Origin of the sequence: Methylobacterium sp. WSM2598, from assembly GCF_000379105.1 — a bacterium.
Lineage (GTDB): Bacteria > Pseudomonadota > Alphaproteobacteria > Rhizobiales > Beijerinckiaceae > Methylobacterium.
The window spans coordinates 1-42,949 of record NZ_KB900612.1; the positions used below are offsets into that span (position 1 = coordinate 1).

The following is a 42,949-nucleotide window of genomic DNA, read 5'->3' on the forward strand; positions in this document are numbered from 1 at the left end:
CACTATGAAGATCTGGAGAGCTTGAAGGCACACGTCCTGGCCTTCGTCACAGCCTACAACTTCGCCAAGCATCTCAAGTCGTTGCGCTGGAAGACCCCGTTCCAGACCATCTGTCATGCCTGGACCAAAGACCCAGACCGCTTCAAAATCGACCCGCACCACCTCATACCGGGACCATACAGTGGTTCGAGATATCCCGGGACGTTGCGGCTCGGGCTGTTGAGTTGGCGATCTCTGACCATGCGAAAGGAATTCGCGCGCCAACGGCTGCTGACCTGAGGCCGCGGAAGCCGAAGCATTCTCCGCGCCCTCGGCGCGATGATTGGGTGCGCATCGCCGTCGCCGGCCCGCATGACTTGTTCGAGCGAGTGGAGGATTGGCGACGCGGTCAGCACCCGATCCCGAACAGGTCGGAGGCGCTGCGGCGTCTGCTTTTTCTCGGGATCTCTCAGGAGAGGCGCGCGCGACAGCTGCCCCTCGGGCGGCCGGGTGCGACCGATTTGACAGCCGGCCCCCGCCGCGCTGTCTTAACCAATCTGCCCGGCGCGAGTCTGCGCGGGGCACCCACCGGAGAACCGACGCCGCGGAAGTGAGAGCCTGAAAAGCGAACGGCCCCCGAGCTGGTCACTCGGAGGCCGTCTAGAGCGCACCGCTTAGTGGGCCCCTCAACAGGCCCCCACTAAGCCTGATCCCCTTGCGGGAGTCAACGGCGAGCCCCGGTTCGTCGAGCGCTCGTGCTTTGCCCCGATCGCATGGCCGCGGCCCTCGTGAGGGTCGTTCGATGACGCACGCCTATCGCCTGCCGCGCTCGATCGCGGACAGGCTCGACGCCGCCCTCGCCGGGCGCCGCAACGCCGCCGCCGCGCGCCAGCTCGCCGCATGGCTCGGGCGCTGGTGGAGCGCCCCGCGGCGGCTCCTCTACGCGTTCCCGATCGACCGCCGGGCGCTCGCCGGCCGCGAGGACCTCGGCTTGAGCGAGGCCCGGGTGCGGGGCGCGCTCGCCGCGCTTGAGGAGGTCGGGTTCCTGGCGCGCTATGAGCCGGACCCGGGCAAGCGCTACCAGCGCACGGCCGAGGGCCTGCACCGCCGCCCGATCCTGTTCCGGTTCGGCGACGAATACGGCGTGGCCTTCGCGCAGGCCAACGCGCGGGCGCAGGCGGCCCGTGGAGCCGCGGCGCCGGCCCGCAGGCCCGTTCCCCGCCCCGAGCCGCGCCCGGTCGTCCTGGCGCCTCCTGCGCGCCCCGCGGCCCCGGCGGCCGCGAGGGCCTCGTCTCAACTCGCCCAAAAGCAACCCTTAGGCGGAAGCCTTCTGCTTATGGGTGAGCAGAATCGCACGGAACCGCTCTCGCCTCTCGACCAGGCGCTTGAGCGTCTGCGCCGGGGCATCGGTGCATGAAACCGCGCGGCCAGCGGACCCGTCGCAAGGGCTGCCGGGACGGCAGGGCCTCGGCCAGCGCAGCGGGCCGCTTGGATTCGTGCGCGCATACGGCGGTGGGGCGTCGGCCGAGAGAAGGGGCCGGAGGGGCCCAGGCCCCGGCGCGTCCTGATCCGTGCGGGAGGCAGGTTCCGCACCGTGATTGCGCATTCTTACACACAGCCCCTTGCACTGGCCGGTCGACGTGTGTATGTGTGTGTAGCGGACCAGAGATGAGCCAGACGGAGGGAACAATGCAGGGCATAAAGGGAAGAGAACGATGTCAAGGCGGGACCACAGCAACAAGACGCGTGATGTAATCGCGAAGCTGTACGCGGATGGGTGGGACGTTCACCGGCGAGGCCCGGGCGATCACGTCCAGTTCAAGCATCCAAGCAAGCCTGGCAAGGTCACGGTTGACACAGGTTCGCTAGAGATCCCGGTTGGAACTCTGCGCAGTATCTACAAACAAGCGGGCTGGGAGTGGTGACAACACCACTCCCCTACATAATATAATATGCGGGAGCGATATAATGGCTAGAGTCGTCATGTTAGTCCATGAGGACCGTGGCGTGTTCGGCGCCTCGTTCCCGGACTTCCCGGGAGCAACGACCGTCGCGAACAGCATTGATGAGTTGTTCGTGAAGGCACCTGAAATGTTAGCGTTTCACGTCGAGGGCATGGTTCAGGACGGCGACGCCGTTCCCGATCTCCGGGGCGTGGAACAACTGCGCCGAGACCCCGCGTTCCGCGAGGACGCAGAGGGCGCGGTTCTGGCTTTCGTCGACGTCGACCTGCCGAGCAAGGCGGTGCGCGTTAATATCTCCGTCGACGAGGGCATGCTGCGCCGGATCGATCGTGCCGCCGAGGCGGCCGGCGAGACCCGCTCGGGCTTCCTGGTCGCGGCCGCCAAGGCGCGCCTGGCGCAGCTCGGCTCATCCTGAGAGGGGCCGACCTCGTGAAGCGCGAAAGGCTGGGCGCGCGCCCGGCCTTTCGGTGTTCGTGCCTGACGAAGGCCCGCCCTTGATCTAGCGGCGCTGCCGGCGGCGGCCGTCCTCGGGGACGGAGGCCAGGTCGATCCCGTACCCCTTGGCGGCCAGCGCCTCGATAACGAGGAACTTGACCGTTACCTTGCGCCGCACGGCTTCCATCCGGAGTGCCGTCCAGACGCTTTCGGGGACCTCTAATCGCAGCGGGGCGGTCGGCTCGGCCGCGGCTTCCGCGGGAGGAGCCGCCGGCACGCCCGCTGCTGGCGGCGTTGACGGGCTCGCCGGGGCCTCAGCCGCCAGCGGGCGCGCGAATCCGGCCTCAGCGCCGCCCTCGGCCAGGCGCGCCAGCTCCTCGGCGCTGGCGCGGGGCCGTGGGGCGCGGCCGAGCGGGAGAACCTTCGGAGTGGTCATTAGGCGGCCTCCTCGGCCGGCGCGATCAGCGCCAAGATCTCATCAAGGGCGCGCTCCATCTCTGCCGCGGCCTTCGGGTCGCCCTCGGCGTGCAGGGGGGTGAGCCCATTGAAATGCATCGACTGGTACGCGTTGGGCCGCTGAATCGTCGTGGTGTCGAGGATCGGGATCCCGGCGTCCGCGATTTCCTGGCGGGCATGCTTGGCGACGCGCGACAGGATCGGCGACATTCGGGTGAAGACGACGCGGGCGGGGATCTCCCGGCGCAGCATCTTGCTGGCGCGACGAACCTCGGCATGGGTGCGGAAGACTTCCTGCAGGTCCATGCCCGAGATACCGGAGGGGATCACGACCAGGTCGCTCTCGGCGATCGCGAAGGTGACGGCCTTGGACGCGGCGCCTTCCAGGTCGAGGAGCACGAGCTGGTAGCGCTCGACCGCCGTCGCGATCGCGTCCTGCAGCGTGTCTTCCTTGACGCCGGCGACGACGTCGACGCCACATCCCCTCCTCTCTCGGGCCGCGGCCTCGTGCCAGGCCCGAACGTGTCCGTTCGGGTCCGCGTCGAGGATCGCGACGGTTCCGCCGCGCGCGGCGTAGGCGGCCGCCAGGCAGATTGCGAGGGTGGTTTTGCCAACGCCGCCCTTGGTCGAGCACAGGCTTACAACTGGCATTGCGCCGTCCTTCCATTCCGTGAAAGTGCCGACCTGTGCGGGTGCACAGGCGCACAAGCGCCATTCTTCCTGTTCGCCGTCATGGCCTTCTGGCTATGCGCCTACCTGGTAAAGCGCAGGTTTACACACCTGTGCAGAATGGCACGAGGCCATCTGTACAGGACGGCTAATGGGCTGATGGGAATATGTACATTTTGCGGTGTCACCATAATGGCGACGGTGCGGCTTAGCAAAGGTTAAGCAGGCGTTGCCATTCTGGGCGCCCGCCCGTAGAGGCTCGGCTCGGCAAACCGGGTGGCAGCATGGGATAGGTGATCGACCTCTCGGCCCCGGAGTGGGCCGAATGGTGGCATGGTGCGTGCCGGCGGATCGGAGCCCGCCCGGCGCCACGTCAGGGCCGCGTGCAGGACAGTGAGCTGGGCCTCCGGGTGCAGGCGGCAGCGCTCGCGCCGATCGTCAGTCCCCCTGCGCCGGTCGAGGTTGGCTCGCGGCTCGCGGTGGCGCTCGCGGCCTACCTGGCGGCGGCCGAGGCCCGCGGCGAGATCCGCGGCCGGCGCGCCTAACCCCGGGCGGCGGCGTCCCGGGCCTCCTGCGCGGCCGCGGCCTCGCGCAGCATGATCCTCGCGGCGATCGCCGTCTCGGCGGTGCCGTAGGCCTCGCCGGTGCTCAGACGCACGGACCAGCTCGCCGGCCGCCCGTAGCGCTGGCGCGCCTCGGCCAGGGCGAGGCAGCGATCGCCCCGGACCGCGCGCAGGACCGTCCCGCAGCGCTCGGGGCGGATCGCGATCCCGGTCGGCGACATCAGGCCGGCGCGGCGTGCGTGCTCGACCTCGACGGCCCACGGAACGAAGGTGTCGGGTCGTGCCATGGCGTCTCCCTCTGGTTCCCTCGACCTCGATAACCCTAGGAGCGCAGACCTCTAGGGTCAAAACCCAGTCAGCTTGACCATGCGAGGGGCTGCTTGCGGCCCATTTCAGGCCCTTGGAAGGTCTGCCTTCCGGCAGCCGGCGGGCCAGAGGTCTGCGACCGAAGTGGGTGGAGGCTGTGTGAGAACGTAAGCCGGGGTCGCGTGATGACGGCGGTCATTGCACGGTGCAAAGCCTCGCCGGCTCCTCACGGCCAGCCAAGCTAGCTGCGAGTCTGTGCAGGCGCTCCCGTCGATGGTAGGAGCATATCGGGTTCATCAAAGGACACCGTCTTGGGGAAAATAATCAACCTTTTTAACCACAAGGGCGGTGTCTCTAAGACCACAACGGTCTTCAATCTCGCATGGATGCTCGGCACCATGGGGAAGACGGTCATCATGGCCGACTTCGATCCTCAGTGTAACCTCACGGGAATGGTCCTTGGATACAGAGGTGTTGAGGATCTTGAGGGAACTTACAAAGAAAACCCGCCGAACAATGTGAGAGATGCCCTGTCGCCGGCGTTCGAGGCAAAGCCACGCCAGATCGTCGGAGCCGAGTGCATCCAAGTTTCTGGGATCAATAATCTTTATCTACTTCCCGGTCATATAGGTCTAGCCGAGTACGAGACGACGCTCGGGATCGCTCAAGAGCTTAGCGGATCGCTTCTTGCGCTGAAAAATCTACCGGGCTCCATTCGCTACATGCTTGAAGCAACAGCGGCAAAATACAATGCGGATTATGTCGTCGTTGACATGAGTCCGAGCCTCGGACCGGTCAACCAAAACCTTATGATGACCGGTGATCACTTTCTTGTTCCGCTTCACCCCGACTATTTCTCAGCCATGGCGCTGTCTTCGTTGGCTCGAGTACTGCCGAGATGGAGAAGTTGGGCCGAGACAGCCAGTAACATCGAGTTGCTGAAGACGGCCGATTATCCCTTTCCGCGCCCTACCTCGACATACATCGGCTCGATCATCCAAAAATATCGCCCTCGTAACGGATCTGCGAGCAAAGCTTTCCAGCATTGGATCGATCAGCTTGTTGACGGATTGAAAGACGTGCTCATACCTGCTCTTGAAAAGGCGAAGATGCTGAATAGCACCGAATTCGCGGCCAAGGTTGGGTTCGATCCCTGGAAACCGATCATGGAAGTCGCCGACTTCAATTCGCTGATCGCTTTGTCCCAGGAACACCAGACGCCGGTTTATGCACTGACGCCCGATATCGTGGGTAAGGGGGCAGTTTGGGATCAAGCTAAAGAGAATATGGACTTGTTCCAAAAGGGTTTCAAGGAGTGCGCTGAGCGTGTCATAGCGCTTACTGCTTGACCTGAGATGACCCCAAAGTCCTACTTCGATAACGTCTGGATTCGTGCCGATCTGTTCGGCACGCTTCACGCGTTTATCTCAGGCAGTACGGCAGCTGCGCTCGATCCCACGGAGCTTCTGCGTGCAGAGTGGGCGATGCGAGTAAGCGCGCTCGACCTCTATGTGCATGAGGTCGTCGCGCAAAATCTCGTGAAGATCTTCCAGGGCACCCGGCCCATGTGTCCTGGGTACTCCAAGCTTCAGATCACTGCCGATGCACTCATGCGTATCCACGCGGCGGGACCGGGATCAGTAAGTGATGCGGCGTTTGAATTGGAGATCAGGGAGAAGCTTTCGCGCGTCACCTATCAGGCTCCGGATGATATCGCCGATGGTATCAGATTAATCTCCTCCATCGAGCTTTGGAATGAGGTTGCAAAGCATCACGGCGCGACGGGAGGGACCGTGAAAACGGCGGCTGGTGCCATCAAAATCGGACTGTCTGCGATCGCCAGTAGGCGAAATAAGATCGTTCACGAAGGTGATCTACAACCCGGCTTGCCGCGCACTGAGTGGCCGATCACGCGTACCGATGTGGATGATGTAAAGACCGCTATTCTCCGGGTTGTCGTCGCGATTGAGGCCTTGGTGTGAGAATGCCGGCTCGGAGCTGCTCACCTACGTCGCGATAACGAGGCCGCCGCAGGACTTCTCGAAAGCCTGTAACTCCTCGAAGCCAAGCCTTAACGGCTGAGGACCGGGTCCTGCTTCGAAGGGTCGCCGAGCCATGTCCGCTTTGGGGGATACGGTCATGAACCTCGGTATGACCGGTTAGCGTCGAAGATGGAACGTCCGCTTCGCGGCGGAAGCCCAGGGGCCGCTTCCCACCCTCAGCGGCCATTCACACAGCCAAAACGCCGAACATCTCGATGTTCAGCATCGTCCCCTCCCTTGGGTGAATACTTCGGCCGAGCTTATTCGGCAGCAAACCCGTGATGTTGCCGCGTCTTTCCTCCGAGATCGGCGCGCCTCACGCGCCCGTCGGCGCATGGGGGTCAAGAAATCGCACGGCTGTTCTGGGGACCAGGGCGGTTTCTCCGGCCGCGAGGGATCGGTTTCGACCGGCGAGGCGCATGGGCCTGATTGCCTCAATACGGTACCGCGTCGGCGTCTCACCGATGACGATAACAGGGACGGCGTGAAAGCCGGCCCGCTCGTCGAAGCAGAATTCAGCGCGACGCCGCTCCATCTCCGCCTCCTCCTAAGCGGAAACACCTCATCCGGGCGTATTCGGCAGTAAAGCCTTGGTGTGGCTTTCACTTTCCTCTAGCGGCGCCGTTCTACCCGCATCCCTACCGACGCGCGGGGTCGTCATAGGCGTCGCGAATGGCCGCGTGCGCCACCTCGACCTCGTGCCACGACCGACGAGAAATGGACGCGCCGAGGGCCATGATGCGTTGCCGCTCGCGCTCAAGCTGACCCGGCTTCATCTCGCGTCACGTTCATGGTCTTTCTCCAATCTATACTTGCCGCAAGCGGCCGTCTACCTCATCCGCCTCACTGTCTGCCGATCGGCAGCAGCGCGGACAGCCCGATCACGGCGAGCAGGAACCAGAGCGCGCCGCCGCCGGCCACGGCGGTCATGTAAGGAAACCTCGGCCAAGAGGGATTTCGTGACAGTAGATTTCCTGACAGGGTTTTGTGACACCGGCGCCGGCCCGGCCCCCTCGCGTCAACCGCGTCAGGTCGGGCCGCCCTCGCCGGTGTCAACTAAACGGTCGTTTTCCTGACACGGCCTCAGGCCAGCCCCGCCTTGCCGCGCTGGGCCCCAATCCCGGCCCGCCGTAGATCCTCGTATGCCTCTGCCCGCCGCAGATCCTCGTAGGCGCGGGCCGCTTCACGGATCGCGTCGGGGATCGTCCGCTCGGCCACGTACAGCCCGCGCACGTCGGGGCTCGTCGCGATGAACAAGCCCGCCTCGTGCGCGATCTGAAGCCGAAAGACAGGCTGTCGCTGTGTCATCGTTCCCTCCGTTCCGCCAACTCGTCCGGCAATCATCTTGTCCGCATTGCCATCGGCGCCCCGGGTTGCCGGACATTCCGGGGCTTTCCGGCAAACGCACGTTAGGCGGACAGGGCGGGCGCCTGGCCGGCGACCAGGGCGGCGCGCATCAGCTTCCGCAGGTTGGTCGGCGTGTTTAGCTCGGGGTCCGGCTCGCCAAAGTAGGCGCCGAGCGCGCGCTCGACGACGGCGTCGCTCGGCCAGCTCTCGCGTGCGAGCGCGTGAGCGCAGGCCCGACACAGCGCCTCGGCCTCGGCCGCGGTAAGCGTGCCCTGGGGCTGCATCGTCCAGCCCGGCCCCTCGACGCGCCACCGGCGGCCGTTCGCGTCGCATACTGCTCGGATCATGTGCGAGTCCTCCGGCCGAGGGTTTATCGGGCCGGCGCGGTCGACCGCTCGCCGCCCGCAGGCGGGCGGCGTGGTTTTTGTGGTTCTTCGTCATACCGGGCTGATCGCGGGTAGGCTGCGCACGCCCGGGCCGATCGCCGATGCCACGGACAGCTATCGCGGGGAGAACGATCCGATCGGCGAGTTCATCGCCGCGTGCGTGCGCAAGGCGCCCGGGCAGTCGGTCACGGCGCGGTCGATGTACCTCGCCTTCGTGAACTGGTGCGACGCGAATTCCGTGCGCCCGTGGAAAGAAACGATGTTTGGCCGCGTCATGCCGCAGAAAGGCCTAAGACGCACCAAGGAAAGGGTGCGGCATTACCTAGATGTCGAATTGCACGACGTGCCGCCCCCCTCCTCGACCCGCAGCCCCCCGCCGGACGTCGAGGAGTGAGCGCCGCCTCGCGTGGGGGCTGGCCGCCGGCGATGGAAGGCTGTAACGTCCCGCCCCCTGAGGTGCCGCAGCGCCCGGGACCGCGGTGCGAAGGTTAGCGCGGGTTTGCGAGGCTTGAGCGAGGGATCGGCCCGCGAAAAACGTCAACAAAACCCGATGCTTAGGCAAAATGTGCGAGAGTTTCGAGGGTTTTCGCGCACGTGTATATGTGAGAGCTGTGCGGGCAGGACTGTTTCTTACATACACGCAACCTCTAAACCCTCTCAACCTTCGTTGATAGAAGATAAGATGTTGAGAAATAAGGAAAAAAGTGGCGTCGAGGGTTGGGCGGCCTGTGTCGCTCGTCCTCGCAACCTTCGCGGGCTAGGGGAGTGACCATGTCGGGACGTGTCGGCCGGGAGGACATCGACGTCGAGGCGCTGCTCGTGCGGGCCTACCGCGAGCGCCAGGTGCACCGCCTGCAGACCGCCGAGGGCTGCGATCGGGCGCTCTCGCGCCTGATCGGCCTCGGCACTCCGAGCACGGGTGGCGGATGGAACGTCGCCGAGCCGGTCGACACCTCGGCCTATGCGGCGAACATGGCCGCCCGCTCCCGCGAGGCCTGGCGGCGGATCGAGGGCACGGCCGACGCGCTCCTCGACCTGCACGACCAGGTCCTCGGCCTGGCCGACTGGTTCGTCGAGCTGACCGGCGGCGCCGAGTTCCTGGTCTGGGATCGGGCGAGCGCCGCGGCCCTCGGGCACAGGATCGAGACCGCGGCCGAGGGCGACACGATCGTCGCCGTGCGCCGCCGGGGCGGCCGCGGCGCCGGCCGCGAGGACCTGGTCGAGGACGGCCCGCGCCGGCCCGTGAGCCGGATCGTGACGACGGCGCTGGTGATCCGCCACGCGCAGGACGCGACCCGGCCGCACGTCGCCGACCTGGTCGAGGTCGGCCGCCGCCCGGTCTATCAGGGCGCGCGCAAGGAAGCGGTCGGCCACGCGCCCGTGTACGACGTCGCCCCCGAGCTGGTCGCCCGCGACCGGGCGATTTGGAGCGCCTGGCACGCCGCCCTCGGCCTGATCGCGCAGGGGCCTGCGCGACCTGCCCGGCTACGGCGTCACCGGCCCGCTGGCGCCCGCCGAGCCGTGGCGCCAGGCCGCGCCGGCCGTGCACCCGGCCCTCGTCGGCCTGGCGCCCGTGCTCGTCGACCCGCCGGAGGACCTGCGCCGGCGGCGCGCGCGGCGATCAAGCGGGGGCTAGGAATGGGGAAAAAGCTTGCATAGGTTCCGGACAGCCCAAAGGGTTTCGGTCGAGACACCAACCCCGCGCTCCCCTCGGAGCGCGGGGTTTTTCGTGGCGCGGAGCCGGTCGGAAATGCGCATCATGGTGAGCCTCGACGGCGCGCTCGGGCGCTACGCCGCCGCGCTCGCCGCCGTCCCGGCCCGGGCGGCCCGCGCCATGGCCGACGGCCTGAACGAGGGCGGCGACGTGGAGCGCACCGCCGTGCGCCGCGCCCTGCGCGCGCAAACCGGCGTCAAGCGCTACGGCGCCGTGGTCGAGCGCACGAGCGCCCGGCGCGCCTCGCCCGGTCATCTCGAGTACGCGATCGACGGCAAGGGCAAGGGCATGCCGATCCGCGAGTTCCCCGTGCGGGCCGCGGTGCGCGCGCCGGTGACGGCGCAGCCGTGGGGCGTGTCCCATACCTTCGCCCGCTCGTTCAAAACGTCGGCCAAGGGGCTCCTGCGGGCGCGCCGCGGGGCGAGCCGCTTCCCGATCCGGGCGCTGTACGGCCCGGCGATCCCGAAAGAGATCGTGCGGGACCAGTCGGCCGCGGAATTCGAGGCGAACGCCGCCGGGAGGGTCGAGGGCGCGGTGCTCAAGCGCCTCGGCCGCCTCCTCCCCAGGGGCTTCCGCATTGGATGCCGCAAGGTTAAGCGGGTCCCTCCGGCCTCCGCAAAGGCCTGCGCGCGACAAGCACCCGGGATTTTTCCAGTGAGGCCCTCGGAAAACTGACCGAACAAGCCGAACAATGGGAGAATTCGCCCCGAACCGCATCGATGCGGCCGGGCTTTGGCTGACGATCACCGAACTTGCCGAAGCAAAAGGGATCGGAAAACCTGCGATTTCTGAGCGGGTGGCGCGCTATGAGGCGCAAGGCCTGCTCACAACTCGGCCCGGCAAGGGCAAAACCAAGCTGGTGAACCTTGCGGAATACGACAAGCTCACCGGCCAGGTCGCCGACCTCGCCCGGGAGCAGGGCGCGGCGACGCGCCGGGCGGCCGAGGAGGAGCCCGAGTCGAACGCCGCGGCCTACACCCGCGAGAACGCCCGCCGGGTCGCCTACCAGGCCGACCTCGCCCACCTCGAACTGCAGGAGCGCCTCGGCCAGCTCGTGCGGGTCGACAGCCTGCGGCCGGCAATCCAGCGGGCCGCGGCGTCGACCGCCAAGATCCTCGACGGCCTCGTGCAGGAGGCCGACACCCTGCGCGCGGTCTGCGCCCGTGACGACGGGCGCGAGCTGGAGCGCACCCTCAAAACGATCGCGCACCGCATGCGCTCCGACATCGCGGCCGCGCTCGCGGCCGTGCGGCCGGGCGTGGCGGCGCCAGAGGACGGCGGCCCCGCCGGGTAGGAGATGACCGCGACCCTCTCGGCCGAGACCCTGTTCGCCGAGCTGTTCGCGCCCGCATTGCGCCCGCCGGAGCCGATGACGGTCGCCGAGTGGATGACCCGCAACGTCGTGCTGATCGACGGGCCCGCCGCCGGGCAAACCTGGTCGCCGGACGGCGCCCCGTACCTCGTGGACATCGCCAACTGCCTCTCGGAGGATCACCCGGCGACGAGCGTCACCATCCGGAAATCGCAGCAAAGCGGGGCCTCGATCCTCGGCCTCGCCTGGTGCCTCTACATCGCGGCGCGGGACCCGAACAATATCCTGTACGCCGTCCCGGGGATCGACAGTCTCAAGCAGGTCGCCGGCCAGAAACTTGAGCCCCTGATCAGGGCTTGGCAGCGGCACGCCGGCGTGTCGGTGATCGACCCGCAGACCTCGCGCTCGGGCTCCGGCTCGACGACGTTCGTCAAGCGCTTCGGCGATTACGCCATGGTCCTCGGGAACGCGAATTCCGCGATGGACCTGTCATCGAAGACGATCAAATATGGCGTGCAAGATGAGCTGTCGAAATGGCAGACCTTACAGGACGGCCAGAACCCCGAGAACCTGTTTCTCGGGCGCTTCACGGCCTTTCGGCGCCGGAAGACGTACAAAATCCTGAAAATCTCGACGCCGGAGATCGACACCGGCGACGAGACAGGGGCGACCGAAGGCCATTGCCGGATCGACCGCGAGTTTCTCGCCTCCGATCAGCGGTATTGGAATATCGCCTGTCCCGAATGCCAGCGCTTGTTTGTCCACGACTTCGCGCGGTTCCGGATCGACCGTGAGCACCCGCACCGCTCGCGCTACGCATGCAACCATTGCGGCCACCTGATCTCGGAGGCCGAGCGGGTTCCGGCGGTGCGGGCCGGAACGTGGATCCCGGCGCTCGACGCGCCCGGGCGCCAGCCCGGGTTTCACATCGACGGCTTTATCAGCCTCATGATGTCGTATGAGGCGATCGCCGAGGACACGATCAGCGCCGAGCGCGGCAACGAGCGCGACCGCAAGGACTTCACGAACCTGGTTCTCGGGCGCGCCTATCGGTTCCGCGGCGACGCGCCCGATCACCGCCGCCTCATGGAACGGCGCGAGGCGGGCCTGCGGCGCTACCACGTCCCGGCGCGCGGGCTCCTGCTCTGCTCGGCCGCCGACGTGCAGATGCGCGGCATCTGGTACGAGGTCGCCGCGTTCGCGCCGAACGGCGAGAGCTGGCTGATCGACTGCGGCTATCTCGAGGGCGACACCGAGCACCCGCGCAACCCCGTTTTCCGCGCCCTGCGCGCGGCGACGATCGACCGGGCGTTTCCGGACGCGTTCGGCGGCACCCGCCGGGTCGACGCGCTGGCGATCGACTCGGGCTATCGCGCGCACGCGGTCTACGCGTGGGTGGGCGCCGCGCAGGGGATCAACCCGCTGACCGGGCGCGACCTGGTGCTCGCGGTCAAGGGCGTGGACGGGTGGGACCCGCCGCCGATCGGCACGCCGTCGCCGGTCGACATCGACCTCGACGGCCGCAAGCAGCGCCAGGGCGCGAAAATCTGGCCGGTCGGCACCTGGTCGCTCAAGTCGAGCTTCTACACGAACCTGCACAAGCTCGGCATTCGCTCCGGCGAACCGGCCGACCCGCCCCTGCTCAGCCGATCCGGCAGTGACACCGTCGAGGTCGGGGCCCTGGTGGACGCGGAACTCGCCGCCCATGCGGATAGCGCCCCTGGGCGCATCACCATCTCGGGTCCGAAGATGCAGCTCTCCTCCCAGCAGATGCAGACCTTCGCGCTCGCCTTGCACGAGCTGACCACCAACGCGGTGAAGTACGGCGCGTTGAAGGGCGAGGTGGGCCGGCTCTCCGTCACCTGGGAGCGGCTCTGGACCGAGAACGGAGGCCAGCGCTTAGCACTCTGCTGGGTCGAGAGCGGGGTAGACGTCCAACTGGAGCAGGTGAGCCGGCGCGGCTACGGGCGCGAACTGATCGAGCAGGCGCTCGCCTACGCCCTGCAAGCCCGGACCGAGTACGCGCTGGGTGATGACGGGGTTCACTGCCGGATCGAGCTACCGCTCGCCTAACCCACAGCAATGTGCGTCTGGGTCGGAGCCCGTAAGGCAGGGGGCCTGTCGCGCGGTTCAGAACCCTCATGGCCCATCCGTCACCTTCGCTGATCGGCCGTCGCGTCCTCGTGGTCGAGGACGAATACCTCATCGCCATGGACATGGCGCACAGCCTCCAGCAAGCAGGTGCCGAGGTGGTGGGTCCGGTCCCTGACGTTGAGCAGGCGCTGGCCCTCATCGAGGCGGCTCCGCTGGACGCGGCGGTGCTGGACGTGAACCTCAGGAACGAGGCGGTCTACGTGGTTGCGGACCGGCTGCGTGAGCGTGGGGCGCCGTACCTGTTTGCCACGGGCGAGGTGCAGATCGCGGACCGCTCGGACTACCGATCTCGCCCGAAGCTGGAGAAGCCGATCCTCGGCACTGAGCTGGTGCGAGCGGTCGGCAAACTCCTGCCCGGCTGACCGCGCAGCGCTCTCCACAACGTCCCAATAGGGAAGGTCTCCTGTGGGCGGAGAAGCAGCCCATTGCATTAGCTTGGGTGCATATCTTCTCGCCACCCAAAGGTGACATTCTTGTCCCCTCGTCGCGAGCTTCGGCCCAATGCGAACTATTCACAAGGGGACATCTCTGCCCTGGAATGTCCCCTTAATGTCCCCCGGATGTCCCCTCCACGTCCCAAAGAAACTGAATGCGAACACAATTTGAAGAACTTGTCCCCTTGCATAGAGGCGTCTGCCTTTAGGATCTTAGACACGGAACGCACCAAAATACTGGAAGAGGGTGGGCAAATATATTTCCGCGTGCCTGGCTGGCTTTTCTCACGTGCGCTTCGCGACAGCGCCCTTGTGTCATGATCATTGCGCCCACTCGTGCCCGCTGCCGAGCGACTAGTTCGATAACCGCGCGAGGATCTCGGCCCTGATCGCCGCGCACTGCCGGTGGCTCATCAGCGGCAGGACGTCGTTTCGCTCATCGAGCGCGAAGCGGAGTTCGATCTCGGGACCGAGGTCGGGAACGGAGCGCTCATCGTCGCCGTGCAGCTCCGAGCCTGCCGAGAGCACCCGGAAGCACACCGGCAGTTCGGCCTCTCCAGTCGGGTCGCGGGGATCGGTGATGATCATGCGTGCCACCAGCGGCCCCTCAGTGCGCTTTGGCGAGGCGAGCAGCCTTCGCGACCTGCCAGACGCCCTTCAGAGCGGCGGAGAGGCAGACGTTCCACGCCTCGCCCGTGCAGGCCCGGCGCGAGCGGGCAGCGGTGACTGCGGCGGCCATGATGGCGCGGCGATCGTACCGGCCGGCGACGACGAGAGGAGCCTTCGCGGCTTCCTGGCGGGCGCGATCAGCAGCGAGCTTGGCGAAGGTGGCGGCCCGGACGAGGGCGGCGCGCTCACCCGGGCGGTACTGGCCGCGCCCGCGCTCGATGTCCTGCATGGCGGCGGACCAGGAGAGGTGGCGCTGAGCGGACATTGCTGATGTTTCCGGTTTCATGCATACTTATGGACAGAATCGGAGGCGCGTCAACACGTTTTCGGAAACTTGCTCACGAAAGTTGAAGCTTCATGCTAACACGGGCGCAATGCCGCGCGGCGCGAGCCGGTCTGGAATGGTCGCGCGAGGAGCTTGCGACCCGAGCTGGCCTCTCTGACCGAACCATCACTGATTTCGAGAGAGGCGCCCGGGAGCCTCACGACAACAACAAGCGAGCGATACGCGCCGCCTTCGAAGCTGCAGGGGTCCGCCTCACGGACGATGGCTGCGTCTGCCTTCCGCCCGATCCTGTGCCTGGGAGCGCTCTTAGCTCTTGAGACGCTCTTTGGGTCCGGGAGGAGCACCGGCACCGGACCTCTGACCCTTGGAAGCAAAGCGAGGAGACTGCACCATACGCCAGCTCGGCACCGTCACTCTCCATGTCGAGCCTGCCACCACCACGATGCCGGCCCGCGTGTCCGTTGCCGTCGCAAGTACTTCAGGACCGGGCGGAGAGGCCGCCTACCTCACGGCCGAGTTCCTGACGCTCGACGAGCTTGAGGGGCAGAGCAACGGGCTGCAGGATGAGCTTGATGTCCTGCGGGCCGAGGCCCGCCGGGTCTTCGCGGAGCAGAGCGGCCACGCGTGAGAAGTGATGACCATGAAGGCAAAGGGCCACCTGAAATGAAGCGGTGCCATCTTCTCGCTACGGCTGCTGCGATCGTTCTGATCCCGGTGGCGCACTCCACCCCAGCTTTCGCACAATCCTGCGAAGAGGCTTGTTACCAACGCAACATTCTGTTCAAAGAGGGCGGCTACTGCTTCAAGACACCGAGAGCGAGCAGCCAGCGAGGCTGAAGTGCGTGAGCACGCTGACGGCACTCAGGGTGAGCACTGATGCCGGAGAACGACGACGCAAGAGAGATACTGCGGGAGCCCATCCTGTTCCTGCACGCCACGTTGGCCGTCTCCACTCTACCTGAGCCGGCGCTTCTTTGCCCGGCTGGAGGAGTGGGCTGGACTACCCGGGGCGCGTGAGCAGGATCGCCGTCCTCACGACGATGCGCCGAACGCGGCTGCTAAGGCCCGGACCGTTGAGCACGTCCTTGGCGAACTCATGCTCTGCCACCGCGGCAGCAACATCGAGCGACACGCCTTTCGCGATCCTGCGCACACCCGGCGCCGGGTCAGCGAGGTAGGCGGAGACGGCAGCGTTCACCTGCTCGTCGGTGATCTCACCCGCGCGGAGGCGTTCCTCAATGGTGGGGTTGTCGGGTGTCGGGGCGCCTTGTTGAGGAGAGCGGGCCGGACCCCGGAAGCGCCTCCAGGACCCGGCAGCGTTCACCTGCTCGTCGGTGACCTCGCCGGCGCGGAAGCGTTGGCCGATGGTGCGGGTGTCGGGCATCCTATCGGTACTCGTCGAGCAGGGAGCGTCCGTCAGGCGTAATCCGGATGCGGGCCGGCTTCTCAGACACTCGTGCGACCGCCCTAGCTGTCACGAGGGCATTCAGCGCGTCCTTGAGCGCCTGAAACGCGAGGCGGGGTCGTGCTGCAGTCTCCAGATCCTTGAACGGAACCCCTGCATCGCCGTGCTGTAAATCGAGGTGCTCCAGGATCTCGAGAACCGTGACGCCCTGCAGCGAGTCTGGTCGTGGTACCTGTGGCCGCATCATCACGTCCTTCCCGATGCCGCTGGTGCGCTTGGAATTACACGGAGAGGGCCGACCGATGACGCACGCCTATTGCCCGCCCAAGGTGATGGGGCTGGCACGGCTGACGTGTCAGCCCTTTGAACTTTCAGCCCTTGCCCTTCTCCTTGAATGCGGCATAGAGCTGAGGCAGCTGCTCGACGAGGAAGCTTCCGAAGGCGCCGGCGCTGCGCTTGTCGATGGCAAGCGAGAGGATTTTGGCATCCTCGCGGATCGCGGCGACGCGGGTCCCGTCCTCGGCTTTCCAGACAGTCGGACGTGCAGATTTCGGCTTCTTGGCTGTTGCAGCCGCATTGAGCACGGCCAGGAAGCGCGCATCCGTGTCCTTGCTGGCGAAGTCCTCTGATCCGATCACGCCGCGGGCGCGCGCCAGGTTGGGTGTTCCTTCAAGACGCGAGGCGAGCTCGAGCCAGCGATCACGTCCAGCCTTAGGAGCGGGTCCGATTGCCTCGATGATGTCTCGCGGCACTTTCACAGCCGCAGAAATCAGCCGGGACAGGCCTGTCTTGTCGACGGACAGCGAAGCCATGATCGTTTCGCGCACGAAACCACCCTCCTCCAGTTTGGCGGCAAAGAGCGCCTTCTCGATGAAGGACAAATCCGTCCGCGCGCTGTTCTCCTGGCCTTGCGCGACCACCAGCTCTTGATCGCTAAGCGGCTTGATGAGCGCGCGGATGGGCCGCTTGAGCTCCAGGGCCGCGCGCAACCGGCGGCGACCATAGGCGATCTGGTAGCGGCCCTTGGCCTCCGGATTCGGACGCACCAGGATCGGCACCTGCTGTCCATGCTCCCTGATTGATCTCACCAGAGCTTCGTGACTTGCCTGGTCGGTCTCAAGCCGGTCGGTGATGAACGAGGCGTCGATCAGCTCAGGTTCCAGCTCGGCGACGGCCTGGGACTGCAGCTTCTCGATTGATTTGGTGACCGCGCCGATGGCGCCAAGCCCGCCGAGGGCGGCAGCCCCCTGCCCTGCGCCGAAGACCGCTGCAAGGCTTGAGTTGCCGGCCGGCAACTCAGGCTCGTTGAGGCTTGTGAGGAGGTTTTTGCGGCCCATTACGCCCTCCCCCAGGCGGCGCGGATCAGCTGCTCGATCTCGCCATTTACGTTGTCGAGCGCCTCGAGCGCCCGGTCGTAGGTCGCGCGGGTGAACTGGTCTTTGGTCACCTCGTAGAGGGTCTGCTTGGTGATACCAGCGTCCGAAATGGCAGTGCTCTTGAGCATCGGGAAATTCAGGACGTGCTCCCCGAACATGGAGCGCATGAAGGACACCATCTGGTTCTGCGGCCCGTCGCCCGGCTCGTAGCGGGTGACCAGGTAGCGCATCCAGTCATAGCCCATGTTCCCCCCTGCCCTCGCCACCACGCTGAGCAGGTCCGAGGTCATGATGAGGAACTGGCACATCGACATGACGTCGAGCATCTGCGGATGCACGGTCACGAGCACGGCCGTGGCGGAGCACATGGCCGACATGGTGAGGAAGCCGAGCTGCGGCGGGCAATCGACCACTACCACGTCGTAGTCGTAGGACACGGAAGCCAGCGCCGCATCCATGCGGGTGAAAAACAGCTTCGCCTGGCCGTCTGCCTCGAGCAGCGCCTTCGGCGTCTCGTGCTCGAACTCCATGAGCTCCAGATTGGCCGGCACCAGGTCGATGTTGGTGAAGTAGGTTTTGCGGATGATGTCCTTGAGCGGGCGGCGCTGCGCGTCATAGCGGATCGCCCCGTACAGGGTCTCATTCGCACCGACGTCGAATTCCGGCTGCACGCCATGCAGGGCCGAGAGACTGGCCTGCGGGTCGAGGTCAACCGCGAGGACACGATAGCCGCGCAGCGCCAGATACTGCGCGAGATGGGCAGCCGTGGTGGTCTTGCCGCTGCCTCCCTTGAAGTTAACGACGGTTATGACCTGCAGGTGATCCGAACCGATGCGGCGCGGCAGGTATTTGCGCTCACCGCGGCTGTTCGCGTCGAGATAGGCCCGCAGACCTTGTATATCCTCGATCGTGTAGGAGCGGCGGCCCCCGGCACCGGCCTCGACGGTCGGGCCTTTGCCCTCGAGGGAGAGGCGCCGCAGATAGCCGTCATTGACCCCGAGGAGCTTGGCGGCCTCGGTGGAGGAGAAGCGGCGCAGAGTCTTGGTCGCGGTTGGCGGGAACAGCTGCAGCCGGTGTGCTTGAAGGCGCGCCGAGAGGCGGCGCGCATGGGCGCCCACCAACTCGTGGATCGCGTCATGGGCAGTAAGGAGCACTTCAGCTGTTTGCACGGTTCCCCCGCATAGGCACGGTTTTTAGCGATCGCACGCTTCGTTTCCGTGACTATGCACTAGGCGCATTGATTCGTGCAACAGATTCATTATTAATAAACCATTAACGTTGGGTTCCATTGCATAGTCGTGTATGCGCTCCGGATGCGAACGCAAAAGAGGACAAATTCGGCGCTTGCTCCGGCCTCAACGGCTCGCTCTGGACGGCGATCCATTGAGCAAAGTTGCTGCTTCGGTCTCCTGCACCAGCTGGTATGCGGGCCGGCTTAAGGGAGCTGCGCCGATGCCGATTGTGTGTACGCCTTGAATGCCGCCGGGAGCGAAACAGGTGCATTCGCATGGCCCGCTGGACGCCAAGTTGCCGGCCGGCAATTGCGCCTTGGATGAAGCACGGTGAGCCTCGGATCTAGACATCAGCAGGGCAGGGCGCTCGCCCGCGTGATGGCAAACGGCTCCTCCGATTGTGCCATGCTTCGATACCGCTTCGGCTTGCCGGGAAAGTCATTCACGTTCTGCAAACTTTGCTTCAGAATGGGGCTCAGCCGGTTCACCTGTCGCCCTTGTTCAGCCTTCGTGGATCGCGAAGGCCAGAGCAGGATAGGGGGCTGTTTCGATCGGGGGACAAAATCGGCGTCCGACGTGCGCCAAGCCAATTCCGCCCCGGGGCGATTTCCCTTGGGCAGGGCGCTCGTCCTGTGGGAAGCTCGGCCATGTGTCCCGCCGATCGCCGTTTCCCGCTTTTGCCGGAGGCGGCACCGCCATTTCCGCGCAAACCGTCGCACCTGCGTGCGAACCGCACAGATTCGAGGACTGAGCCGTAAAACGAGGCTGAGGGTGCGAAAGAGGCTCAAGGGGCGATAATCTCTGTCGAGGATCGGGGTGAAGCCGGAATCTCTCCTTCCCGTCCTCTGCCTTCCACGCGAACTGAGGCAGGTCACTGTGGCGTCTGCGGATCCGCTCCCTCGCCAAGCCCTAACGCCCCTGACGCCACATCGATCGATTCAGGATGGAGAACTAACGCGGCCGTTTACCGCCGCGCTTTTAGCGCGCGGCGGAATGCGTCCGACGAGGGCGCTCCGATTCTGTGAATATCCCGTTGTTCTTTATGTTCGATAGAATGTTCTTGTTCAAGCTCGATTACCTGAACGGGCTTAGAACCTTAACTGATTTGCGGGGGACAGTTTCGGCACTTGAGGGGGACGTTTTCGGCTGATCTGGGGGACAAAATCGGCACTCTGGGGGACGGAATCGGCAGCTTTTCCACAGGGGACAAAATCGGCTGACAGGGTCGCCGGGAGCGGACAGTACTCACATACCGGCTGCTTTGCGGGGGACAAAATCGGCCGGGATGCGCGTGAGCATGGGCCCGTGATGAGGAGCACGGGAGGGCCCCGTCCGGGGGACAAAATCGGCTACGGGATAGGTGCATTACGGGGGACGAATTGCTGTTGCGTGTCCCCTACAGCTCGGGCAGCATCTTCCTTGATGGTCGATTCCCTGTTCCCCGAGCTGCCCTTGTCGAAGGCGCCTCCGAAGGCGACTGGCAACCTGTGGCGGCCGTCGATCGCGAACCCGACCACCGTTCCGGTTCCGCTCCCCGTCGTCGTTGTGCGGGTCGAGGGGCCGTTCACGGCGCTCGATCGCAAGCTCTGGCTCGCCCTCGTCCGCCATGCCTGGGACAACCTCGATAAGCCGGGCCACATTCACCAGCTCCCGATCGCCGACCTGGTCAGCCTGTTCCGGCGGGTCAGCGGGCGGCGTGACCTCGGTGACAAGGGCGTGATTGCAGGCAGCAGAGCAGGGGAGGAGTCGGACGCAGCACGCCTCTGGCAGAGCATCCGGCGGCTCGTGAAGACGACGATCGAGTGGGAGGACGACAGCTACCAGGGCATCAACAGCCTGCTCGGCGCGCGCATGGACAAGGAGGTGCGCAAATCCGGTAAGCTCTACTACACCTTCGATCCGCTGCTCGTACAGCACGTGTTGGCGCCCAGAGTCTGGGCGCGCCTAAACGTGCATGTGGTGATGAAGCTGCGGAGCAAATACGCCGTCACGCTCTACGAGATCCTTGAGGCCTATGCAAACCGGGAGAACACTTACTGCATTGCGTCCCTCGACGAGGTGCGCAACTGGCTGAAGGTGCCGGCCGCCTCCTCCTACGGCGGTTGGAAGGATTTCAAGCGGCGGGTGATCGAGCCGGCTGTTCTCGAAATCAACAAGCATGCGGACGAGGCCGGTTTTCTCGTCGAGTACAAGCCAATCCGGCAGGGCAAGGCCTTCTCGAAAATCGAGTTCAAGGTCACGAAGACAGACGGGCGTCAGCAGCGCGACACGCTGTTCAGCAGCAAGGCGAATATGCAGATGCGCCGGAGCCGGGCAGCAGATGGCATCCCGGATCCTGACAGCCCGCCCATGCCCTCAGGCGAGGCCCTGGAGAGCTTCCGCGAGAAGTGGCCGGGCAAGGACCCCTACGAGGTCGTGGACCGGTTCCAGGACAAGTGGAGGGCAGAGGGCTGCGCCGTGATCCGCAAACCTGACGCCGCCTTCCTGAAGTTTGCCGAAGGGATGTTCGCCAGTCGGGTGCGGAGGGGCAGGGCGGCTGCATAACCGCTGGCAGTGGCATGCGTGAAACCCACTCCGACAACGATGTAGGACTCCGGATCGCCCCTGGAGCGCTCGGCTTCTATACGCATGTCGAGGTGACCGAGATCTTCGTCGTGCGCGGCGACTGTGCTCCGTCCCTCGTCTCGGCTCAGCTACAAGCCTAGCAGCGCAGTCAGGTGAGGGGCGGGCCATCCATAGAGGGGGCACGGGTGGCCGAAGAAGGCTGCCGTCGCGGAGTAGCGTCAATCGCGATGCCGACGATGAGGCGATTGGGCACTCTCTCAACGATCTTAAGCCGGGCTCGTCGTGGCAGGTCTCAAAGCCTGGGCGCAGGCCTGGATGGCGCGGCAGGTTCGCCTCCACTCGTCCCCGCCGATCCCGGCAGAGGACGCGGCCTTCGCGCTGATCCTTGGCAAGGACCTCACTCGGCTCGGTCGCGAGTACCGGGTCTGCCTCGGCGAGCGCCACGCGGAGTCGTTTCTCGGGTCCTCGGTCCACTATCTCTGGAAGGGCGCGCCTGGTGGCCCCGCCATCATCGCCCTGAGCCCGCTCACAGGCGGCGGATGGTTCGTCGAGGAGGCGCGGAGGGCTCGGAACCAGAGACTATCCCGAGCCGCCACACGGGCACTCACGGTGGCGCTCAGCAGGTACGGGATCGCGATCCACCTCTCGACGCCGGAGGGCACGCCGCCCCTAGGGTCAATCCGGTACATCATCGACAGCTGGGCGTTCAGCCTCGACTTCGACGATGAGGCCGAGGATGCCGACGAGGATGGACACATCGACCTCGACGAGGGTGGGCCGGATCCGGAGGTTCGACGCCATCTGAGCCGCTTCTTGGCGGGCCTTGAGGGGGGAGGGGGCTCAACGGCGACCACGGCGAGGAGAGCGAAACGGCATGATGGGCAGGAGCATGCCCAGCCTCGGCGCCCTGGCAGCGCGCGCGTTCACTGCGTTCGCCGTGAGTGACCCCTCTCCACCGCCCTCTCGTCGCAACTGCCGCACCACTTCGCTGGGGGACGAAAAGCGGTGCGCCAGACCATCCGCGACCGCCACGGCCACGTCCTGGGCACGATCGAGCATCAGCCGCGGGTCGGTTCGTGGCACGCGAAGCCCACGGTGTGACCGTCGCCGTATACAAAGATCGCAGTGACACGACCCGCGACGCACAGTCTGAAGCCGCCGGGCCGCGGTGAGGCAGACGCCCAGCCGTCGTCACCGGTGAGTGAGATGTGCTCCCACCCGAGCGGCGAGACGCGGGCCAACATCTCGTCCGCCAGCGACGCCGTTGGCGCGCAACCGTCGGACTGCGAGGTCAAGGTACACGGAGTTCCAATGGTCGATCGCGGCGGTGACAGCCTGCGTTCTCTGCATGCTAGTGCAGTGACTCATTCGGATGGTGCAGCGTTGCCGTTGACGGCGTTGAGGATGGCGGCAGCAGGCTTGGTCCAGACGAAGGGCTTGGGCCTGTCATTGTGCTCGGCGATGTAGCGGTTGATCGCGGCCTGGAGGTCCACGATCCCGCTGAAGCTGCCCCGCTTCAGCCTGCGCCGGGTCAGGGCCGAGAAGAAGCCCTCGACGGCGTTCATCCACGAGGCCGAGATCGGGGTGAAGTGGAAGGTCCAGCGTGGATGACGAGCCAGCCAGGCCCGCACCTTCGGATGCTTGTGGGTGGCATAGTTGTCCAAGATCACGTGGACCGTCTTGCCGGCCGGCACCGCCGCCTCGATGGTGTTGAGGAAGCGCAGGAACTCGTCGTGGCGGTGACGCTGCATGCAGCGGCCGATCACGGTGCCGTCCAGGACGTTGAGCGCGGCAAACAGCGCCGTGGTGCCGTGCCGGATGTAGTCGTGGGTCTGGGTCTCGGGGCGTCCCGGCTTCACACCTCGGCTCGGCCGGGTGCGCTCCAGCGCCTGGATCTGGCTTTTCTCGTCCAGCGACAGCACCACCGCATGGCGCGGCGGGTCCATGTAGAGCCCGACGATGTCCTCGACCTTCGCGGCAAAGGCAGGGTCGGTGGAGCGTTTGAAGCTGCGCACGCGATGCGGCTGCAAGCGATGCGCGTCCCAGATGCGCTGGACGGAGCGCAACGAGATCCCGACGGCGTCCGCCACGGCCCGACCCGTCCAATGGGTGACCCTCCGGGCGGCTCAGAGCAGGTGAGGGCGAGCACCCCGGCCACGGTGTCGGCGGAATGGGGCGGCTTGCCGGGCGGACGGGTCTTGTCGCGCAGCAGACCCTCGACACCCTCTTCGGCGAAGCGCTTCTGCCAGCGCCACACGGCGGGCCGGCTGACGCCTGCCTGCTGGGCGACGTCTAGGACGGGGAGGCGCTCGGCCGAGAGCAGGACGATGCGGGCGCGCTGGATGTGCTTCAGGGGCCCCGCCCGATCGGTGACGATGGCCGACAGGCGCGTCAGGTCGGCGGCACTCGGGATCACACACACAGTCTGAGCCATGCCCCAGACTCGCACGGCTCACGCCTCCAGTGAATCCTCTGAATGCGTCAATGCACTAGTGCGGCATTTCACCTGATGGGGTCAGCTCGATGCGGGGCGGCTAGGCTGAAAACGCAGTCAGCGCGAGGCCGCACGAGGTAGTCCTACTGGACGTCAGGAGGATGGCTCCATCACGATCGCCTGGCTCACCCCACGGTGCCCGCTCATCGCGGCCGCTGTCACGGCCGAGGTCCAATCGGCGGATATTCACTAGGCCGAGCTATGAGACGCCTTGTGCCGTTCCAAAATAATGCTATAGGGCAATGGCCAATGCGATATATGTCAATGGGGAGGATCTAGGCCGCTATGCATACGAGGCGTCTTTTCACCGTCATCGACAGCCATACGGCCGGTCACCCGACACGGGTGGTGACGTCCGGCATACCGTCGCTGCAGGGGCGCAGCGTGCGCGAGCAGCGGGACGATTTTCGCGCTCGTTACGACGGGCTTAGGACGCTTCTGCTTCATGAGCCGCGCGGACACGCTGCCATGGCAGGTGCGATCCCAGTTCCTTCCATGATCGCGGACCAGGGGCTGTTCTTCGTCTTCTCGTACTCCTACGCTGACATGTGCGGTCACGCGACCATAGGTTACGTCGCGAGTCTCGCAGCTTTAGGTTCGCTCCCTGCGAATTTTGAACAGGACGGCATGTCGATTGAGACGCCGGCGGGAATTGTACACCTCAAAGGGACATTTGAGGCCGGCAGGTTGACTTCAGTCATACTGCGTAACGTGCCATGTCACGTCATAGCTAGCGACGTCGTCGTCGAAGCCGACGGCTTCGGTCAAGTGATCTGCGACGTCGCCTATAGCGGCATCACCTATGCCCTTGTGGATGCTGGCACGTTCGAGCTTCCATTCGACATCGCAACCGCCGGCCCCTGGTGCCGCAGGGGCATGGCCATCAAGGACGCGTTGAACTCAATATCCGACAATCCGAAGATCGACAGCGTCTTGTTCTATCACTCCGTGGATGGAGGAGCTCGCCACCTCGTAGTTCTGGCTGGCAACAAGTTTGACCGTTCCCCTTGCGGGACGGGCACCTCTGCGCGCCTTGCTCAACTCCACAGGCGTGGAGAAATCACTCCGGGAGCAAGCTACCGCGCCGAAAACATCATGGGCGTGCCTTTCGCCGCCACGATCGCTGAACTCGCTGAGACCCGGTCCGGACAGCCCGCTGTGATTCCAGAAATCCGCGGCATGGCGCATCTGAGTGCCTTCTCGACGCTCGTTCTTGAGGCTGAGGATCCGCTTCCCTCGGGCTTTCTGCCCGGCTGAGTGGGTCGCCGACCGACCATCTTATCAAGACACAGCATTTTCATCCAAGCAAACCGCCCGACGACGCTCGCGTCGTCTATCCATCAAAAGGCAGTTCGCAAAAATTCTCCTTCTACATTGAAAATCAAGGAATCCGCCATGACAACGTACATGTTCAAGAACAGCCGTATCGTCGACGGAAGCATGGATAGGCCGACAGATCCAATGCAAGTCCTTGTCGAAAGCGGCAAGATCCGTGAAGTCGGCAAGATCATCACCGCATCCGCAGACGAGACGATCGATCTCAACGGTAAGGTGCTGATGCCGGGCCTAATTGATTGCCATGTTCACACGATCGCTGTGGGAGCCTCATTTGGGCGAAATGCGGAGCTTCCCGACTCGCTAGTAACGGCGCGGGCATCACTCGTCCTGCGAGGGATGCTGATGAGAGGTTTCACCACGGTCCGCGATGCGGGTGGGGCCGACTACGGGATCAAATGCGCGGTCGGAGAAAAGATCTTTCCGGGTCCGCGCCTCGTTATATCAGGCAAGGCTCTCAGCCAGACTGGCGGTCATTGCGATTTCCGAGGCCGTTTCAACAGCCGACCCGAGGTCCGTTCGGGCTTTCCGCTCGGGGCGCTAGGGCGCATATGCGATGGGGTTCCGGAAGTGCGTCTGGCGGCTCGCGAGGAGATCAAAGCCGGCGCCGACTTCATCAAAATCATGGCAAACGGAGGAGCCGCATCGCCAACTGATCCCATTCACTTCCTCGGCTTCTCGCGTGAGGAGCTCCTCGCCGTAGTCGAAGAAGCGAAAAACGCGGGTACATACGTGGCGGCCCATCTCTACACCGATGATGCGATCCGTCGCGCCGCCGAGGCGGGCGTCCACTCGCTAGAACATTGCAATCTCATCCAGCCGGACACGGCCAAATTCGCCGCTGCCAAAGGGGCTATCGCAGTTCCGACCCTCGTTACATTCGATAAGCTTCTGAGCGAAGGCGCCCTGAACGGTTATCCGGCTGATGCCATCGAAAAGGTTAAGGTTGTGCAGGCTGCCGGAATTGAATCGCTCAGCATCATGAAGAAGGCCGGCCTACCGATGGCCTACGGCTCTGACCTCCTGGGAGAGATGCACCGCCACCAGTCCGAGGAATTCGTTATCCGAGGGAAAGCGCTTCCGGCTCACGACGTTATTGCTTCCGCGACCACGGTAGCCGCAAAACTTTGCCACATGGATGGAAAGATCGGGACCGTGGCTCCAGATGCATTCGCCGATCTGATCGTGGTCGACGGTAATCCCCTCGACGATCTCTCTCTTCTGACCCGGCAGGGTCAGCATCTGTCTCTCATAATGCAAGAGGGCGTGATCGTCAAAAGAAACGGTCTTAATTAAGATGCACCCTGAACGAACAGAAGGGTTGACCGATGATTAACCGTAGACGAGTTGTTGCTGCTCTGGCGAGTGCGACGTTGCTGTCGTCGGTCCGCAGCGGCGGCGCCCAGACAGGCGCGACCTTCCGGATTGGCGCTCTGAATCCCATCACCGGCGCCGGCGCCGCCTACGGCACCGGTATGCAGAAGATGATCCTTGCGGCCGCCGAAGAGGTGAATGCGGCCGGAGGCGCTGGAGGGCGGAAGATCGAGGTCTTGGCCGAGGACGATCAAAGCCAGCCACAGGCGGGCGTCCTCGCTGCCAAGAAGCTCATTGAGATCAATAAGGTCCAAGCATTGGTCGGCGTTTGGTCCTCTGGCGTCGCCCTGGCGACAATTCCCATCGCAAATGACGCAAACGCTATCTTTATGGCGACCTCCGGTGCGCCAGAGTTGACAAGCGCGCAAGTCAACGCGAAGAAGCTGGTTTATCGGTTCAACACGACGGGCGACGGATTCGGAAAGGCATTTGCCGAAATCTGCACGAAGGAAGGCTTCAAGCGGCCTGCAACGATGGCCTTCAATAACGCCTCAGCCATCGGCATCGTCGATGGCTTTCGCAAGGCGTGGGTTGCGAAGGGCGGCAAGGTCGTCGAAGCCGTGGTTTATGAGCCCAGCCAGCCCAGCTACCGGTCGGAACTACAGCGGGTACTGTCGGCCAAGCCCGACGTGGTCGTCCTGGGGTCCTACCTGGCCGACACCACAATCATCGTGCGCGAATGGTTCCAGACGGGTGACACCCAGAAATGGCTCATTCCCGGCCATGCTGCGAATGCTGACCTGATCAAGGCTGTCGGACCGAATGCGAGTGAAGGTTTGATGGTGGTGAACTCCATTTCAAACGAGGGGTCCACAGCTTACAGCAGGTACGACGCAGCTTACCGAAAGGCAACGCGCGAATCGGGCGCAGTGAACATCTACGCTGCCATGGCGTGGGATATGGTGATTGTGCTGGCCCTCGCGATAGAAGCTGCTGGCCCGAATGCCGGAATCTATGAGATCAACGCCAAGATCAAAGAGATTGCCAATCCTCCTGGCAAGCAGGTCTCGAGCTTTTCTGAAGGCAAGGAGGCGCTCAGGACCGGAAAAATCAACTACGATGGGGCGTCATCTGCAGTCGACTTCAACGATAGCTCTGACGTGATGCCGGATTTCGATCTTGCAATCATTGAACATGGCAAGATCAACCGGAAGTATATCATCAAGATCTGACCGGCTTCGAGAAAGGTCGACGTCCTCGCCGCCCTTCCTACGCCAATGGAGCTAGCATGCCAGCTTTCGCTGAACTTTTTATCGGCGGCCTCATGTCGGGATTGGTCGTGGGCCTGTCTGCTCTCGCGATCACACTAATCTTCGGCATCGCGCGATTTCCGAACGCGGCGACGGGTGATGTGATGACAGCTGGCGCTTATACGGCGTTGTCGGTAGCTGCCTTGACGGATTCGGTCATCATCGGAGGCCTCTTCGGCGCGATAACGGGTGCAGCCCTCGCCATCCTCGCTTACCTGCTCGTGTTCCGAAAATTATCGGGCCGCTCCTCCGTAACCAATCTTCTCGCGTCGATCGGCATAGCGTTCTTCCTGCGCGCCGTAATCGGTCTTGGTTTCGGGCATCAGCAGCAGGTCTTTCAACTTCCCCTCGAACGACCCTGGCGCATCCTCGATGTCCGGCTCCAACCCGCCGATCTGAACCTGGTGATTGTAGCCGTAATCGCTTTGTCGGTCGTCTTCTTAATCCTCTACGCGACGCCGATTGGCCGCTGCATGCGAGCCGTCGCCGACGACCCGGGTCTGGCGAAGGTCTCCGGCATTTCTCCCTCCCGCATCATGATCGCGCTCTGGGCTTTGGCCGGTTCTGTCTCCGCAGTGGCTGGCGTCATGTATGGGATCAAGACTGTCGTAACGCCGGAGATGGGATGGGATATGCTCCTTCCAGCGTTCGCCGCAGCGATCCTAGGCGGAATCGGTAATCCGGTTGGCGCGATCTGCGCTGGCATCCTCCTCGGAACCTTGCAGGAGGTCGCGACGCCTCTCGTCGGGTTCACCTATAAAATAGCTATCTCGTTCTTCGTTCTGCTGCTCGTGTTGCTTGTGCGCCCTCGGGGCCTGTTCGGTCAAATTGAAGGGGTTCGCTGATGGAAGCTTACATCATCGCGATACTGATCATCAGTGGAATCTATGTACTTCTAGCTCTTGGGCTGAATCTACAATACGGTTTAACCGGCATTTCAAATTTCGGTCATGTTGGATTCTTCTGTATTGGAGCCTACACAGCAGCGTTATTAAGCCAAGTGTCGGTTCCTTGGCCTTTTACCTTCCTCGCGGGCGCGGCTCTCGCCGCGCTTGCGGCTTGGCCCCTCGGACTCATTAGCCTTAAGCTTCGGGACGATTACTTCGCCATCGTGTCGCTCGGCTTCTCGGAAGTGGTGCGGATCGTCGTCACGAGCGAGAAATGGCTGACGAAGGGCGTGCAGGGCATTACCGGTATACCCAAGCTGTTCGCTTTCCTTGGGACGGGCACCGCCCAGGCTCTGGCCGTGCTACTCCTTCTAGTCGCCGTAAACATGCTGGCTGGTCTGTCCAAGTCGCGCATCGTCCGATCTCCGTTCGGTCGAATGATCGAGGCAATTCGAGACAACGAAGAAGCTGTGAAGGCGCTTGGCAAAGACCCGTCGACGTTCAAGATCCAAGTTCTCATGCTTGGCGCTGCTCTCGCTGGTATTGCTGGGGGGTTTTATGCACACTACATCGGGTACATCGTCCCCGAGCAATTCATACCGCTGATCACATTTTACATTTGGATGGCAATCATTATCGGCGGAGTCGGGCCAATCTCGGGCGCGCTTGTTGGCACACTCATTCTAATGTTCTTCCTGGAGGGATCACGCTTTCTGCGAGGCTTCATCCCGTTCGTTTCCGAGGTCGAGATGGCCAGCATCCGCCTCGGTGTGATCGGGCTCGCTCTGGTCCTCTTCACGCTCTACCGGCCCCAAGGCCTCATGGGGGATTATACAAAGCGATGAACCTTGAGATAGAGGGTCTGACGAAAGTCTACGGCGCGCTTCGGGTCGTCGATGGGGTTTCGTTCTCTGTTCCGCCCGGCGACGTGGTCGGGGTCATCGGCCCCAACGGCGCCGGTAAGTCGACGCTGTTCTCGCTAGTGACCGGGTTCCTGGCCGCCAGCGAGGGGGCAGTTCGTCTCGACGGCAAACAAATCGGCCATCTCTCCTCGGTCGAACGAGCGAGAGCTGGAATGGTGCGCACTTTCCAGGTACCCCGGGAATTCAGTCATCTGACCGTCAAGCAGAACCTGATGGCGGCGGCGCCAAAGCAGAGCGGCGAGCGCATCGCCGACCTCTTCTTTAAAATCAGAAAAGTTCGTCAGGAAGAGAAGGTGATCTCCTCTGAAGCCGATGCCATGCTGGACTTTCTGCGACTCACGCGGATCGCGAACTCGCCGGCTGGCCGGCTTTCTGGAGGTCAGAAGAAGCTTCTCGAGCTCGGTCGTGCGCTGATGACTGGTGCCAAGCTGATCTTATTGGACGAACCTTTCGCTGGTGTAAATCCAGTTCTGATTGAGGAGATCGCGGAGCGCATTCGGGAGTTGAAGAACCGGGGCATCGGCTTCCTAATCATTGAACATGATCTCGGTGCACTCACTCGTCTCGTCTCTACGCTTCACGTGATGGATCGTGGGCGCCTGATTGCGTCCGGCCTTCCGGCTCATGTGCTGGCGTCCAAGCAGGTTCGCGAGGCCTATCTCGGAGGGTCGTCATGATTGTTCTGTCCATCGAGGGCCTGAAGGGTGGCTACGGCGAGGTCGACATCCTGAATGGCATCGACCTTGAACTCGAAGCAGGTGAAATACTGACGGTTGCCGGAACAAACGGTGCGGGGAAATCTACTCTTGCGAAGGCCGTGGTCGGGCTGCTGCCGCGCGTTGAGGGGAGTGTGCGACTCGGAGGAAGAGATGTTACGCGACTAGCAACCGAGAAGCGGGCCCAGAATGGTATCGGCTATGTGCCACAGGTGGCTAATGTCTTTCCTTCATTGACGATCATCGAGAACCTTGAAGTCGTCCAGGGAGTGCGTGACTCAAAATCGCGAATTGCCGAAGTGTTCAGACAGTTCCCTGCCTTGGCCGAACGCAAGCGGGCGCGTGCAGGGAGACTCTCCGGCGGCGAGCGTCAGCAATTGGCGTATGCGAGAGCCCTCATGACACGACCCCGCGTGGTGGTGCTCGACGAGCCAACGGCTGCCCTATCTCCGGCACTGGTCGCCGACAGCTTCTCTCGCATTGCGTCCCTGGCAGCAGACGGCACCAGTATCCTGCTGATCGAGCAAAGGGCTCGGCAAGCGTTGGCTATCTCAAACCGCGGAGCGATCATGGATGGGGGGCGCGTCGAGATGGCGGGTTCAGCGAACGTATTGCTGAACGATGAGAAGGCAGCGGATCTGTATCTGGGGCGTTACTCCACTTGATTACCAAACCAGGCAATTTTAAGCTCCCGACACGGTCACGTGCGTCAGCAGCCTTGAGCCCATCGTGGGCATCCGGGATGACGAGCTGCACGCCCGAGAGCCCACGCTTGACCGAGCTGCGCAGGAAGTCGGTCCAGAACACCTCGGCCTCGGACGGACCGATGTGCAGGCCGACGATCTCCCGCCGGCCCTCGGCGTCCACCGCCGCAGCCACTATGGCGGCCACCGACACGATGCGCCCGCCCTCGCGCACGTTCAGGTAGGTGGCGTCGAGCCACAGATAGGGCCAGGTGCCCGACAGCGGACGCGTCAGGAAAGCCGGACGCGGTCGTCGATGTCCTTTTGCACAGCTTGGACACGCTCGACTTCGAGATGCCTGACAGGCCCATGGCCTGCACCAGCTCGTCCACGCGCCGGGTCGAGACGCCGGCGATCCACGCCTCCTGGATCACCGCTACCAGCGCTTTCTCGGCCGGCGTCCTCGGCTCCAGGATGGCCGGAAAGTAGCTGCCGGTGCGCAGCTTGGGGATCGTGAGGCTGAGCGAGCCCAGCCGCGTGTCGAGGCTGCGCAGGAAGTCGCCGTCGTCGGCCTTCTGCAGCGCCTCGATCAGTACCACTCTGTCGTCGGTTATCGGGTGCTCCCGGCTCGGGTTTAAGTCCGCAAATTCCACCTTAGCCGCCAGCTACGATAGCCACTCCAAGCTCCAACCCGGACCGCCTGAAAATTATACCTCGTCCGCGGACGCTACCCCCGAGACCCGCTAGAATTATTGCCGGCCCGTCGATTGTCTTGCCGAACCGAACATCCGAGGTACCGGACCGGTCGACGGCCAGGCCGACCCGGGATCACTCCCGTGGTAGTACTCTCTGGCGCTGCATGTGGCTCAACATCTTGCCGACGATAGCGCCAAGTTGTGCGCTCACTTGCGTGGAGTATGACAGGGCCACCTCCGTGACGCCTCCCGGCGTGGCCCTGTGGTCCTCCGCTTGCTTCGAGGCCGAGTGGTGTCCACGCAGCCTCCTGGTTAGTTCATCGAATACGACGTGCATCACACCGTCCAGCGCTGCGGGCGTGAGACCACGTTCAGTTAAACTGTCCTCTATCGTCCTTGCGAGTGATGACCTGATTAGTGTCAGCAACGGACCCGCTAGGAGCGTCATCAGATCATAGAGCTGTTCCTCTTCCATCCAACTGGTCGGGCCCAGTGGCTGGAGAGCCGCGATCGCTGACGAAATTCGAGGATCGGCCCGTACGACGTTGTCCAGAAGTCCGATCGAACGAACTTCGCCCCCGTCCTGGGGAATGGCCGGGCTGAGCCGCGTCACCAGCGCATTCGGGAGAGCCTGGCGCACTATGCTCACCTCGGAGTCGATCCCCATGGCGAACAAGACGCCATCGAAGCTGCGAAGGCCACGGTGCTCAGCTAGCCCTACCAAGGCTTGGTTCGGGATCGCGGAAAAGATGACGCGAGACTGTATGACGTCGTCGAAATCGTTGCCGGATTTCTTGCCAGCTACCGGCCGCGATGCGGAATCACCGAAGCGACGGCTCCACATAATGACATGCTTGCCTTCCTCCCTCATTCGGGTGGCGACTGCGTCACCGAGGCGTCCGGCGCCGAAAACACCTACCGAGTCGGTCAATCCCGATACATGCGTGATAGAAGGTTTCATGTGATGTCATCCTCAAGCGTGTGACAGACATGTCGAGCGCCGACGCCGAGAGCTGGGCCTCGACCTACCTCAAGACGGGAAATCCTCTCTCGGCGGGCTAAGACGGCTCGTCCAAACAGGCGCGACGAGTCGATGCCCGCTCTGCGAATAGCGACGGCGGTCCAAAAAACGCGACGAGGCGTGCGCCACGCCTGCGAGGAGGGTGCGAGATCGGTCAATTGGGCGCTGGATTGTGCACCAATGTGCCGGCATTCCGCGCATCGTGTTCCCATATGCCTTAGTTTTATGGACCGAACAAGACCGAAAAACCTCAGATCGTGCTTGTGTCATGCAGCCTGATTGATATATACCAGGAAGCGAATGACATAGGACGCGGCTGGCGAGGAATGGGTATGAAACGTCAATCGGCGAAGCGCCCGTGTTCGCAGGGGGCTTCCGTCGCCTTAATAGGTGGCGCGCCCGCGCCGGCCTGAAGATCCCCGATTGGGTCTTGGCCGGATCAAGATTCGCAGGTGGCTGGGGCTTCCTGCCATAGCCGGTGAGGAAGTCGGCTACATGAAAGCGTGCATGCTCGGTCCGCTCGCGGCCGCTGTCGCTCAAACATCAACTCATTCTGGAGGACACTGCTATGGCAAATACTGACTGGGGCGGCATCTTCCCGGTTCTCGTAACTCCATTTGGGCCAGACGGGTCTATCAACGAGCTGCGATACAAGGAGCTGATCGACGAAGCGATCAGGAACGGTGCTCGCGGCATCGTTGCGGCCGGTAGCACGGGCGAATTCTATGCACTCACGATCAGTGAGCGCGCCCGCCTCTATAAGCTCACGGTCGATCATGTAGCGGGTCGAATTCCCGTCTTGGCCGGAGTTGCCGACCTCCGCGTTGAGGATGTGGTTGATGCCTGCCAGGCCGCAGTCGCAGCCGGTTGCGCCGGTGGGATGATCCTGCCGCCCATTTACGCCATGCCAAGCCCGCGTGAGATCGTCGCCTTCTTTGAGCACGTCTCTAAGAATAGCTCCTTGCCGTTGATGTTGTACAACAGCCCAAGGCGCGCTGGTATTGACATTAATCCAGCTCTGGTCGAGCAGCTCTCCAAGCTTCCCACGGTTGTTGCAATCAAGGACAGCTCCGGACTGATTAATCAGGTCACCGAGTTGGTGCAGCGCGTCGGCGGCAAACTTCGCGTGTTCGTGGGGTACGAAACCATGATCGTGCCGGCCCGTGCGGTAGGTGCTCACGGCGTCATCGCCATGGCACATCAGATTGCGGGGCCTCTCATTCGTGATTACTGGGATCAAGCACTGAAAGGCAGTGAGGCCGTCGATGACATGGGCCGCGATGTCTTCGCATTCTACCGCTGCTTCCAATCAGGCGCCTATTACGCAGCAATCAAAGAGACTATGACACAGCTTGGACGTGACGCAGGTGGGCCTCGTCTGCCGCTGCTTCCCCTAGCCGACGACCAGAAAGCTGCGATTGCCAAGATCATCGGAGAGGCCGGGCTGCGCCGCTGGGCGAAGACCTGAAGCATCACGGCATCCGCCCTTGCCTCTCGCCGAAACGTCCGATCAAGCAAGGGGTGACGTCGCGAGCACGTAGGTGGTTGCGTGCGCACCGTGATCGTTGGCGCGCCGCGGGAGAGGACCTCGTAAATTTTTGGACCGGGCCATCCGGGCTCGTTTCGATCAACATTCGCGTGCGAAAGCCGGAATTTTCTGAAGGACCGCTATGTATACGAAATTAGCCCTATTTATTGATGGCGATTGGATTGAGGAAGCTAGCGGTGGCAGCGAAGTTGTTCTCAATCCTGCAACAGAGCAGCCGCTAGGCACACTGCCTCACGCTGGTCGGCCGGAGTTGGATCGAGCGCTCGCGGCGGCAGATCGCGCCTTCTTCGGCTGGAAGCGCACGTCGCCGTATGAGCGTGGACAGATCCTGCGGCGTGCCGCCAGCCTCATGCGTGAGCGACTCGTTCACATCGCGACCGTGCTGACGCTCGAGGAGGGCAAGACACTTGCGGAGGCCAAGGGAGAGATCACAGCTGCGGCAGAGTTCTTCGATTGGTTCGCCGAAGAGGGACGGCGGAGTTACGGGCGCATCATCCCTGCCCGACTCGCCGGCATGCTTCAAACCGTGACGCAGGAGCCAGTCGGCCCCGTCGCCTGTTTCACCCCGTGGAACTTCCCGGCCGTGACCCCGGCCCGGAAGATCGCGCCTGCTCTGGCAGCAGGGTGTACCTGCATCATCAAGCCGGCTGAGGAAACTCCGGGCACGACGCTAGAGATTGCGCGTGCGCTTAGCGATGCTGGCCTGCCGGCCGGCGTGCTCAACGTTGTGTTCGGCAACCCCGCAGAAGTCTCTGAATATCTTCTGAGATCTCCCGTGATCCGCAAGATCTCGTTCACCGGATCGACCCCGGTTGGCCGCCATCTTGCGCGCATCGCGGGAGAGACGCTGACGCTCGCCACGATGGAACTCGGCGGACATGCCCCAGTCATTGTTGCGAAGGACGCCGATATCCGCCGCGCCGCCGAGCTGTCGATGGCGATCAAGCTGCGTAACACGGGGCAGGTTTGCACGTCGCCGACGCGCTTCTTCGTAGAACGCCCCGCTTACGAGGAATATCTGGAGCACGCGCGCGCTCTCGTCGAGAAGCAGGTGGTCGGCGACGGCCTGAGGCCCGAGACAACGGTCGGACCTGTCGCGAACGCCCGCCGCGTCGCTGCCATGGACGACCTGATTTCGGATGCTCTCTCGCACCAGGCTCGGCTCATCGCCGGCGGAGAGCGTATCGACGGGGTCGGGCTCATGTACAAGCCTACTATCCTCGCGGACATTCCGGACCACGCGAAGGCGATGTCGCACGAACCATTCGGCCCGCTGGCCCTCGTGCAGCCAGTCGAAGACATCGGCCACGCGCTCGCGCGAGCGAATTCGCTGCCCTACGGCCTAGCCGGATACGCTTTCACGAGTTCCTCGGCAACGGCGAACCGCATCTCCGAAGAGCTAGCTGTCGGTGTCATCGGGATCAACCAGATGGTCGTTACAATCCCTGAGACGCCCTTCGGCGGTGTCGGAGATAGTGGCTGGGGACGTGAAGGTGGGATTGAGGGTCTTGAGGCCTACATGAGCAAAAAATACGTAGGTCACCTTCACGTCTGAGCGCGCGACGCGGTTCTTTCTACGTCGGGAGAATCTTCCGTCGGCCCACAGAGCTAGCGCGAGTCCAATCTATCGAAGAGCAGAAGAGCTCCTCTCTTAGAATAAACTCGCCCTAATCTCGGGAGGTTCGAATGGTACAGGCAAGATCCATCGCCGTTGTGGGAGGAGGGCTGATCGGCATCAGCTGCGCCCTCTCGCTCTCCAGGGAAGGCCATCGCGTAACTATCTTTGAGGAAGACAAAGTCGGTCATGGTTGCTCCTGGGGCAACGGTGCCCAGTACAATGCCGGCACCTCGCTGCCGATGTCCTATCCCGGGGTGATGTGGCGTGCCCTGAGATGGCTTGCTGACAGCAATGGACCCGTATATCTCGCTGCTCGAGAGCTTCCTCGAAATATAGGATGGCTCCTGCGTTTCATTGAGACGGGTCATTCTAAGAAATGGGAGAAAACATACACTGCTCTCAACGCGCTCAACGCACCATGCGCGGACCTATACAAGGAATTGCTGGGCGATGACGAATGGAGCAAAATATTCCGACCTAGTGGTGCTCTTCATGTCTACCGAGACTCCGCGCCCGGCCAACTCGACGGTGAAATCGAGCGGTTGCGGATGAGCCACGGAGCCGCCTTTGACAAAGTTTCCGCCGAAGACATCCGGAAACTAGAACCGAACCTTTCCAAGGACTACCAGCGCGGCGTCTACTTTCCGGGCAGCGGTTATGTTGATGCTCCTGTGACGCTAGTGGAGCGTTTAAATGCACGCGCCACATCGTTCGACACGAAGGTGCAGCAGGCGCGCGTCTTGTCCATTGAGCCAGGATCGGAGGCTGTGACGCTCCGCACAACGTTAGGTCCTCACCGCTGCGACTTGGTCGTCATTGCCGCCGGCATCGCCAGTCGTGATTTGGCGAGAAGCCTTGGCGTATCCTTGTCCATGGCGAGTGAGCGAGGCTACCATGTGGCGCTGTCGGATGTCGCTGGCGCGATCAACCGCCCTGTCACCGACACGGCTTCGGCCTTTGTCGCGACTCCGCTCTCAGAAGAGTTGCGAGTCGTCGGCATAGCGGAATTCGACAAGCCCGACGCGCCGTTCAGGAGTAGTCAGACGGACAAGCTTCTGGTGGCAGCCCGCCGCATGATACCGGACCTCCAAGTCAGTACGGTGCGACGTTGGATGGGAATCCGTCCATCTACTCCGGACAGCCTACCCATTATAGGACCGCATCCGAAGCACCCCGCCATCCTGTTCGCGACAGGGCACGGTCACTTGGGGATCAGCGGGGCGCCTATGACGGCTGCCTTGATTTCCGACATCGTAGCAGGCCGGCGCCCTCGTATCCCCTCCGCGCCCTACGGTGTCAGGTAGGTCTGGGGGTGCGTGCGGGGTAGCCGCCCAAATCTCCGGCGAAACGACTGAACAAGCGCTTCACTTCCAACGCTTTGACCTGGTACATGTACGGTACCGCCCCTTCTTGCATCAGGCCTGATCAATGACAATGTGGAGTCCGGTCACTGCGTTCCTCCTGTGGTCACCGATTGAAGCTGTGTATCCGAGACATCGTGGAGAGCGAGTGGCTCAGCCGCGCCACGGGTGCCACCTGCCCGAACCCATACGGACGAAGAGCTAATTCGTTGGTCACACGCGGTCGCTAGAGTCGGACCTACGGTCCATAGATCCGCGCAAGGAAAATTGCTTCATGGCCTTGGAGAAGACCAAGTTTTGCAGCTGGCTGCCCCGGGAGCTGTCGTTGGAAGGTCCGCGCTACCTTGCTCTAGTAAACGCGCTTGAGCAGGACGTCGTGGAGAACCGTCTAGTCGACGGCTCGCGCCTCCCGCCGCACCGTGAACTGGCTGCGCAGATTGGATTGTCAGTTGGTACTGTCAGTAAAGCATATCAAGAGGCGGAGCAACGGGGCATCGTCAGCAGCCATGTCGGACAGGGGACATTTGTGCGCAGGCGCGCACCGACCGTCCCGGTCGGCGCGGCCGCGCCGCAAGCCGTGAACATGGCCCTCAATGTGCCAGCTCATGGTCGCGAGGCGGATGTTCTCTCTGGGCTCCTGAGCGATGTCTACCGTCGCCAAGAACTAGCGCCACTACTCGATTATCATCCCCATTCAGGCATCGGGCATCATCGCGAAGTCATTGCCCGCTCCATTTCGGATGATGCGTTCAGCGTTGATCCCGCGCTGCTGTATCTGTGCAACGGCGCTCAGCATGCCCTCGACATTGCCGTGCGGCTCGTGGCACAGCCAGGCGACAAGATACTCGTCGATCGGCTCACCTACTCGGGCTTCAAGGCGATCGCAGTCGCAAACTCACTCACGCTCGTGCCGGTTGATCTTGATGATGAAGGCACCGATCCTGACGCCTTGGAGGCAGCGTGCCGGCTTTCTGGTGCCCGCGTCTATTACTCTATGCCGACTCTACAAAGTCCGACAGCGCGGACCATGAGTCTCCAGCGACGAAAGCGCATTGCCGAACTGGCTGAAAAACTTGACCTCCTCGTTATTGAGGACGATGTCTACAGTTTCTTCTATCCTGAAAGGCCGCTCCCGATCGCGGCACTCATTCCCGAAAGAAGTTTCTATGTAACGTCTTATTCCAAGTGTGTCGCGCCGGGTTTTCGGCTCGGAACACTCTCGGTTCCTCCGGCGTTCAAGGTTCGAGCTGAATTATTTGTCCACGCCTCCTCATGGTTCGCTGCACCCATACTGGGTGATTTGGCGGTTCGTCTTCTCGAGAGCGGCAGGCTCGATGAGCTGATTCGTGAGCGGAGGCGGCAGGCAACCGAGCGGTATCGTCTCTTCGCGAAGTTCTTTCCGTACGCGGAGAAGCTGGACAATCCCCCTTTCTACGCCTGGCTGCCTTTGCCGCAGGAATGGTCCGCATCGCGTTTCACTTCGGCGGCACGTGGGCAGGGCATCCTCGTAACGCCTCCGACCGCCTCCACTGTCGATGACGACGATCCGGGCGCCGTTCGCGTCTGCCTAGGTGCGCCAGACGATCTAAGCGAGCTCTCCGATGCTCTCTCCATCCTTAGCGAAATCCTTGCTAGGCCACCTCTGAGCGTCTTCTCTGTCGCTTGAACTTGATAATATGCAGCAAAGAGGCGCCGAGGATTGTTACTGTCGAGAGGTGCCGAAGGCGAGTGCAACCGCTCGGTCGTTGTGTCAATCGGCTGACTTGAAAAGTTGAGCGCGCGCTTAGTGGCGCGCGCTTTAAAATGCAGAAGCGGTGAATGTCATGTTGCGCGTCACGGTTGTTTGAAATCTGAGCGCGTCAAAGGCCGTTGCACATCGACACTGGTACTTGTCGGGGCACTCACGGTCCAAATGGGGAAGAGCTGTGACACGTGAGACCGCCCCCGTACTGCCGTCCTCTGACGCAAAGAATGCCTGCACCGGCCTCATCAAGATGGCCGCCGAAGCGGTCACGCGAGCAGGTGGGCGGGGAGGCTTCGTGCATGACCTGTTCGGACGGGTGCCCCCGGAGGATCTAACCTCTTATCCCGCCGCGGTGCTCGCCGACCTCGCCTGCGATGCTCGCGCTTTCCTGGCTGTGCCCCGGCGGCCGAGCGATCCGGCACGGCTGCGGCTGCGCGATGCCACGATCGAGCGCAACGGCCAGCCGTGCGAGATCACCGTGATCGAGGTGATCAACGACAACCGTCCTTACCTGCTCGACTCGACGCTGGCCGCGCTGACTGAGCACGGCCTGACCCCTGACTTCGTGGCCCACCCGATCCTTGGCGTCGAGCGCGACGCGGGCGGCGCCCTCGTCCGGGTCGTCGGCGAGACCACGGCCGAGGCCCACGGCGGGCTCGCCCGCGAGAGCCTGATCCACATCCATCTCGACCGGATCGAGGGAGCGGCGCGGGAGCGGCTGGAGGCCGAGCTCGGCGAGGTTTACCGCGACGTGGCGCTGGTGAGTGACGACGCTGAGGCGATGCGCGTCCGCCTCGCCGCCCTATCCGCGGGCCTCGGGCAAGGGTCCTCGCCGCTCTCGGAGGTCGAGACGATGGAGGCGCGCGCCTTCCTCGACTGGCTCGCGGACGGCCATTTCACCCTGCTCGGCATGCAGGAACACGGCATTGCGGGCGAGACGTACTCGCTGGTGCCCGAGTCGAGCCTCGGCGTGCTGCGTGATCCCGGTGCGGCAGTGCTGCGGCCCGGTCCCGGCTGGATCGACTACACTCCGGAGATCCTCACCTTCCTGCAGGAGCCGCAGGCGCTCATCATCACCAAGGCCAGCGCTAAGGCGCGAGTGCACCGAGCGGGCTACCTCGACTACATCGGGATCAAGCTGTTCTCAGCGGACGGCAAGCTGTCTGGCGAGGTGCGGGTGGTGGGTCTGTTCACGGCCTCCGCTTACGCCAGTCCCGCCCACGAGGTGCCAATCCTGCGCCGCAAGGTGGTGGCAGCGACCGATCGCGCTGGCCTCGACCCGACGAGCCATGCAGGGCGCAGCCTGCTCGCGGTGCTGGAGACCTATCCGCGCGACGAGCTGTTTCAGATCGACCTCGACCGGCTGACCCACTTCACCCTGGCGATTGCAAGCCTTGCCGATCGGCCGCGCCTGCGGGTGCTGTCGCGACCGGATCGGTTTGGCCGCTTCGTCTCGCTGCTCGTCTACGTGCCAAAAGACCGCTACGACTCGACTGTGCGCGCCCGGATCGGTGCCCACCTCGCCGAGGCTTACGGTGGCCACCTCTCCGCGGCCTACCCGGATTTCCCTGAGGGGCCGCTGGCGCGAACCCACTACATCATCGGCTTGTCCGAGCCGGGCGTGCCGGAGCGCGATCCCAGCGCGCTGGAGGCCGAGATCGCGGGGATCGTGCGCACCTGGGGCGACAGCCTGCGCGCGGCGCTGGCCACGCGCAGCGGCAGCGCCCGTGCTCGCATGTTGGCCGCGCGCTATGCCGGAGCATTCTCCGCCGCCTACCGTGACTATTACCTGCCGGAGGTAGCGGTCGCTGACGTCGCGATCCTCGAACGCCTGACGGCCGACCAGCCGCGGGCGGTCGACATCGGTCGCCGCGATACCGATCCCGCGAACCAGATCCGCCTCAAAGCCTTCTCGCGCGGCACCTCGATTGCCCTGTCCGACCGCGTGCCGGCCCTGGAAAACCTGGGCTTCCGGGTAATCAACGAACGCACCTACCTGGTGCGGCCCTCTGGCGTCGGTGAGGGTGACCGCGTCTGGCTATATGACATGCTCCTGGAGCGTGCCACTGGTGAGGATATAAGCCTCGCCGAGGCGGCGGTGCTCGAAGAGGCGATGCTGGCAGTCGCCGATGGGCTCGCCGAGTCCGATGGCTACAACCGCCTTGTCCTTGAGGCCGCCCTGCCCTGGCGCGAGGCGGCGCTGCTGCGAGCGCTCGGGCGGTACTTGCGCCAGCTCCGCATCCGCTACGGGCAGGACTACATCGCTGGCACGCTCGCGCGGCACCCGGTGATCGCCAAGGGGCTCGTCGCCCTGTTTCGCGCCCGGTTCGATCCGGCTGCTACAGGCGACCGGGTGGCAGCCGAAGCTGTGGTGCGGGCGGAGATCGAGACTGCATTGGCCGGTGTCACCAGCCTCGACGAGGATCGGATCCTGCGCCGCTTCGTGAACCTTATCGAAGCGGCCCTGCGTACGAACTTCTTCCAGGTGGCTGAGGAAGGAGGCCCGCGCGACACGATCAGTTTCAAGTTCGCCTGCGCGAAAGTCGTGGGAATGCCGCTGCCCCGGCCGCTGTTCGAGATCTTCGTCTACTCGCCGCGCGTCGAGGGCGTGCACCTGCGCTTCGGCTACGTCGCCCGCGGGGGCCTGCGCTGGTCGGATCGGCCGGAGGATTTCCGCACCGAGGTCCTCGGCCTCGTGAAGGCGCAGCAGGTCAAGAACGCGGTGATCGTCCCTGTGGGTGCCAAGGGCGGCTTCTATCCCAAGCGCCTGCCTCCACCCTCCGATCGCGCTGCTTGGCTGGCGGAGGGCACCGAGAGCTACCGGATCTTCATCCGCACGCTGCTGTCGCTCACCGATAACATCGTTGACGGCGCCATCGTGCCTCCAAAGGACACCGTGCGGCACGATCCCGCCGACGACGCTTACCTCGTGGTTGCGGCAGACAAGGGCACCGCGACCTTCTCGGACGTGGCGAACGCCATCTCGCTGGAGCGCGGCCACTGGCTCGGCGACGCCTTCGCGTCGGGCGGGAGCCAGGGCTACGACCACAAGGGCATGGGCATCACCGCGCGGGGCGCCTGGGAGGCGGTCAAGCGCCACTTCCGCGAGATGGACGTGGACACCCAATCCGATCCCTTCACCGTGGTCGGGATCGGCGACATGTCCGGCGATGTGTTCGGCAACGGCATGCTGCTGTCGCCGACCCTCCGGCTCCTGGCAGCCTTCGACCACCGCGACATCTTCCTCGACCCAAACCCCGACGCTGCCCGAAGCTTCGCCGAGCGCAAGCGGCTGTTCGATCTCGGCCGCTCGTCCTGGGTGGACTACGATCGATCGCTGATCTCGGCTGGCGGTGGCGTGTTCTCCCGCTCGCTGAAGACGATCCCGCTTTCGCCGGAAGCCCAGGCGGCGCTCCACTTCGACCGGAGCGAGGTAACACCGGCCGAGTTGATGCAGGCGATCCTCAAGGCCCCTGCTGACTTGCTCTGGTTCGGCGGCATCGGCACCTACGTCCGCTCCACGAGCGAGACCGACGACGACGCGGGCGACCGGGCAAACGATGCAGTGCGGATCACCGCGCCTGAAATGCGCGCCAAGGTGGTTGGCGAGGGCGCCAACCTCGGCCTCACTCAGCGGGCGCGGATTGAGGCGGCGCGTGCGGGCGTCCGGCTCAACACCGATGCCATCGACAATTCGGCGGGCGTCAACACTTCAGACGTGGAGGTGAACATCAAGATCGCGCTGATGGCCCCGGAGCGCGACGGGCGGCTCACCGACAAGGCCCGCAACACGCTGCTCGCTGACATGACGGAAGAGGTCAGCCATCTCGTCCTGCGCAACAACGAATTGCAGACGCTCGCCCTGTCGCTGGCGCTGCACGGTGGCGTCGGCGAGACCGGCTTCGCGATGCGGACTATGCAGGCCTTGGAGGCGGAAGGCCGCCTTGACCGGGCGGTGGAGTTTCTGCCTGACGACGCAGCGCTCGCCGAGCGCATGCGCCGCGG

41 protein-coding genes and 3 pseudogenes are annotated in these 42,949 nt (G+C 63.7%); 30 read left to right on the forward strand and 14 right to left on the reverse strand.

Annotation, left to right across the window (positions count from 1 at the left end; all coding sequences use genetic code 11):
* The 4 genes and pseudogenes from MET2598_RS37995 to MET2598_RS0135385 all read left to right on the forward strand — a co-directional run.
* A pseudogene (locus MET2598_RS37995) lies at nucleotides 1–183 on the forward strand (IS481 family transposase); the annotation flags it as partial.
* A gap of 598 nt (nucleotides 184–781) precedes the next feature.
* Complete coding sequence (locus MET2598_RS0135380; RefSeq protein WP_018264067.1) at nucleotides 782–1,396, forward strand: hypothetical protein; 615 nt, start codon at nucleotides 782–784, stop codon at nucleotides 1,394–1,396.
* Between the two features lie 298 nt (nucleotides 1,397–1,694).
* Nucleotides 1,695–1,904, forward strand: a complete 210-nt coding sequence (locus MET2598_RS40345; RefSeq protein WP_084674087.1) for a type II toxin-antitoxin system HicA family toxin — start codon at nucleotides 1,695–1,697, stop codon at nucleotides 1,902–1,904.
* Between the two features lie 43 nt (nucleotides 1,905–1,947).
* Nucleotides 1,948–2,358 carry a type II toxin-antitoxin system HicB family antitoxin gene (locus MET2598_RS0135385; RefSeq protein WP_018264068.1) on the forward strand — a complete coding sequence of 137 codons (411 nt, stop codon included), beginning with the start codon at nucleotides 1,948–1,950 and terminating at the stop codon, nucleotides 2,356–2,358.
* Between the two features lie 84 nt (nucleotides 2,359–2,442).
* On the opposite strand, the gene MET2598_RS0135390 is transcribed toward MET2598_RS0135385, so the two are convergent.
* Both MET2598_RS0135390 and MET2598_RS0135395 read right to left on the reverse strand, forming a co-directional pair.
* On the reverse strand, nucleotides 2,443–2,814 hold the full coding sequence (locus MET2598_RS0135390; RefSeq protein ID WP_026191112.1) for a hypothetical protein: 372 nt from the start codon (nucleotides 2,812–2,814) through the stop codon (nucleotides 2,443–2,445).
* Nucleotides 2,814–3,542, reverse strand: coding sequence for a ParA family protein (locus tag MET2598_RS0135395; RefSeq protein ID WP_236728947.1), 729 nt, complete (start codon nucleotides 3,540–3,542; stop codon nucleotides 2,814–2,816). The genes MET2598_RS0135390 and MET2598_RS0135395 overlap by 1 nt, the downstream gene beginning before the upstream one ends.
* Nucleotides 3,543–3,796: 254 nt before the next feature.
* On the opposite strand from MET2598_RS0135395, the gene MET2598_RS42485 reads away from it, so the two are divergent.
* The gene (locus MET2598_RS42485; RefSeq protein WP_198293092.1) at nucleotides 3,797–4,048 is read left to right on the forward strand and encodes a hypothetical protein; all 252 of its coding nucleotides are present in this window, start codon (nucleotides 3,797–3,799) and stop codon (nucleotides 4,046–4,048) included.
* On the opposite strand, the gene MET2598_RS0135405 is transcribed toward MET2598_RS42485, so the two are convergent.
* Nucleotides 4,045–4,353 carry a hypothetical protein gene (locus MET2598_RS0135405; RefSeq protein ID WP_018264071.1) on the reverse strand — a complete coding sequence of 103 codons (309 nt, stop codon included), beginning with the start codon at nucleotides 4,351–4,353 and terminating at the stop codon, nucleotides 4,045–4,047. The genes MET2598_RS42485 and MET2598_RS0135405 overlap by 4 nt on opposite strands.
* A gap of 330 nt (nucleotides 4,354–4,683) precedes the next feature.
* Here MET2598_RS0135405 and MET2598_RS38000 point away from each other — a divergent pair, with 330 nt between their 5' ends.
* Entirely contained in the window at nucleotides 4,684–5,721 is a 1,038-nt protein-coding gene (locus MET2598_RS38000) for a ParA family protein (protein WP_036271137.1), read from the forward strand.
* 6 nt (nucleotides 5,722–5,727) lie between these two features.
* Nucleotides 5,728–6,354: a hypothetical protein gene (locus MET2598_RS0135415; RefSeq protein ID WP_018264073.1), complete on the forward strand. Its 627-nt coding sequence runs from the start codon at nucleotides 5,728–5,730 to the stop codon at nucleotides 6,352–6,354.
* Between the two features lie 698 nt (nucleotides 6,355–7,052).
* Here MET2598_RS0135415 and MET2598_RS41930 read toward each other — a convergent pair.
* The 3 genes from MET2598_RS41930 to MET2598_RS38005 form a co-directional block, all read right to left on the reverse strand.
* A complete protein-coding gene (locus MET2598_RS41930; protein ID WP_018264074.1) occupies nucleotides 7,053–7,190 on the reverse strand; it encodes a hypothetical protein in 138 nt (45 codons plus the stop codon).
* A gap of 307 nt (nucleotides 7,191–7,497) precedes the next feature.
* On the reverse strand, nucleotides 7,498–7,722 hold the full coding sequence (locus tag MET2598_RS0135430) for a hypothetical protein (protein WP_018264075.1): 225 nt from the start codon (nucleotides 7,720–7,722) through the stop codon (nucleotides 7,498–7,500).
* Between the two features lie 101 nt (nucleotides 7,723–7,823).
* Entirely contained in the window at nucleotides 7,824–8,108 is a 285-nt protein-coding gene (locus MET2598_RS38005) for a hypothetical protein (protein WP_018264076.1), read from the reverse strand.
* On the opposite strand from MET2598_RS38005, the gene MET2598_RS0135440 reads away from it, so the two are divergent.
* The 6 genes from MET2598_RS0135440 to MET2598_RS0135465 all read left to right on the forward strand — a co-directional run bounded on the left by MET2598_RS0135440 (nucleotide 8,107) and on the right by MET2598_RS0135465 (nucleotide 13,689).
* Nucleotides 8,107–8,541: a primase-like DNA-binding domain-containing protein gene (locus MET2598_RS0135440; protein ID WP_018264077.1), complete on the forward strand. Its 435-nt coding sequence runs from the start codon at nucleotides 8,107–8,109 to the stop codon at nucleotides 8,539–8,541. The genes MET2598_RS38005 and MET2598_RS0135440 overlap by 2 nt on opposite strands.
* A gap of 377 nt (nucleotides 8,542–8,918) precedes the next feature.
* Nucleotides 8,919–9,806, forward strand: coding sequence for a hypothetical protein (locus MET2598_RS0135445; protein ID WP_018264078.1), 888 nt, complete (start codon nucleotides 8,919–8,921; stop codon nucleotides 9,804–9,806).
* Nucleotides 9,807–9,906: 100 nt separating this feature from the next.
* Nucleotides 9,907–10,536, forward strand: a complete 630-nt coding sequence (locus MET2598_RS0135450; protein WP_198293093.1) for a hypothetical protein — start codon at nucleotides 9,907–9,909, stop codon at nucleotides 10,534–10,536.
* 184 nt (nucleotides 10,537–10,720) lie between these two features.
* A complete protein-coding gene (locus MET2598_RS0135455) occupies nucleotides 10,721–11,155 on the forward strand; it encodes a hypothetical protein (protein WP_157182374.1) in 435 nt (144 codons plus the stop codon).
* Between the two features lie 3 nt (nucleotides 11,156–11,158).
* Nucleotides 11,159–13,246, forward strand: coding sequence for a terminase gpA endonuclease subunit (locus tag MET2598_RS38010; RefSeq protein ID WP_051086631.1), 2,088 nt, complete (start codon nucleotides 11,159–11,161; stop codon nucleotides 13,244–13,246).
* A 68-nt stretch (nucleotides 13,247–13,314) separates the two neighbouring features.
* On the forward strand, nucleotides 13,315–13,689 hold the full coding sequence (locus MET2598_RS0135465; RefSeq protein ID WP_026191113.1) for a response regulator: 375 nt from the start codon (nucleotides 13,315–13,317) through the stop codon (nucleotides 13,687–13,689).
* 426 nt (nucleotides 13,690–14,115) lie between these two features.
* Here MET2598_RS0135465 and MET2598_RS0135470 read toward each other — a convergent pair whose 3' ends face one another.
* Nucleotides 14,116–14,358 carry a hypothetical protein gene (locus tag MET2598_RS0135470; protein WP_157182375.1) on the reverse strand — a complete coding sequence of 81 codons (243 nt, stop codon included), beginning with the start codon at nucleotides 14,356–14,358 and terminating at the stop codon, nucleotides 14,116–14,118.
* 10 nt (nucleotides 14,359–14,368) lie between these two features.
* The gene (locus MET2598_RS0135475) at nucleotides 14,369–14,695 is read right to left on the reverse strand and encodes a hypothetical protein (protein ID WP_018264083.1); all 327 of its coding nucleotides are present in this window, start codon (nucleotides 14,693–14,695) and stop codon (nucleotides 14,369–14,371) included.
* Between the two features lie 92 nt (nucleotides 14,696–14,787).
* Between MET2598_RS0135475 and MET2598_RS40350 the strand changes: the two genes are divergently transcribed.
* The 3 genes from MET2598_RS40350 to MET2598_RS40355 all read left to right on the forward strand — a co-directional run bounded on the left by MET2598_RS40350 (nucleotide 14,788) and on the right by MET2598_RS40355 (nucleotide 15,553).
* Nucleotides 14,788–15,033 carry a helix-turn-helix domain-containing protein gene (locus MET2598_RS40350; protein WP_084674089.1) on the forward strand — a complete coding sequence of 82 codons (246 nt, stop codon included), beginning with the start codon at nucleotides 14,788–14,790 and terminating at the stop codon, nucleotides 15,031–15,033.
* Between the two features lie 137 nt (nucleotides 15,034–15,170).
* Complete coding sequence (locus tag MET2598_RS0135485; RefSeq protein ID WP_236728948.1) at nucleotides 15,171–15,344, forward strand: hypothetical protein; 174 nt, start codon at nucleotides 15,171–15,173, stop codon at nucleotides 15,342–15,344.
* A 35-nt stretch (nucleotides 15,345–15,379) separates the two neighbouring features.
* The gene (locus tag MET2598_RS40355) at nucleotides 15,380–15,553 is read left to right on the forward strand and encodes a YARHG domain-containing protein (protein WP_157182381.1); all 174 of its coding nucleotides are present in this window, start codon (nucleotides 15,380–15,382) and stop codon (nucleotides 15,551–15,553) included.
* A 163-nt stretch (nucleotides 15,554–15,716) separates the two neighbouring features.
* Here the strand turns inward: MET2598_RS40355 and MET2598_RS43640 are convergent, their stop codons facing one another.
* The 3 genes from MET2598_RS43640 to repA all read right to left on the reverse strand — a co-directional run bounded on the left by MET2598_RS43640 (nucleotide 15,717) and on the right by repA (nucleotide 18,618).
* On the reverse strand, nucleotides 15,717–16,100 hold the full coding sequence (locus tag MET2598_RS43640) for a hypothetical protein (protein ID WP_018264085.1): 384 nt from the start codon (nucleotides 16,098–16,100) through the stop codon (nucleotides 15,717–15,719).
* 392 nt (nucleotides 16,101–16,492) lie between these two features.
* On the reverse strand, nucleotides 16,493–17,458 hold the full coding sequence (repB, locus tag MET2598_RS0135495; RefSeq protein ID WP_018264086.1) for a plasmid partitioning protein RepB: 966 nt from the start codon (nucleotides 17,456–17,458) through the stop codon (nucleotides 16,493–16,495).
* Nucleotides 17,458–18,618 carry a plasmid partitioning protein RepA gene (gene repA, locus MET2598_RS0135500; RefSeq protein WP_020493691.1) on the reverse strand — a complete coding sequence of 387 codons (1,161 nt, stop codon included), beginning with the start codon at nucleotides 18,616–18,618 and terminating at the stop codon, nucleotides 17,458–17,460. Before repA ends, repB begins: the two co-directional genes overlap by 1 nt.
* 1,533 nt (nucleotides 18,619–20,151) lie before the next feature.
* Here repA and MET2598_RS0135505 point away from each other — a divergent pair.
* On the forward strand, nucleotides 20,152–21,273 hold the full coding sequence (locus MET2598_RS0135505) for a replication initiation protein (RefSeq protein ID WP_018264088.1): 1,122 nt from the start codon (nucleotides 20,152–20,154) through the stop codon (nucleotides 21,271–21,273).
* A 336-nt stretch (nucleotides 21,274–21,609) separates the two neighbouring features.
* Nucleotides 21,610–22,239: a hypothetical protein gene (locus MET2598_RS42490; protein ID WP_198293094.1), complete on the forward strand. Its 630-nt coding sequence runs from the start codon at nucleotides 21,610–21,612 to the stop codon at nucleotides 22,237–22,239.
* A 419-nt stretch (nucleotides 22,240–22,658) separates the two neighbouring features.
* Here MET2598_RS42490 and MET2598_RS38025 read toward each other — a convergent pair.
* Nucleotides 22,659–23,728: pseudogene (locus MET2598_RS38025) on the reverse strand (IS630 family transposase).
* Nucleotides 23,729–24,073: 345 nt separating this feature from the next.
* Between MET2598_RS38025 and MET2598_RS0135525 the strand changes: the two are divergent.
* From MET2598_RS0135525 to MET2598_RS40365, 7 genes are all read left to right on the forward strand, one after another.
* Complete coding sequence (locus MET2598_RS0135525; protein ID WP_018264093.1) at nucleotides 24,074–25,045, forward strand: proline racemase family protein; 972 nt, start codon at nucleotides 24,074–24,076, stop codon at nucleotides 25,043–25,045.
* 138 nt (nucleotides 25,046–25,183) lie between these two features.
* Nucleotides 25,184–26,419, forward strand: coding sequence for a metal-dependent hydrolase family protein (locus tag MET2598_RS0135530; protein WP_026191117.1), 1,236 nt, complete (start codon nucleotides 25,184–25,186; stop codon nucleotides 26,417–26,419).
* Between the two features lie 32 nt (nucleotides 26,420–26,451).
* Nucleotides 26,452–27,669: an ABC transporter substrate-binding protein gene (locus MET2598_RS0135535; protein ID WP_026191118.1), complete on the forward strand. Its 1,218-nt coding sequence runs from the start codon at nucleotides 26,452–26,454 to the stop codon at nucleotides 27,667–27,669.
* Nucleotides 27,670–27,725: 56 nt separating this feature from the next.
* Nucleotides 27,726–28,592 carry a branched-chain amino acid ABC transporter permease gene (locus tag MET2598_RS0135540; RefSeq protein ID WP_018264096.1) on the forward strand — a complete coding sequence of 289 codons (867 nt, stop codon included), beginning with the start codon at nucleotides 27,726–27,728 and terminating at the stop codon, nucleotides 28,590–28,592.
* Nucleotides 28,592–29,479, forward strand: coding sequence for a branched-chain amino acid ABC transporter permease (locus MET2598_RS0135545; RefSeq protein ID WP_026191119.1), 888 nt, complete (start codon nucleotides 28,592–28,594; stop codon nucleotides 29,477–29,479). The genes MET2598_RS0135540 and MET2598_RS0135545 overlap by 1 nt, the downstream gene beginning before the upstream one ends.
* Nucleotides 29,476–30,234 carry an ABC transporter ATP-binding protein gene (locus MET2598_RS0135550; RefSeq protein ID WP_018264098.1) on the forward strand — a complete coding sequence of 253 codons (759 nt, stop codon included), beginning with the start codon at nucleotides 29,476–29,478 and terminating at the stop codon, nucleotides 30,232–30,234. Before MET2598_RS0135545 ends, MET2598_RS0135550 begins: the two co-directional genes overlap by 4 nt.
* Entirely contained in the window at nucleotides 30,231–30,938 is a 708-nt protein-coding gene (locus MET2598_RS40365) for an ABC transporter ATP-binding protein (protein ID WP_084674092.1), read from the forward strand. The genes MET2598_RS0135550 and MET2598_RS40365 overlap by 4 nt, the downstream gene beginning before the upstream one ends.
* Before the next feature lie 37 nt (nucleotides 30,939–30,975).
* Here the strand turns inward: MET2598_RS40365 and MET2598_RS40370 are convergent.
* Both MET2598_RS40370 and MET2598_RS0135565 read right to left on the reverse strand, forming a co-directional pair.
* Nucleotides 30,976–31,570, reverse strand: a pseudogene (locus tag MET2598_RS40370) (IS256 family transposase); the annotation flags it as partial.
* A 214-nt stretch (nucleotides 31,571–31,784) separates the two neighbouring features.
* Nucleotides 31,785–32,612 (reverse strand): hypothetical protein, encoded by an 828-nt coding sequence (locus MET2598_RS0135565; protein ID WP_026191120.1) that lies wholly within the window; start codon nucleotides 32,610–32,612, stop codon nucleotides 31,785–31,787.
* 628 nt (nucleotides 32,613–33,240) lie between these two features.
* Between MET2598_RS0135565 and MET2598_RS0135570 the strand changes: the two genes are divergently transcribed.
* The 5 genes from MET2598_RS0135570 to MET2598_RS38030 form a co-directional block, all read left to right on the forward strand.
* Nucleotides 33,241–34,140: a dihydrodipicolinate synthase family protein gene (locus MET2598_RS0135570; RefSeq protein ID WP_018264102.1), complete on the forward strand. Its 900-nt coding sequence runs from the start codon at nucleotides 33,241–33,243 to the stop codon at nucleotides 34,138–34,140.
* Nucleotides 34,141–34,342: 202 nt separating this feature from the next.
* Nucleotides 34,343–35,776, forward strand: coding sequence for an NAD-dependent succinate-semialdehyde dehydrogenase (locus tag MET2598_RS0135575; RefSeq protein ID WP_026191121.1), 1,434 nt, complete (start codon nucleotides 34,343–34,345; stop codon nucleotides 35,774–35,776).
* A gap of 131 nt (nucleotides 35,777–35,907) precedes the next feature.
* The gene (locus tag MET2598_RS40375) at nucleotides 35,908–37,143 is read left to right on the forward strand and encodes an NAD(P)/FAD-dependent oxidoreductase (protein WP_084674094.1); all 1,236 of its coding nucleotides are present in this window, start codon (nucleotides 35,908–35,910) and stop codon (nucleotides 37,141–37,143) included.
* Nucleotides 37,144–37,474: 331 nt separating this feature from the next.
* A complete protein-coding gene (locus tag MET2598_RS40380; RefSeq protein ID WP_084674097.1) occupies nucleotides 37,475–38,866 on the forward strand; it encodes an aminotransferase-like domain-containing protein in 1,392 nt (463 codons plus the stop codon).
* A gap of 259 nt (nucleotides 38,867–39,125) precedes the next feature.
* On the forward strand, nucleotides 39,126–42,949 hold a 3,824-nt coding region (locus MET2598_RS38030; protein WP_036271140.1), incomplete at its 3' end, for an NAD-glutamate dehydrogenase.

Bases quoted from the DNA above. Each gene is read 5' to 3' on its own strand.
- MET2598_RS43640 (WP_018264085.1), bottom strand. From the start codon at position 16,100: ATGCCCGACACCCGCACCATCGGCCAACGCTTCCGCGCCGGCGAGGTC.
- MET2598_RS0135475 (WP_018264083.1), bottom strand. From the start codon at position 14,695: ATGTCCGCTCAGCGCCACCTCTCCTGGTCCGCCGCCATGCAGGACATC.
- MET2598_RS0135445 (WP_018264078.1), top strand. From the start codon at position 8,919: ATGTCGGGACGTGTCGGCCGGGAGGACATCGACGTCGAGGCGCTGCTC.
- MET2598_RS0135505 (WP_018264088.1), top strand. From the start codon at position 20,152: ATGGTCGATTCCCTGTTCCCCGAGCTGCCCTTGTCGAAGGCGCCTCCG.
- MET2598_RS38010 (WP_051086631.1), top strand. From the start codon at position 11,159: ATGACCGCGACCCTCTCGGCCGAGACCCTGTTCGCCGAGCTGTTCGCG.
- MET2598_RS0135385 (WP_018264068.1), top strand. From the start codon at position 1,948: ATGGCTAGAGTCGTCATGTTAGTCCATGAGGACCGTGGCGTGTTCGGC.
- MET2598_RS0135450 (WP_198293093.1), top strand. From the start codon at position 9,907: ATGGTGAGCCTCGACGGCGCGCTCGGGCGCTACGCCGCCGCGCTCGCC.
- MET2598_RS40345 (WP_084674087.1), top strand. From the start codon at position 1,695: ATGTCAAGGCGGGACCACAGCAACAAGACGCGTGATGTAATCGCGAAG.
- MET2598_RS0135570 (WP_018264102.1), top strand. From the start codon at position 33,241: ATGGCAAATACTGACTGGGGCGGCATCTTCCCGGTTCTCGTAACTCCA.
- MET2598_RS0135550 (WP_018264098.1), top strand. From the start codon at position 29,476: ATGAACCTTGAGATAGAGGGTCTGACGAAAGTCTACGGCGCGCTTCGG.
- MET2598_RS0135405 (WP_018264071.1), bottom strand. From the start codon at position 4,353: ATGGCACGACCCGACACCTTCGTTCCGTGGGCCGTCGAGGTCGAGCAC.
- MET2598_RS0135575 (WP_026191121.1), top strand. From the start codon at position 34,343: ATGTATACGAAATTAGCCCTATTTATTGATGGCGATTGGATTGAGGAA.
- MET2598_RS40380 (WP_084674097.1), top strand. From the start codon at position 37,475: ATGGCCTTGGAGAAGACCAAGTTTTGCAGCTGGCTGCCCCGGGAGCTG.
- MET2598_RS0135525 (WP_018264093.1), top strand. From the start codon at position 24,074: ATGCATACGAGGCGTCTTTTCACCGTCATCGACAGCCATACGGCCGGT.
- MET2598_RS40355 (WP_157182381.1), top strand. From the start codon at position 15,380: ATGAAGCGGTGCCATCTTCTCGCTACGGCTGCTGCGATCGTTCTGATC.
- MET2598_RS0135530 (WP_026191117.1), top strand. From the start codon at position 25,184: ATGACAACGTACATGTTCAAGAACAGCCGTATCGTCGACGGAAGCATG.
- MET2598_RS0135545 (WP_026191119.1), top strand. From the start codon at position 28,592: ATGGAAGCTTACATCATCGCGATACTGATCATCAGTGGAATCTATGTA.
- MET2598_RS0135380 (WP_018264067.1), top strand. From the start codon at position 782: ATGACGCACGCCTATCGCCTGCCGCGCTCGATCGCGGACAGGCTCGAC.
- MET2598_RS0135565 (WP_026191120.1), bottom strand. From the start codon at position 32,612: ATGAAACCTTCTATCACGCATGTATCGGGATTGACCGACTCGGTAGGT.
- MET2598_RS38005 (WP_018264076.1), bottom strand. From the start codon at position 8,108: ATGATCCGAGCAGTATGCGACGCGAACGGCCGCCGGTGGCGCGTCGAG.
- MET2598_RS40365 (WP_084674092.1), top strand. From the start codon at position 30,231: ATGATTGTTCTGTCCATCGAGGGCCTGAAGGGTGGCTACGGCGAGGTC.
- repB (WP_018264086.1), bottom strand. From the start codon at position 17,458: ATGGGCCGCAAAAACCTCCTCACAAGCCTCAACGAGCCTGAGTTGCCG.
- MET2598_RS0135465 (WP_026191113.1), top strand. From the start codon at position 13,315: ATGGCCCATCCGTCACCTTCGCTGATCGGCCGTCGCGTCCTCGTGGTC.
- MET2598_RS0135440 (WP_018264077.1), top strand. From the start codon at position 8,107: ATGTGCGAGTCCTCCGGCCGAGGGTTTATCGGGCCGGCGCGGTCGACC.
- MET2598_RS0135540 (WP_018264096.1), top strand. From the start codon at position 27,726: ATGCCAGCTTTCGCTGAACTTTTTATCGGCGGCCTCATGTCGGGATTG.
- MET2598_RS42490 (WP_198293094.1), top strand. From the start codon at position 21,610: ATGGCGCGGCAGGTTCGCCTCCACTCGTCCCCGCCGATCCCGGCAGAG.
- MET2598_RS41930 (WP_018264074.1), bottom strand. From the start codon at position 7,190: ATGAAGCCGGGTCAGCTTGAGCGCGAGCGGCAACGCATCATGGCCCTC.
- MET2598_RS0135390 (WP_026191112.1), bottom strand. From the start codon at position 2,814: ATGACCACTCCGAAGGTTCTCCCGCTCGGCCGCGCCCCACGGCCCCGC.
- MET2598_RS0135430 (WP_018264075.1), bottom strand. From the start codon at position 7,722: ATGACACAGCGACAGCCTGTCTTTCGGCTTCAGATCGCGCACGAGGCG.
- MET2598_RS40375 (WP_084674094.1), top strand. From the start codon at position 35,908: ATGGTACAGGCAAGATCCATCGCCGTTGTGGGAGGAGGGCTGATCGGC.
- MET2598_RS40350 (WP_084674089.1), top strand. From the start codon at position 14,788: ATGCTAACACGGGCGCAATGCCGCGCGGCGCGAGCCGGTCTGGAATGG.
- MET2598_RS0135415 (WP_018264073.1), top strand. From the start codon at position 5,728: ATGACCCCAAAGTCCTACTTCGATAACGTCTGGATTCGTGCCGATCTG.
- MET2598_RS0135535 (WP_026191118.1), top strand. From the start codon at position 26,452: ATGATTAACCGTAGACGAGTTGTTGCTGCTCTGGCGAGTGCGACGTTG.